56 protein-coding genes and 1 pseudogene (2 of these 57 cut by a window edge) are annotated in these 57329 nt (G+C 51.8%); 29 read left to right on the forward strand and 28 right to left on the reverse strand.

Annotated features, from left to right (window positions below):
- The 3 genes from HV352_RS11625 to sad all read right to left on the reverse strand — a co-directional run.
- Positions 1 to 269, reverse strand: the 5' portion of a protein-coding gene (locus HV352_RS11625) for a DUF4186 domain-containing protein (RefSeq protein WP_047359047.1). The gene continues 91 nt to the left of window position 1, outside the view; 269 of the gene's 360 nt are visible here — the first part of the coding sequence; the start codon lies at positions 267 to 269; the stop codon falls past the left edge of the window.
- Complete coding sequence (glsB, locus tag HV352_RS11630; protein ID WP_016153077.1) at positions 269 to 1195, reverse strand: glutaminase B; 927 nt, start codon at positions 1193 to 1195, stop codon at positions 269 to 271. The genes HV352_RS11625 and glsB overlap by 1 nt, the downstream gene beginning before the upstream one ends.
- Before the next feature lie 176 nt (positions 1196 to 1371).
- Positions 1372 to 2760, reverse strand: coding sequence for a succinate-semialdehyde dehydrogenase (gene sad / locus HV352_RS11635; protein WP_046276382.1), 1389 nt, complete (start codon positions 2758 to 2760; stop codon positions 1372 to 1374).
- 102 nt (positions 2761 to 2862) lie between these two features.
- Between sad and HV352_RS11640 the strand changes: the two genes are divergently transcribed.
- Both HV352_RS11640 and HV352_RS11645 read left to right on the forward strand, forming a co-directional pair.
- Positions 2863 to 3738 (forward strand): LysR family transcriptional regulator, encoded by an 876-nt coding sequence (locus HV352_RS11640; protein WP_103283825.1) that lies wholly within the window; start codon positions 2863 to 2865, stop codon positions 3736 to 3738.
- 221 nt (positions 3739 to 3959) lie between these two features.
- Positions 3960 to 5156: a sugar transporter gene (locus HV352_RS11645; RefSeq protein ID WP_016153074.1), complete on the forward strand. Its 1197-nt coding sequence runs from the start codon at positions 3960 to 3962 to the stop codon at positions 5154 to 5156.
- Between the two features lie 35 nt (positions 5157 to 5191).
- Here HV352_RS11645 and HV352_RS11650 read toward each other — a convergent pair whose 3' ends face one another.
- The gene (locus HV352_RS11650; protein ID WP_016153073.1) at positions 5192 to 5857 is read right to left on the reverse strand and encodes a MarC family NAAT transporter; all 666 of its coding nucleotides are present in this window, start codon (positions 5855 to 5857) and stop codon (positions 5192 to 5194) included.
- Between the two features lie 257 nt (positions 5858 to 6114).
- Here HV352_RS11650 and marR point away from each other — a divergent pair, with 257 nt between their 5' ends.
- The 3 genes from marR to marB are packed head-to-tail and all read left to right on the forward strand — an operon-like array spanning position 6115 to position 7200.
- Positions 6115 to 6549, forward strand: coding sequence for a multiple antibiotic resistance transcriptional regulator MarR (marR, locus tag HV352_RS11655; RefSeq protein WP_016156485.1), 435 nt, complete (start codon positions 6115 to 6117; stop codon positions 6547 to 6549).
- 18 nt (positions 6550 to 6567) lie between these two features.
- Positions 6568 to 6951, forward strand: a complete 384-nt coding sequence (gene marA / locus HV352_RS11660) for an MDR efflux pump AcrAB transcriptional activator MarA (RefSeq protein ID WP_003032424.1) — start codon at positions 6568 to 6570, stop codon at positions 6949 to 6951.
- A 30-nt stretch (positions 6952 to 6981) separates the two neighbouring features.
- Positions 6982 to 7200 (forward strand): multiple antibiotic resistance protein MarB, encoded by a 219-nt coding sequence (gene marB, locus HV352_RS11665; RefSeq protein WP_016153071.1) that lies wholly within the window; start codon positions 6982 to 6984, stop codon positions 7198 to 7200.
- Positions 7201 to 7231: 31 nt separating this feature from the next.
- Here the strand turns inward: marB and eamA are convergent, their stop codons facing one another.
- Complete coding sequence (gene eamA, locus HV352_RS11670; protein ID WP_019076776.1) at positions 7232 to 8131, reverse strand: O-acetylserine/cysteine exporter; 900 nt, start codon at positions 8129 to 8131, stop codon at positions 7232 to 7234.
- 198 nt (positions 8132 to 8329) lie between these two features.
- Here eamA and ydeE point away from each other — a divergent pair, with 198 nt between their 5' ends.
- Positions 8330 to 9517, forward strand: coding sequence for an efflux MFS transporter YdeE (gene ydeE / locus HV352_RS11675; RefSeq protein WP_047359042.1), 1188 nt, complete (start codon positions 8330 to 8332; stop codon positions 9515 to 9517).
- 40 nt (positions 9518 to 9557) lie between these two features.
- Here ydeE and urtE read toward each other — a convergent pair whose 3' ends face one another.
- The 5 genes and pseudogenes from urtE to urtA form a co-directional block, all read right to left on the reverse strand.
- Positions 9558 to 10256, reverse strand: a complete 699-nt coding sequence (urtE, locus tag HV352_RS11680) for an urea ABC transporter ATP-binding subunit UrtE (protein ID WP_047500443.1) — start codon at positions 10254 to 10256, stop codon at positions 9558 to 9560.
- Between the two features lie 9 nt (positions 10257 to 10265).
- Positions 10266 to 11063 (reverse strand): urea ABC transporter ATP-binding protein UrtD, encoded by a 798-nt coding sequence (gene urtD / locus HV352_RS11685; RefSeq protein WP_080858768.1) that lies wholly within the window; start codon positions 11061 to 11063, stop codon positions 10266 to 10268.
- Positions 11063 to 12136 carry an urea ABC transporter permease subunit UrtC gene (gene urtC, locus HV352_RS11690; protein ID WP_046276388.1) on the reverse strand — a complete coding sequence of 358 codons (1074 nt, stop codon included), beginning with the start codon at positions 12134 to 12136 and terminating at the stop codon, positions 11063 to 11065. The genes urtD and urtC overlap by 1 nt, the downstream gene beginning before the upstream one ends.
- Positions 12136 to 13710, reverse strand: a pseudogene (urtB, locus tag HV352_RS11695) (urea ABC transporter permease subunit UrtB). The gene urtC and the pseudogene urtB overlap by 1 nt, the downstream one beginning before the upstream one ends.
- Before the next feature lie 43 nt (positions 13711 to 13753).
- Entirely contained in the window at positions 13754 to 15025 is a 1272-nt protein-coding gene (gene urtA, locus HV352_RS11700; protein ID WP_016156478.1) for an urea ABC transporter substrate-binding protein, read from the reverse strand.
- A gap of 486 nt (positions 15026 to 15511) precedes the next feature.
- Here urtA and mgtS point away from each other — a divergent pair, with 486 nt between their 5' ends.
- Complete coding sequence (gene mgtS / locus HV352_RS11705; RefSeq protein WP_003032406.1) at positions 15512 to 15607, forward strand: protein MgtS; 96 nt, start codon at positions 15512 to 15514, stop codon at positions 15605 to 15607.
- Between the two features lie 738 nt (positions 15608 to 16345).
- Here the strand turns inward: mgtS and dcp are convergent.
- Positions 16346 to 18391 carry a peptidyl-dipeptidase Dcp gene (gene dcp / locus HV352_RS11710; protein WP_181635455.1) on the reverse strand — a complete coding sequence of 682 codons (2046 nt, stop codon included), beginning with the start codon at positions 18389 to 18391 and terminating at the stop codon, positions 16346 to 16348.
- A 137-nt stretch (positions 18392 to 18528) separates the two neighbouring features.
- Here dcp and ydfG point away from each other — a divergent pair, with 137 nt between their 5' ends.
- The 3 genes from ydfG (at position 18529) to ydfZ (ending at position 20440) form a co-directional block, all read left to right on the forward strand.
- Complete coding sequence (ydfG, locus tag HV352_RS11715) at positions 18529 to 19275, forward strand: bifunctional NADP-dependent 3-hydroxy acid dehydrogenase/3-hydroxypropionate dehydrogenase YdfG (RefSeq protein WP_016153061.1); 747 nt, start codon at positions 18529 to 18531, stop codon at positions 19273 to 19275.
- Between the two features lie 86 nt (positions 19276 to 19361).
- Positions 19362 to 20048: a GntR family transcriptional regulator gene (locus HV352_RS11720; protein WP_047417528.1), complete on the forward strand. Its 687-nt coding sequence runs from the start codon at positions 19362 to 19364 to the stop codon at positions 20046 to 20048.
- A 188-nt stretch (positions 20049 to 20236) separates the two neighbouring features.
- Entirely contained in the window at positions 20237 to 20440 is a 204-nt protein-coding gene (ydfZ, locus tag HV352_RS11725) for a putative selenium delivery protein YdfZ (protein ID WP_003032393.1), read from the forward strand.
- A gap of 74 nt (positions 20441 to 20514) precedes the next feature.
- Here ydfZ and HV352_RS11730 read toward each other — a convergent pair whose 3' ends face one another.
- The 4 genes from HV352_RS11730 to HV352_RS11745 all read right to left on the reverse strand — a co-directional run bounded on the left by HV352_RS11730 (position 20515) and on the right by HV352_RS11745 (position 25184).
- Positions 20515 to 21981, reverse strand: coding sequence for a mannitol dehydrogenase family protein (locus HV352_RS11730; protein ID WP_181635456.1), 1467 nt, complete (start codon positions 21979 to 21981; stop codon positions 20515 to 20517).
- Positions 21982 to 22140: 159 nt separating this feature from the next.
- Positions 22141 to 23475: an MFS transporter gene (locus tag HV352_RS11735; protein WP_049041486.1), complete on the reverse strand. Its 1335-nt coding sequence runs from the start codon at positions 23473 to 23475 to the stop codon at positions 22141 to 22143.
- A 60-nt stretch (positions 23476 to 23535) separates the two neighbouring features.
- Positions 23536 to 24750, reverse strand: coding sequence for a starvation-sensing protein RspA (rspA, locus tag HV352_RS11740; RefSeq protein WP_016153056.1), 1215 nt, complete (start codon positions 24748 to 24750; stop codon positions 23536 to 23538).
- A gap of 107 nt (positions 24751 to 24857) precedes the next feature.
- Entirely contained in the window at positions 24858 to 25184 is a 327-nt protein-coding gene (locus HV352_RS11745) for a YnfA family protein (RefSeq protein WP_181635457.1), read from the reverse strand.
- A gap of 153 nt (positions 25185 to 25337) precedes the next feature.
- Between HV352_RS11745 and HV352_RS11750 the strand changes: the two genes are divergently transcribed.
- Together HV352_RS11750 and speG are read left to right on the forward strand one after the other, a co-directional pair.
- A complete protein-coding gene (locus HV352_RS11750) occupies positions 25338 to 25679 on the forward strand; it encodes a DUF1283 family protein (RefSeq protein ID WP_181635458.1) in 342 nt (113 codons plus the stop codon).
- Between the two features lie 35 nt (positions 25680 to 25714).
- Positions 25715 to 26275 (forward strand): spermidine N1-acetyltransferase, encoded by a 561-nt coding sequence (gene speG / locus HV352_RS11755; RefSeq protein WP_006684613.1) that lies wholly within the window; start codon positions 25715 to 25717, stop codon positions 26273 to 26275.
- Positions 26276 to 26282: 7 nt separating this feature from the next.
- Here the strand turns inward: speG and HV352_RS11760 are convergent, their stop codons facing one another.
- Positions 26283 to 26993, reverse strand: a complete 711-nt coding sequence (locus HV352_RS11760; RefSeq protein ID WP_029139534.1) for a YnfC family lipoprotein — start codon at positions 26991 to 26993, stop codon at positions 26283 to 26285.
- Between the two features lie 102 nt (positions 26994 to 27095).
- On the opposite strand from HV352_RS11760, the gene HV352_RS11765 reads away from it, so the two are divergent.
- The 6 genes from HV352_RS11765 to clcB all read left to right on the forward strand — a co-directional run bounded on the left by HV352_RS11765 (position 27096) and on the right by clcB (position 33529).
- Positions 27096 to 27404: a DUF1161 domain-containing protein gene (locus HV352_RS11765; protein WP_085951053.1), complete on the forward strand. Its 309-nt coding sequence runs from the start codon at positions 27096 to 27098 to the stop codon at positions 27402 to 27404.
- A gap of 148 nt (positions 27405 to 27552) precedes the next feature.
- Positions 27553 to 29979, forward strand: coding sequence for a selenate/tellurate reductase subunit YnfF (ynfF, locus tag HV352_RS11770; RefSeq protein WP_181635459.1), 2427 nt, complete (start codon positions 27553 to 27555; stop codon positions 29977 to 29979).
- A gap of 10 nt (positions 29980 to 29989) precedes the next feature.
- A complete protein-coding gene (locus HV352_RS11775) occupies positions 29990 to 30607 on the forward strand; it encodes a DMSO/selenate family reductase complex B subunit (RefSeq protein WP_019076766.1) in 618 nt (205 codons plus the stop codon).
- Position 30608: 1 nt separating this feature from the next.
- Entirely contained in the window at positions 30609 to 31463 is an 855-nt protein-coding gene (locus tag HV352_RS11780) for a DmsC/YnfH family molybdoenzyme membrane anchor subunit (protein WP_016153049.1), read from the forward strand.
- Positions 31464 to 31505: 42 nt separating this feature from the next.
- The gene (gene dmsD, locus HV352_RS11785) at positions 31506 to 32120 is read left to right on the forward strand and encodes a Tat proofreading chaperone DmsD (protein ID WP_016156468.1); all 615 of its coding nucleotides are present in this window, start codon (positions 31506 to 31508) and stop codon (positions 32118 to 32120) included.
- A gap of 119 nt (positions 32121 to 32239) precedes the next feature.
- On the forward strand, positions 32240 to 33529 hold the full coding sequence (clcB, locus tag HV352_RS11790) for a voltage-gated ClC-type chloride channel ClcB (RefSeq protein ID WP_049281797.1): 1290 nt from the start codon (positions 32240 to 32242) through the stop codon (positions 33527 to 33529).
- Here clcB and bioD read toward each other — a convergent pair.
- The 3 genes from bioD to HV352_RS11805 all read right to left on the reverse strand — a co-directional run bounded on the left by bioD (position 33485) and on the right by HV352_RS11805 (position 36553).
- Positions 33485 to 34180, reverse strand: a complete 696-nt coding sequence (gene bioD, locus HV352_RS11795) for a dethiobiotin synthase (protein ID WP_016153046.1) — start codon at positions 34178 to 34180, stop codon at positions 33485 to 33487. The two genes, clcB and bioD, sit on opposite strands and share 45 nt — an antisense overlap.
- A gap of 125 nt (positions 34181 to 34305) precedes the next feature.
- Complete coding sequence (gene mlc, locus HV352_RS11800; RefSeq protein ID WP_016153045.1) at positions 34306 to 35526, reverse strand: sugar metabolism global transcriptional regulator Mlc; 1221 nt, start codon at positions 35524 to 35526, stop codon at positions 34306 to 34308.
- Positions 35527 to 35644: 118 nt separating this feature from the next.
- The gene (locus tag HV352_RS11805; protein WP_047358410.1) at positions 35645 to 36553 is read right to left on the reverse strand and encodes a LysR family transcriptional regulator; all 909 of its coding nucleotides are present in this window, start codon (positions 36551 to 36553) and stop codon (positions 35645 to 35647) included.
- A 107-nt stretch (positions 36554 to 36660) separates the two neighbouring features.
- Here HV352_RS11805 and HV352_RS11810 point away from each other — a divergent pair, with 107 nt between their 5' ends.
- Entirely contained in the window at positions 36661 to 37914 is a 1254-nt protein-coding gene (locus HV352_RS11810; RefSeq protein ID WP_181635460.1) for an MFS transporter, read from the forward strand.
- A 33-nt stretch (positions 37915 to 37947) separates the two neighbouring features.
- Here HV352_RS11810 and HV352_RS11815 read toward each other — a convergent pair whose 3' ends face one another.
- The 3 genes from HV352_RS11815 to HV352_RS11825 all read right to left on the reverse strand — a co-directional run bounded on the left by HV352_RS11815 (position 37948) and on the right by HV352_RS11825 (position 40996).
- Positions 37948 to 38634, reverse strand: a complete 687-nt coding sequence (locus HV352_RS11815; protein ID WP_181635461.1) for a CPBP family intramembrane glutamic endopeptidase — start codon at positions 38632 to 38634, stop codon at positions 37948 to 37950.
- Between the two features lie 152 nt (positions 38635 to 38786).
- On the reverse strand, positions 38787 to 40277 hold the full coding sequence (locus tag HV352_RS11820; RefSeq protein ID WP_016156464.1) for an ATP-binding protein: 1491 nt from the start codon (positions 40275 to 40277) through the stop codon (positions 38787 to 38789).
- Positions 40274 to 40996, reverse strand: a complete 723-nt coding sequence (locus HV352_RS11825) for a response regulator transcription factor (RefSeq protein WP_016153040.1) — start codon at positions 40994 to 40996, stop codon at positions 40274 to 40276. Before HV352_RS11825 ends, HV352_RS11820 begins: the two co-directional genes overlap by 4 nt.
- A 189-nt stretch (positions 40997 to 41185) precedes the next feature.
- Here HV352_RS11825 and msrP point away from each other — a divergent pair, with 189 nt between their 5' ends.
- From msrP to HV352_RS11850, 5 genes are all read left to right on the forward strand, one after another.
- Positions 41186 to 42190, forward strand: coding sequence for a protein-methionine-sulfoxide reductase catalytic subunit MsrP (gene msrP, locus HV352_RS11830; protein WP_181635462.1), 1005 nt, complete (start codon positions 41186 to 41188; stop codon positions 42188 to 42190).
- On the forward strand, positions 42191 to 42817 hold the full coding sequence (gene msrQ / locus HV352_RS11835; RefSeq protein WP_181635463.1) for a protein-methionine-sulfoxide reductase heme-binding subunit MsrQ: 627 nt from the start codon (positions 42191 to 42193) through the stop codon (positions 42815 to 42817).
- A 46-nt stretch (positions 42818 to 42863) separates the two neighbouring features.
- Positions 42864 to 44351 carry a carboxypeptidase M32 gene (locus HV352_RS11840; protein ID WP_095715962.1) on the forward strand — a complete coding sequence of 496 codons (1488 nt, stop codon included), beginning with the start codon at positions 42864 to 42866 and terminating at the stop codon, positions 44349 to 44351.
- 137 nt (positions 44352 to 44488) lie between these two features.
- Positions 44489 to 44884, forward strand: coding sequence for an acid resistance repetitive basic protein Asr (gene asr / locus HV352_RS11845; RefSeq protein ID WP_003028934.1), 396 nt, complete (start codon positions 44489 to 44491; stop codon positions 44882 to 44884).
- A 270-nt stretch (positions 44885 to 45154) separates the two neighbouring features.
- Entirely contained in the window at positions 45155 to 45976 is an 822-nt protein-coding gene (locus tag HV352_RS11850; protein WP_104651635.1) for a serine protease, read from the forward strand.
- A gap of 34 nt (positions 45977 to 46010) precedes the next feature.
- Here HV352_RS11850 and mdtI read toward each other — a convergent pair whose 3' ends face one another.
- On the reverse strand, positions 46011 to 46340 hold the full coding sequence (mdtI, locus tag HV352_RS11855) for a multidrug/spermidine efflux SMR transporter subunit MdtI (RefSeq protein WP_065554463.1): 330 nt from the start codon (positions 46338 to 46340) through the stop codon (positions 46011 to 46013).
- Positions 46327 to 46692, reverse strand: coding sequence for a multidrug/spermidine efflux SMR transporter subunit MdtJ (gene mdtJ, locus HV352_RS11860; RefSeq protein WP_161623250.1), 366 nt, complete (start codon positions 46690 to 46692; stop codon positions 46327 to 46329). The genes mdtI and mdtJ overlap by 14 nt, the downstream gene beginning before the upstream one ends.
- A gap of 416 nt (positions 46693 to 47108) precedes the next feature.
- Between mdtJ and HV352_RS11865 the strand changes: the two genes are divergently transcribed.
- Positions 47109 to 48143, forward strand: coding sequence for an AI-2E family transporter (locus tag HV352_RS11865; protein WP_065554464.1), 1035 nt, complete (start codon positions 47109 to 47111; stop codon positions 48141 to 48143).
- Positions 48144 to 48175: 32 nt separating this feature from the next.
- Here the strand turns inward: HV352_RS11865 and HV352_RS11870 are convergent, their stop codons facing one another.
- The 3 genes from HV352_RS11870 to pntA form a co-directional block, all read right to left on the reverse strand.
- Positions 48176 to 49372 carry a multidrug effflux MFS transporter gene (locus HV352_RS11870; RefSeq protein WP_172860438.1) on the reverse strand — a complete coding sequence of 399 codons (1197 nt, stop codon included), beginning with the start codon at positions 49370 to 49372 and terminating at the stop codon, positions 48176 to 48178.
- 159 nt (positions 49373 to 49531) lie between these two features.
- The gene (gene pntB, locus HV352_RS11875) at positions 49532 to 50920 is read right to left on the reverse strand and encodes a Re/Si-specific NAD(P)(+) transhydrogenase subunit beta (protein ID WP_016153031.1); all 1389 of its coding nucleotides are present in this window, start codon (positions 50918 to 50920) and stop codon (positions 49532 to 49534) included.
- A gap of 10 nt (positions 50921 to 50930) precedes the next feature.
- Positions 50931 to 52460, reverse strand: coding sequence for a Re/Si-specific NAD(P)(+) transhydrogenase subunit alpha (gene pntA, locus HV352_RS11880; protein WP_029139532.1), 1530 nt, complete (start codon positions 52458 to 52460; stop codon positions 50931 to 50933).
- A gap of 525 nt (positions 52461 to 52985) precedes the next feature.
- Here pntA and ydgH point away from each other — a divergent pair.
- From ydgH to folM, 3 genes are all read left to right on the forward strand, one after another.
- Positions 52986 to 53930: a DUF1471 family protein YdgH gene (gene ydgH, locus HV352_RS11885; RefSeq protein WP_016156455.1), complete on the forward strand. Its 945-nt coding sequence runs from the start codon at positions 52986 to 52988 to the stop codon at positions 53928 to 53930.
- Positions 53931 to 54174: 244 nt separating this feature from the next.
- Entirely contained in the window at positions 54175 to 55557 is a 1383-nt protein-coding gene (locus tag HV352_RS11890) for an amino acid permease (RefSeq protein ID WP_016153028.1), read from the forward strand.
- 36 nt (positions 55558 to 55593) lie between these two features.
- Positions 55594 to 56316, forward strand: coding sequence for a dihydromonapterin reductase (gene folM / locus HV352_RS11895; protein WP_049041460.1), 723 nt, complete (start codon positions 55594 to 55596; stop codon positions 56314 to 56316).
- Here folM and HV352_RS11900 read toward each other — a convergent pair.
- Positions 56313 to 56648 (reverse strand): GlpM family protein, encoded by a 336-nt coding sequence (locus tag HV352_RS11900; RefSeq protein WP_016153026.1) that lies wholly within the window; start codon positions 56646 to 56648, stop codon positions 56313 to 56315. The genes folM and HV352_RS11900 overlap by 4 nt on opposite strands.
- Before the next feature lie 117 nt (positions 56649 to 56765).
- Here HV352_RS11900 and rstA point away from each other — a divergent pair, with 117 nt between their 5' ends.
- On the forward strand, positions 56766 to 57329 hold the 5' portion of the coding sequence (gene rstA, locus HV352_RS11905) for a two-component system response regulator RstA (RefSeq protein ID WP_016153025.1). Its footprint extends 180 nt past the window's final position; 564 of the gene's 744 nt are visible here — the first part of the coding sequence; it begins with the start codon at positions 56766 to 56768; its stop codon lies off the right edge, out of view.

Raw genomic sequence — 57329 nt, forward strand, 5'->3', positions numbered from 1 at the left:
ATATCATGCCATTTCGCCAGACATCCCCGACAACATGTCGCCGTAGCATGTTGAGCGATAAATACCGGATGCCCGCGCATGGGTGTCTGCTTACCGTCATTGGCAGGAAACGCGGGCGCCAGCCGTTTGGCAATAAAATCCGTGGCGTGTTGTTCGATAACCGGCGCGCCTTTATCCAGACAATACTGCCTTTCTTTCTGGCCAAGGCGAAACCGCGAGCGAAACGTTGATTTCGCCAGCCGGGCAAAAAGAGGATCGAGCGAGTTCATCAGTAAACCGAGCGCCCCAGTTGTTGCGTTAATTGCTCCAGCACGGCGATACCCGCCAGCGAATTTCCCGCCGCATCCAGTTCCGGACTCCAGACGGCAATCGCCATCTCGTGAGGCACGATAGCCACGATACCGCCCCCCACACCAGATTTCGCCGGTAAGCCCACTCGCCAGGCAAATTCCCCTGCGTTCTGATACATGCCACTGGTCGCCATCAGCGCGTTGATCTGCCGGGCCTGCATAGGCGTCACCACGGGCTCTGCAAGATGAAAAGCATGTCCCTGATTCGCCAGAAAGACGAACGTGCGGGCCAGCTCCACACAGCTCATTTTCAGTGCGCAGTAGTGAAAGTAATTTTGCAAAACGGTGGTCACGTCATGGTGAAAATTGCCAAAGGACTTCATTAGCCAGGCAATAGCCGCGTTACGCGCCGAGTGCTCAAACTCAGAACGCGCCACCGTCGCATCATAGGCGATATCCGAAACGCCACTTAACGCCCGTACCACTTCCAGCATCCGTTGACGCGGTGCGCTCAGACGTCCTTGCAGCATATCGCAAACCACCAGCGCCCCGGCGTTGATAAAGGGATTGCGTGGGATCCCTTGCTCCATTTCCAGCTGCACCAGGGAATTAAAAGGATGCCCGGAAGGATCCTTGCCGACGCGTTGCCAGATCTCATCTTCCTGATAGTGACGCATCGCCACGACCAGACTGAGCACCTTTGAAATTGACTGAATAGAAAAGCGCTCTTGCGCATCCCCCGCCTGATAGTGCTGTCCATCGACGGTGCAAATAGCAATACCCAGTTTTGAACCGTCGACAGAAGCTAAGGCAGGAATGTAATCAGCGACTTTACCCTGACCAATCAGCGGACGAACCTGCTGCACAATGGTCTCTAAAATTGAATTGTCCATGGCCCTGGCCACAACATGCTCCTTGCTCGCAGGTATGAAAGGCCTGCGAGTATAACAGAGCTGAATACGCAGCGTCAGGCCGGAAGGCGGAATCTGCCCACGGTCTGCATGAGCGGGTTAGATTCATGCCGTAGACAGAAACATTGCAGAATTTAAGGCCGGTGCCCCCGTTGGAGGCACCCACACCATCAGAGGCGGTTTTTCCAGACGGTCTGTACATTACAAAACTCATGCAGACCAAAGTGTGAAAGCTCGCGGCCAAAACCACTTTTCTTCACGCCGCCAAAAGCAACGCGGGCATCGCTGGCGCTGTAACCATTGATAAATACGCCCCCACACTCCAGGCGTGACGCCATCTTCTGCGCCAGAGCTTCATCCGCGGTGAACACCGTGGCTGATAAGCCGAAATCACTGTCATTAGCCAGCGCTAAGGCATGTTCCGCATTCTTTGCAACGGTAATCGCTGCAACCGGGCCAAACAGCTCCTGACGAAAAGCCGTCATCTCCGGGGTGACATCCCCCAGAACCGTCACGGCATAGTAATTGCCCTGACCCGCGATTTTTTCCCCGCCGAGAAGTAACCGCGCGCCTTCGGCAAGGGAGGCTTCGACCTGCTGATGCAGCTCATCGCGCAGATCAAATCTTGCCATCGGACCCAGATCGTTTTCTTCGTTCAGCGGGTCGCCCATTTTGAGCGCGCTCGCGGCCGCCACAAAACGAGCCGTAAATTCTGCCGCAATTCCTTCTTCGATAATAAAGCGCTTTGCTGCCGCACAAACCTGCCCGGTATTCTGATAACGACCGGCGACCGCCGCCTTAACGGCCAGATCGAGGTCAGCATCATTAAGGACAATAAACGGATCGGAACCCCCCAGTTCAAGCACACATTTTTTCAGCGCCGCCCCCGCCTGAGCACCAATCGCCGCACCAGCTCGAACGCTGCCCGTCACCGTTACCGCCGCGATACGCGGGTCATTGATCATCTGACTTACCCCGGCGTTATCGGCATTCACCCAACCATAAACACCCGCGGGAACGCCCGCATCAGCAAAAACCTGCGCGATAATCGCAGCACAGCCGGTTACGTTTGGCGCATGCTTTAACAGATAGCCATTTCCGGCCAGCAGAATTGGAATGGCGCCGCGAAGTACCTGCCAGAGCGGGAAGTTCCACGGCATGATCGCCAGAATAGTTCCAACGGGGCGATACTCAATCACCGCCTGGTTGTTCTCCACCAGCGTAGGTTCCGGGTTGAGCATCGCCGGTCCATGTTCGGCGTACCAGTCACACAATGCGGCTGATTTGGCAACTTCACCACGCGCCTGCTTGATGGGTTTCCCCATTTCACGTGAGATACACTGCGCCATCTCTTCCGCGCGATGACGCAGAGCCTGCCCGATATGACGCAGCGTTTGCGCACGGTGCTCAACGGCAGTGTGTTTCCATTCACTGTAGCCATTCGCGGCAAGGCTCAGCGCATGTGCAATCTCTTCAGTACTGGCCCACGGCATTGCCGCCAACCTTTCACCGTTGGTAGGGTTAACGGAAATCGCATGTGTTGCTGCTGTGATAGTCATAAGTGCCTCTCTTTATCGCAGGGTATGGTCATATCATGCGCATGTTTACTCTTTCTGAAAAATGAATAATATTAACCACACCATTCACGAACAGAGAATATTATGGATCTGACGCAACTGGAAATGTTCAACGCCGTCGCGGAGACAGGCAGTATTACGCAGGCCGCCGCGAAGGTGCATCGCGTGCCATCCAATCTCACCACTCGTATTCGCCAGCTTGAAGCCGACCTTGGCGTCGATCTGTTTATTCGTGAAAATCAGCGTTTACGGCTTTCCCCGTCCGGGCACAATTTTTTACGCTACAGCCAGCGGATCCTCGCCCTGGTTGACGAGGCGAGAATGGTCGTCGCCGGCGATGAACCGCAGGGATTGTTCTCTCTTGGCTCGCTCGAGAGTACTGCCGCTGTGCGGATCCCCGCCACGCTGGCTGAATACAATCAGCGTTACCCCAAAATTCAGTTTGCGCTGGCGACAGGTCCTTCAGGCACGATGCTGGACGGCGTGCTCGACGGGACGCTGAACGCCGCCTTTGTCGACGGCCCAATTACTCATCCAGGTCTTGAAGGAATGCCGGTCTACCTTGAAGAGATGATGATAGTCACTCCGCACGGTCATCCCCCTATCCAGCGGGCCAGCGACGTTAACGGTTGCAGCATTTACGCCTTTCGCGCCAACTGTTCCTATCGTCGCCATTTTGAAAGCTGGTTTCATGCCGATCGCGCAATGCCAGGCACCATTCATGAAATGGAGTCGTATCACGGCATGCTGGCTTGCGTCATTGCCGGTGCGGGTATCGCGCTGATCCCGCGTTCGATGCTGGAGAGCATGCCAGGACACCATCAGGTCCACGCCTGGCCGCTAAGCGAAAACTGGCGCTGGCTGAATACGTGGCTGGTCTGGCGCAGAGGGGCAATGACGAGGCAACTGGAAGCGTTTATTGAGGTATTGAACCCTCAGTTGTCGAAAAGCACGGAATAATTCGCGATTCTCAAACAACGCCATAAATAGCGTTCCGGGTGAATTCGCACGCCCGGAATTTCATTAATAATGAAACAGTTAAAATTACGCGAAATGTTCGGCAGTCAATTTTGCCACCCAGTCAATGAAATGGGATCTGCATCACGAAATGATTGTATTTTAGCCAGCAAAAGTTTTAAGATCGTGGCCTTACCTTTTCGCAGCTAATCCACCTAATTGATATGACAACAGACACTGTTTCCCGCAAGGTCGCGTGGCTTCGGGTAGTTACGCTTGCCATTGCCGGTTTTATTTTCAATACCACTGAGTTTGTCCCTGTCGGTTTGTTATCCGACATCGCACAAAGTTTTAATATGCAGACCGCTCAGGTCGGGATCATGCTGACGATCTACGCCTGGGTTGTCGCCCTGATGTCGCTGCCTTTCATGCTGCTTACCAGCCAGGTAGAACGCCGCAAACTTCTGATCTGCCTGTTTGTCGTTTTTATCGCCAGCCACGTTCTCTCTTTCCTGGCATGGAATTTTACCGTGCTGGTGATCAGCCGTATTGGTATTGCTTTTGCCCACGCGATTTTCTGGTCGATCACCGCATCGCTGGCGATTCGCCTGGCTCCTGCCGGGAAACGCGCGCAGGCTCTCAGCCTGATTGCGACCGGTACCGCGCTGGCGATGGTGTTAGGCCTGCCTATCGGGCGCATCGTTGGCCAGTATTTTGGCTGGCGTACTACCTTCTTCGCCATCGGTATGGGGGCGTTAGTCACCCTACTTTGCTTGATTAAGCTCCTGCCAAAATTACCCAGTGAGCATTCCGGTTCATTAAAAAGCCTGCCGGTTTTATTCCGCCGTCCGGCATTGATGAGCCTGTATCTGCTGACGGTGATTGTGGTCACCGCGCATTACACGGCCTACAGCTATATCGAACCGTTTGTACAGACCGTCGCCGGGCTGAGCGCAAACTTTGCCACCGTGCTGCTGCTGGTTCTGGGTGGCGCGGGGATTGTCGGTAGCGTCATTTTTGGCAAGCTGGGTAACCAACATGCTTCCGTATTGATTAGTAGCGCCATTGCCCTGTTGACGGTGTGCCTGGTGCTGTTACTGCCCGCAGCGGACAGCGAAATGCATCTGGCCATCCTGAGTATATTCTGGGGCATCGCCATTATGTTGATAGGCCTGGGTATGCAGGTGAAAGTGCTGGCGCTGGCCCCGGATGCCACCGACGTCGCAATGGCCCTTTTCTCTGGTATCTTTAATATCGGGATAGGCGCTGGCGCGCTGGTGGGAAATCAGGTGAGTCTGCACTGGTCAATGTCTACGATTGGTTACGTAGGTGCAGTGCCTGCGGTTGTGGCGTTCATATGGTCGGTGATTATCTTCCGTAAATGGCCAGTATCACTGGAAGAGCAGCCTCAGCATTCATAAAAGCGTGCCCGGTAGACAATACCGGGCACGTTGTTTTAAGCGTAAGTTTTAATGATTTCCAGCACACCGTTAATAATAAACTGCACGCCCATACATACCAGCAGGAAGCCCATCAGACGGGAGATCGCCTCAATACCGCCTTTGCCGACCAGGCGCATAATTCCGCCAGAACTGCGCAAACAGCCCCACAAGATAACCCCGACCACGGCAAAAATAATCGGCGGTGCGACCATTATCACCCAGTCCGGAAACTCAGCCCCATGACGCACGGTGGACGCCGAGCTGATGATCATTGCAATCGTACCCGGACCCGCGGTGCTTGGCATGGCCAGCGGAACAAATGCAATATTGGCAGTCGGTTCATCTTCCAGTTCTTCTGATTTGCTTCTCGCTTCCGGAGAGTCATGTGCCTTCTGCTGTGGAAACAACATTCGAAAGCCGATAAACGCAACGATTAACCCACCCGCGATACGTAACCCGGGAATCGAAATCCCGAAGGTATTCATCACCAGTTGTCCGGCATAATACGCCACCATCATGATGGCAAACACGTAAACGGACGCCATGAGTGACTGACGGTTACGCTCTGCGCTGTTCATGTTGCCGGCAAGGCCGAGGAACAACGCCACGGTGGTTAACGGGTTTGCCAACGGTAACAGGACTACCAGCCCCAGTCCTATTGCTTTAAACAAGTCCATCATAATGTCATCTTTCCTGTGCGTTAATCGTCAACGGCAAGTATACGGTGAAATCCGGGAGATAAGCCATTTTCGCGGTGTAAGGATTCATTTTTCATCCGCACGTATAAACCATAATTTTCAAACCGTTAAAATTCCACTCGCCAGATATTGAGTCTGATGATTTAGCAAAACGTGGCATTTGCTGACCCATTCATTTGACTTATATTTGCCTAAGCAATAATATCAGCCGTGACTAACTACTTGCCAGGGCAACCATTGTGAAAAGCACCAGTGATCTGTTTAACGAAATCATCCCACTGGGTCGTTTGATCTACATGGTTAATCAGAAAAAAGATCGTTTGCTAAACGACTATCTGTCACCGCTGGATATCACGGCATCACAGTTCAAGGTGCTCTGCTCCATCCGTTGCGCGGTGTGTATTACCCCTGTCGAATTGAAAAAAGTGCTGTCTGTCGATCTCGGCGCCCTGACGCGGATGCTGGACAGGCTGGCCTGTAAGGGCTGGATAGAAAGGCTTCCGAATCCACATGACAAGCGAGGCGTGCTGGTGAAACTCACCGAGCATGGCGCGGCAATTTGCGAGCAGTGTCATCAATTAGTAGGGCAAGACCTGCACCAGGAACTAACAAAAAACTTAACGGCGGATGAAGTGACCACGCTTGAGCATTTGCTGAAGAAAATCCTGCCGTAAACAGAAAGAGGTATGACGATGTCCAGACGCAATACTGACACAATCACTATTCATAGCATTTTGGACTGGATCGAAAATAACCTTGAATCGCCGCTCTCGCTGGAAAAGGTGTCAGAGCGTTCAGGTTACTCCAAATGGCACCTGCAACGGATGTTTAAAAAAGAAACCGGTCATTCACTGGGTCAATACATCCGTAGCCGTAAAATGACTGAAATAGCGCAAAAATTAAAAGAGAGTAACGAGCCGATCCTTTATCTGGCGGAGCGTTACGGTTTTGAGTCCCAGCAAACGCTAACCCGGACATTCAAAAACTATTTTGATGTTCCACCGCATAAATACCGTATGACGAATATGCACGGCGAATCACGCTATTTGCTGCCACTCAATCAATGTAATTGCTAATCGCCAGTTAACGACGTAACCGAGGAAATCATGAAACTTCTGTCTTATGCGATGCTGGCCCTGCTGTATGTTGTTTCGGGCCAGAGCATGGCGGAACAGACCGCGCAGCCTGCCACACAAAACAGTCGTGACGCGATGATTATGCCGCCTGCACACGATCGGTCCCCGTTCGATTTTAATCATATGGGTGCAGGCAGCGACAAATCCGACGAATTAGGTGTGCCTTATTACAATATGCGCAACCTGTAATTTTTTTGCCCCGTCACTGCGGGGCTTTTTTTTACCCTCTCGCCTGCGCAGTCTTACGCAACCGAAAGCCAAACACATTAATGTACAATCCTGCCATGATCAGCAGCGCACCGAGCAGTTGTAATCCGGTAAGCGTTTCATCTAGCAGCACGGCCGCGCTAGCCAGCCCAACAACCGGCACCAACAGCGACAACGGCGCGACACGCCAGGTTTCATAACGCCCGAGTAAAGATCCCCAGATGCCATAACCCACAATGGTTGCCACAAACGCCAGATAAACCAGTGACAGAATGGTGGTCATATCTATCGTCACCAGACTTTGGATAATTTGCGTTGGGCCATCGAGAAGTATTGAGGCGAGGAAGAATGGGACAACAGGAATCAACGCACTCCATACCACCAACGACATCACCGCCGGGCGTGACGTATGCTGCATGATTTTTTTATTAAAGATATTACCGCTGGCCCAGCTTAGCGCCGCCGCCAGCGTCAGCATAAAACCGAGCATGCCAACATGCTGTCCGTTGAGACTGGCCTCAATCAGCACCAGCACGCCAAATATGGCCAGCGCGATTCCTACCCGTTGTTTACCTTGCAGACGTTCACCAAAGGCGAATGCCCCCAGAATGATGGTGAAAAACGCCTGAGCCTGTAATACCAGAGAAGCTAACCCGGCAGGCATACCGAATTTGATGGCGCTAAAGAGAAACGCGAACTGCCCAAAACTGATGGTCAGCCCATAGCCGAGCAGCAGTGAAAGCGGAATTTTCGGCCGGGCAACAAAGAAAATCGCCGGAAATGCCACCAGTAAAAAACGCAACCCTGCCAGCATTAACGGTGGCATATTGTGCAGCCCCACTTTGATGACGACAAAGTTCAGCCCCCAAACCACAACGACCAGTAACGCTAATAACCCGTCTTTACGCGACATACCACCGCCCCTGCGAATATTAAATTTTTGTAAACAAATTAAAGTAACGGAAATCGTTGTGCCGTAACAGATCATTAATTCAGGTAGGCCACACAGGGCATTTTCGGACAACTTATTGAGTGTACATCACACTTTTAGCATGCTATTTGTTTCTGATATCTAAAAAAAACATAACAACATGCATTGTCGGGCAGGAAAATGAATATCTCTCTGAGAAGGTCCACTCTCGCGTTACTCGCGTCATCATTGTTATTAACGATTGGGCGTGGCGCCACGCTGCCCTTTATGACGATCTACCTCAGCCGACAGTACAATCTGAGCGTCGACCTGATCGGTTATGCGATGACGGTCGCACTGACCATTGGCGTCGTGTTCAGCCTTGGCTTTGGTATTCTGGCCGACAAGTTTGATAAAAAACGCTATATGTTGCTGGCTATCTGCGGCTTTGCCTCTGGCTTTATTGCTATTCCACTGGTGCATAACGTAGTGGTAGTGGTTTTGCTCTTTGCCCTGATCAACTGCGCCTACTCCGTCTTCGCCACGGTGCTGAAAGCCTGGTTTGCCGATAATCTCTCGGCGACCAACAAGACTAAAATTTTCTCGCTTAACTATACCGTGCTGAACATCGGCTGGACCGTAGGCCCACCGCTGGGCACGCTACTAGTGATGCAAAGCATTAACCTGCCGTTCTGGCTCGCTGCTGCATGCTCAGCACTCCCTCTGGTGTTTATCCAGACCTGGGTAAAACGTTCACCGGCAGCATCAGAAGGTTTGAACGCGGCAGTTTGGTCCCCCTCGGTACTGCTGCGCGACAGAGCATTATTCTGGTTTACGCTGTCAGCATTTTTGGCGTCATTCGTTGGTGGTGCCTTTGCGTCCTGTATTTCGCAATACGTTATGGTGGTTGCAGACGGCGATTTTGCCGAGAAAGTGGTGGCAGTCGTCCTGCCTGTTAACGCCGCCATTGTGGTATCACTGCAATATGCCCTCGGGCGCAGGCTCACCGCCACCAATATCCGCCCGCTAATGACTGTAGGCACGCTGTTCTTTGTGGTCGGTCTGGTTGGCTTTACCTTCTCCGGCAACAACCTGGTGTTATGGGGCATTTCTGCGGCCTTTTTCACTATCGGCGAAGTCATTTACGCACCGGGTGAATACATGCTCATCGACAACATCGCGCCTGCAGGAATGAAAGCCAGCTATTTTTCCGCCCAGTCGTTAGGCTGGTTGGGCGCAGCGGTAAACCCATTAGTCAGCGGCGTCATTTTAACCACATTGCCGCCGTGGTCGCTGTTTGTGGCGCTGATGGTGGCGATCGTTCTTGCCTGGGCGCTAATGATAAAAGGCATGCGCGCCAAACCCTGGGGCCAGACGGCGGTCTGCTAATGATGATCGCGACAGAGCCAAAGCCGCTCTGTCGCGAATCTCAAATGGCGACCAGCCCTCGAACGCCTTCGGATTCCATATTTTTACCGTCACCGCTTTGAATAATGCTGCCTCGCGACATGAGTAAGTATTTGTCGGCCAGTTGCTGCGCAAAATCATAGAACTGCTCTACCAGCAAAATGGCCATGTCACCCCGGTGCGCCAGTTGAGAAATCACCTGCCCAATTTCTTTAATCACCGACGGCTGGATCCCCTCCGTGGGCTCATCGAGGATTAACAACTGCGGGCGACTGGCCAGCGCTCGCCCAATCGCCAGTTGCTGCTGTTGCCCGCCGGACAAATCTCCACCCCGCCGATGTTTCATCTCCTGTAGAACCGGAAAGAGCGCATAGATATCATCCGGCACACGTCTGGCCTCCTGTGCTGAAAAACGGGAAAGGCCGAGCAGCAGGTTCTCTTCTACCGTCAGACGCGGGAAAATATCGCGACCCTGTGGTACATACGCCACACCGGCCCTGACCCGCTGATGCGGCTTCCAGTGAGTGACATTTTTCTCCTGCCAGAGCACACTCCCGCTGCGGGCAGGAATAAGCCCCATCAGGCACTTCAGAAGCGTCGTTTTCCCCACGCCGTTACGCCCCAGCAGACATGTCACCTCGCCGATACGCGCCTCAAAGTTCACACCTCGCAGAATATGGCTGCCACCATAATATTGATTCAGTTCTTTCACCTGCAGCATCTGTGCTCCTTAACGCCCGAGATAAACTTCAATAACCTGCTCGTTGGCCTGCACTTCGCGCAGACTTCCCTGAGCCAGAACGCGTCCCTGGTGTAAGACCGTGACGCGATCGGCAATGGTTTCGACAAATCCCATATCGTGCTCAACAACCATCAGCGAGTGCTTCCCGGCAAGCTTACGAAACAGCTCCGCAGTGTATTCCGTCTCCGCATCCGTCATGCCCGCCGCGGGTTCATCCAGCAGCAGTAAATGCGGCTCCTGTACCAACAGCATGCCAATTTCGAGAAACTGTTTTTGCCCGTGAGAAAGCAGCCCGGCGCGGCGGACCCGCTCGTTGCCCAGCCGCAACAGCGCCAGTATTTCATCTATACGATCCCGTTGTTCGCCCGTGAGGCGCGCCCGTAAAGAACCCCAGACAGATTTATCGCTTTTCAGCGCCAGCTCCAGATTCTCCTCTACCGTTAACGCTTCAAATACCGTGGGTTTCTGAAATTTCCGCCCAATCCCCTGACGTGCAATGGCGATGGGGTCCAGCGTTGTTAAATCGGTCGACTGATCGTATATCGCCCGACCACTTTGCGGCCTGGTTTTACCGGTAATAACATCCATTAGCGTCGTTTTTCCGGCACCGTTGGGACCAATGATGCAACGCAGTTCCCCAACGCCAATATTGAGCGTGAGATCCGTTAACGCCTGGAAGCCATCGAAGTTAACGTTAATTTTTTCCAGCTGGAGCACCGGGTCCGTTTGGTTGCGAAACCGATCGCCTGGCATCTGGCGAGTAAAAAGCCCTTCATCTGGCTGCATTATTTGTCTCCCTTGCGAAACAGACCCATCACACCACGAGGTAAAAACAACGTAACGCCAATAAAGATCAGGCCAAGAAACAGTTGCCAGTATTCCGGCATAATGACGGTAAACAGGCTTTTAGCGCCGTTCACCAGTACGGCGCCAAATACCGGGCCAATCAGGGTTCCACGCCCGCCGAGGGCAACCCAAATCGCCGCTTCTATCGAGTTGGTCGGCGACATTTCGCTGGGGTTAATGATTCCCACCTGCGGAACATACAACGCCCCCGCCAGGCCGCACAGCACGGCAGAAAGCGTCCACACCAGCAGCTTGAAACCTTTCGGATCGTAACCACAGAACATCAGTCGGTTCTCGGCGTCGCGCACGGCAGTGAGAATTCGACCAAACTTACTGCGGGCCAGCGCCAGTCCCAGCCATATTGCCAGCACCAGCAGCATGACCGTCGCCAGAAACAGTGCGATACGGGTTGAGGTCGCGGTCACCGGAAATCCCAGAATGGTGGTAAAACCGGTAAAACCGTTATTTCCCCCAAAGCCGGTTTCGTTGCGGAAAAACAGCAACATCCCGGCGAAAGTCAGGGCCTGAGTCATGATGGAGAAATAGACCCCTTTGATTTTTGAACGGAAGGCAAACCAGCCAAATACCAGCGCCAGCAGGCCCGGCACCAGCACAACCAGCAACATCGCCCAGATAAAATGTTGCGTTCCCCACCAAAACCAGGGCAGCTCGGTCCACGACAGAAACGACATAAAGGCCGGTAATCCTTCGCCGGAAGCCTGGCGCATCAGATACATTCCCATCGCATATCCCCCCAGCGCAAAGAAAATACCGTGGCCCAGCGAGAGCATTCCCGCATAGCCCCACACCAGATCCAGTGCCACCGCCACAATGGCATAGCAGAGAATTTTCCCGGCCAGAGTCAATGTCCACACCGATATGGCCAGCGGATGATCCGCAGGTAACAGCGCCAGAAACGGCAGAATAATCAGCGCCAGCAGTAAACCCAGCCCCAGGATGCGTGTCGCGCGCGGCGCTTTACGCGCCAGCGTTAATGTCATTGGCATCGTCATCAGTCAATAACCCTCCCTTTCAACGCGAACAGCCCCTGAGGACGTTTCTGAATAAACAAAATAATCAGCACCAGAATCATAATCTTACCGAGAACCGCTCCCACCTGAGGCTCAAGAATTTTGTTGAAGATCCCAAGTCCAAAAGCAGCGGCTACACTCCCCGCGAGTTGTCCCACGCCGCCCAGCACCACCACCAGAAACGAATCGATAATGTAGCTTTGCCCCAGCTCCGGTCCTACGTTGCCTAACTGCGAGAGCGCTACGCCCCCCAGTCCGGCAATCCCTGAACCAAGACCAAAGGCCAGCATATCCACTCGTCCGGTAGGTACGCCGCAGCAAGCCGCCATATTGCGATTTTGCGTCACCGCACGTACGCGCAGTCCGAGACGGGTTTTATTCAACAACAGCCAGGTAAAGAACAGCACCAGAATGGCAAAGCCAAGCACCACAATTCGGTTCCACGGCAAAATCAGATTGGCATAAACCTGAATGCCCCCGGAAAGCTATTCCGGATTAGCGACTTCAAGGTTTTGCGCGCCGAAGGACATACGCACTAACTGGATAAGCATCAGACTGATCCCCCACGTTGCCAGCAGGGTTTCGAGCGGACGCCCGTATAAATGGCGGATCACTCCGCGCTCGAGTAGCATTCCAACCCCAGCGGTAAGCAAAAAGGCGACCGGAAGCGCAATAACCGGATACCAGGCCAACCATTGCGGGAAAAACTGGCCCATCAGCTGTTGCACCATCCAGGTACCGTAAGCGCCGAGCATTAACATCTCACCATGCGCCATATTAATGACGCCAAGTAAGCCGTAGGTTATCGCCAGACCCAATGCCGCCAGCAGCAAAATGGAACCCAGCGACAATCCCATAAATGCCTGTCCAAGAAGATCGCCAACTTTCATGCGATGCGCGATGGCATTCAGGCTTTCGTCAGCGGCAGCACGAACGCGGGCATCAGGTTCATGTTCAGCATGGGTGAATGGCTGCAGGCGCGCCTGGGTTTCAGGATCGTTCGACGCCCCTAGCAGTTCGATTGCCTGACGTCTGATCTCAGGCGAAGTGCTGGTCAGTTGCAGGTTTGCCAGTGCAATAGCCAGTAAAGATTTCACGTCATCATCGGGCTCCTGGGCCAGTCGTTGCTGCAAAAACGGCAGCATCCCCGGCTGGGCCTCACGCTGTAATGTACGCGCTGCCCCGCTCCTTTGCGTGACACTGTCACTTAAGAGCTGGTGGACGGCCAAGGTTCCGGCAACCAGATTACGCAGGCGGTTAGTCAGGCGGATTTTTTTTAGCTCGCCGTTCGGACCTGCCGCCATTCCTAGCGGTTGTACGTGCGAGCCGTTCATAATGAACGCGTTTTTCGCGTTATCTGTCAGCAGGTTCTCATCACTCAGCGCTTTGAGCACCGGCAAGCGTTGAACATCGGGTTTTACCGACCATTGTTCTAGCAAGGCGGCCTGCTGAGTCCGGTTGGCGGCGGTAAAGGTATCGGCATCTGCGGCCTGCGCTATCCACGGCAAAAGCCACGTCAGCAACAACACACCACGAATAAAGCGCATGGCTTTCATGAGCATTCTCCAAAGCGTTGCCCTCCCGCAGGAGGGCGTAAGATCAGTTGCTGGCGGTTTTAACGGGCTGTTCAGATTTTTTATCATTACCGGCGATATACGGACTCCAGGGCTGGGCGCGAACCGGCGCTTCGGTTTGCCACACCACGTTAAACTGGCCGTTGCCTTCAATCTCGCCAATCATGACGGGTTTATGCAGGTGATGGTTGGTCGCATCCATGGTCAGGGTAAATCCTGATGGTGCCGCGAATGATTGTCCTGCCATAGCCGCCCGGACTTTATCCACATCGGTAGTTCCGGCTTTTTCTACTGCCTGCGCCCACATATGCAGGCCAACATAAGTGGCTTCCATAGGGTCGTTGGTCACCACCGAATCAGCATTCGGTAACTTATGCGCTTTGGCATACGCCCGGTAATCCGCGACGAACTTCTTGTTGGCCGCATTATCTACGGACTCAAAGTAGTTCCACGCAGCCAGGTTGCCCACCAGCGGTTTAGTATCGATACCGCGCAACTCCTCCTCACCCACAGAGAATGCCACCACCGGTACATCCGTGGCTTTCAGGCCCTGGTTCGCTAACTCTTTATAGAATGGAACGTTAGAATCCCCGTTGATGGTCGATACCACCGCCGTTTTTCCCCCTGCGGCGAATTTTTTAATACTGGCAACAATGGTCTGGTAATCGCTGTGTCCGAATGGGGTATACACCTCTTCGATGTCTTTATCGGCCACGCCTTTCGAATGCAAAAAGGCGCGTAAAATTTTGTTAGTCGTACGAGGATAGACATAGTCCGTACCCAGCAGGTAGAAGCGCTTAGCGCTGCCGCCGTCCTCACTCATCAGATACTCAACCGCCGGGATCGCCTGCTGATTAGGCGCAGCGCCGGTATAGAAGACGTTAGGTGACATCTCCTCACCTTCATATTGCACCGGGTAAAACAGCAGACCGTTCAATTCTTCAAATACCGGTAAAACCGATTTACGCGAAACCGATGTCCAGCAGCCGAAAACCGCCGCTACCTTATCCTGGCTCAGTAACTGACGTGCTTTTTCAGCAAATAACGGCCAGTTCGAAGCCGGGTCAACCACCACCGGTTCCAGCTTTTTGCCCAATACACCGCCCTGCGCATTGATTTCATTAATAGTCATCAACGCCACATCTTTCAGCGGCGTTTCGGAAATAGCCATGGTGCCGGATAACGAATGCATGATGCCAACCTTAATAGTGTCGGCCGCCTGAACGCTAAAACTCATTCCCATTGCGACAACAGAGGCGGAAAGCGCAAAAGCTTTTAAAAATGTACGACGCTGCATAGTTTCACTCCTGAAATTAGTCTTGTTGAAAGCTCCGGTGCAGCCGGGCAGACAAAACGGTGCAAATTAAGGGTATTCAGAAGTGATAAGGCAAAAACGATGCCAGATATTAAAACATCATATAAAATCAATGAATTAGAATTTTAGGCACAAAAATCAGTATTAATTTTTGCCGCCAGAAGGATTAATCGCGTGAAACATTGAACCACAATGAGACAACTCTGCATTATAAACGTGCAACAATCTGTGTCTGTCACACATGGTCATAACGGCGCGCCCCGGTATAAAAATATGGTTATTTGTTCGCAGATAACCGTGCCTTGTCACTATTATTTATTTTTCCCGACGTAATCACGTCAAAATTTTACTTTTCCGCCGAAATAATCACACAGTTCAGCCTTTGTTTAAGATTGAATTGCTACTATAGTCATAAGCGAGGTGAACTTAAGGTAAGAGAGGAAACTCACAAATAAAGGAGCATTTACTATGCTGGGTAATATGAATATTTTTATGGCTGTTCTGGGAATTATTTTATTTTCCGGTTTCCTGGCCGCGTATTTTAGCCACAGATGGGATGATTGATGAACGGAGATAGTCCTGAACCGACCCGGCCCCTTGCTGCGTAGCTGCACAAGGGGCCATTTTTTTACCTGAATTCCCCCTCCCGGCACTTTTCCCTGATGTACAGATAAAAAAAACCGCCGGATAAACCAGCGGTAAATGCTTGCATGGATAGATTTGTGTTTTGCTTTTATACGCTACCTGGCAATTCCCTGCGAAGATAACGGATAGTTGGCTAATCTATCATCGACAACCCCAATGAACGTTAAACGAAACGTAACTACCTTCTATAAGACATGTTGGCCGCTAATGAGATTCTTGCAAACCGTACAGTAATCCATGTCATCGCAATGGTTATAAAATGAGCTATTTATTGCTTCATAGTGTATGGTAAGCACCCCATCACAAGGACAATCAATATGTCGATACTCAAAGATATTAAGATGCGTACTTTACGACCAGTGAAAAGTACCTGTCCTCACTGCTGCCGCCAGTCAATGCACAGCCTGTCGAGAATAAAAAACAACATAACGTTAGTCTGCCCCAACTGCGGCAATACCTACCTTCCTTCCCAAAGCAAACCAGTCAAGTAACGTAAGAACAGGAAAACAATGCCGACCTTTCACCAGCAGCACTCCCTACCCGAGCGTCTCTATGAGATGCAAGGCATCAATACCCAACAACGATTCATTTTGCTGAAGAAAAAATCCAGCTAACAACCGGGCACCACGCCCGGTTCAATTTTCTGGCTGACCTGTCTTAAGCGCTCAAGCCACGATGTTCCAGCATGGGTTCCATGCGCGGTTCACGCCCGCTCCACTGGCGATAAAGTTCAGTTAAATCAGTGCTGTTTCCGCGGGACAAAATTGCTTCGCGGAATTTCTGTCCGTTTTCACGGGTTAATCCGCCCTGCTCTACGAACCACTGATAGCCGTCATCGGCCAGCATTTGCGTCCACAGATAGGCATAATAACCTGCGGCATAACCGCCACCGAAGATATGGGCAAAATAACTGCTGCGATAACGCGGCGGCACGGCCTTGAGATCCAAACCTTCCGCCGCCAGCGCCTGCTGTTCAAATTGATCGACCGGATGAGATGACTCGCTCAACTCCAGAGAGTGCCAGCGCATATCCAGCAATGCAGCGCTGAGCAGTTCGGTCATGTCGTAACCTTTGTTAAACAGACTGGCTCGCTGCATTTTATCCCGCAATGCCTGCGGCATTTGCTCCCCGGTATCAACATGTCGGGCAAAACGGGCAAAGACCTGAGGATGGCTCGCCCAGTGTTCGTTGATCTGTGAAGGAAACTCGACAAAATCACGCGGAGTGTTGGTTCCAGAAAGCGTGGCATAACGCTGAGTGGCGAACAGACCGTGCAATGTATGTCCAAATTCATGAAATAGCGTAATAACATCATCCCACAGCAGCAATGCAGGCTGATCCTGCGCAGGTTTTTGATAATTACAGACGTTGTAAATAACCGGTCTGGTTTCGTTAAGCAGCGATTGCTCAACAAAATTGCCCATCCAGGCTCCGCCGCTTTTTGATTCCCGGGCAAAGAAATCACCGTAAAATAGCGCTAACCCTACGCCATCATGATCGAATATTTCCCATACCCGAACATCCGGGTGATAAACCGGAATATCGAATCGTTCAACGAATTTGATGCCAAAGAGTTGATTGGCCGTCCAGAAAACGCCCTCGTTCAGCACCGAATCCAGGGCAAAGTAAGGTTTGAGCTGTGCCTCATCAAGGTCATATTTCTCACGACGGACCTGCTCGGCATAAAACGACCAGTCCCAGGCCTCGGCGCTAAACGACTCGTGTTCTTGAAAGATAACGTTCTGGATTTCAGCCTGCTCATCCAACGCCCGCGCCCGCGCGGCTGGAACAATAGATCGCATAAATGTCAGTGCCGCTTCCGGCGTTTTTGCCATCTGGTCGGCAATTTTCCAGGCTGCGTAATTGGCAAAACCAAGCAGTTGCGCCTGCTGCATCCGGATTGCTACCAGTCGCTGAATAATAGCTCGCGTGTCGTTGCCATCATCATTTTCAGCCCGCGTCCATGCGCGGGTGAACAGTTTTTCGCGGGTCTGACGATCGCGTAAAACCGCAAGCGCCGGTTGCTGTGTTGTGTTTAATAGCGGGATAACCCAACGCGCTTCAAGCCCTTTCGTCCTTGCAGCTTCGGCAGCAACGGCAATTTCTTCTGTGCTCAGCCCCTCCAGCTGCCGGATATCATCCACCACCATAGCACCTGACGTGTTTGCTGCCAGCAACCGTTGATTGAACTGGCTGGTCAGCGTGGCTGACTCCGTATTGAGCGCTTTAAGTTTGGCTTTATCGGTCTCGTTCAGACGGGCGCCGGCCAGTACAAAACGCTGATACACAACCTCCAGCAGACGTATTGATTCGCTATCCAGACTTAACGTACCACGCCTCTGCCAGACGGCTTCGACACGGGCGAAAAGCGCGCCATTGAGATAAATATCATTGGCAAGGCTCGCCAGCTCTGCGGAAAACTCTTCGTCAAGGCGCTGTAGTTCATCGTTGGTGTGCGCCGCCGTCATCGCGAAGAAAACGCTGGTCACACGCGTGAGCAGCACTCCGCTTTGTTCAAGCGCCAGCAACGTATTAGCAAAATCAGGAACCTGTGAGTTTTGCACAATAGCGTCGATCTCGGCGCGTTTTTGCCGCACGCCTTCATCAAACGCTGGACGATAATGCTGCACGTCGATCTGATCAAACTGCGGCGCCTGATACGGCAATGTGCTGTGGTGTAAAAATGGATTCGTTAACGACATCTTTCACTCCTGAAAACGATTTGTTTACCAGAGTAGACTTCCCGGGAATCGACCGCAATCGCGTTAAGCAGGAATAGCTCTGAACGGAAATGACGTGCTATGGTAGTACTACATAAAAAGCGTTGAGGAACAGTGAGATGATCGTTTTAGTAACCGGAGCAACCGCAGGTTTTGGTGAGTGCATTACGCGTCGTTTTATTGAGAATGGGCATAAAGTTATTGCCACCGGACGCCGCCAGGAGCGCCTGCAGGAACTCAAAGATGAGCTGGGTGACCGCCTCTATACCGCGCAACTGGACGTGCGTAATCGTGCATCAATTGAAGAGATGCTGAACGCCTTACCTGCTGAATGGCGCGATATTGATGTTCTGGTCAACAACGCGGGTCTGGCGCTGGGCCTTGAGCCAGCCCACAAGGCCAGCGTTGAAGACTGGGAAAATATGATCGACACCAACAACAAAGGCCTGGTTTATATGACCCGTGCCGTTCTGCCAGGCATGGTTGAGCGCAACCGCGGTCATATTATCAATATCGGTTCCACCGCGGGAAGTTGGCCATACGCTGGCGGGAACGTCTACGGTGCGACCAAAGCGTTTGTTCGCCAGTTTAGCCTGAATTTACGTACTGACTTACACGGCACTGCGATTCGCGTTACCGACATTGAACCGGGTCTGGTTGGCGGTACGGAATTCTCTAACGTACGTTTCAAAGGCGATGATGCTAAAGCTGAAAAAGCCTACGAAAATACCACTGCGCTGACCCCGCAAGATGTTACAGAAGCGGTATGGTGGGTGGCGTCTTTACCCGCTCATGTCAACATTAACACCCTTGAAATGATGCCTGTCACACAGTCTTTTGCCGGACTGAGTATTCATCGGAGCTAATTTCTCTGCCCGGCCTTGCGCCGGGTATAGATAGCCTGAAATAAGTGATAAGATCTCCGGGTTAACTCTCTAAAAAGTAAGAATGAATGACCGTAGAAACGCAGCTCAACCCTACACAACCGGTAAATCAACAGATTTACCGTATTCTTCGTCGAGATATCGTGCACTGTCTGATTGCACCCGGTACGCCGCTGTCGGAGAAAGAGGTTTCCGTACGCTTTAATGTGTCACGCCAGCCGGTACGAGAAGCATTCATCAAACTGGCAGAGAACGGTCTGATTCAGATCCGCCCGCAGCGTGGCAGCTACGTAAACAAAATTTCGCTGTCGCAGGTGCAGAACGGCTGTTTTGTTCGCCAGGCAATTGAATGTGCCGTGGTCCGCCGCGCCGCATCACTGATCACCGATAAACAGTGCTATCAGCTCGAACAAAATCTGCATCAGCAGCGCATTGCGATTGATCGAAAACAAATCAATGATTTCTTCCTGCTTGATGACGAATTTCATCAGAAACTGGCTTTAATCGCCGAGTGCCAGCTCGCCTGGGACACCGTTGAGAATATTAAGGCCACGATTGACCGCGTTCGTTATATGAGCCTGGATCATATCTCTCCGCCTGAAATGCTGCTGCGTCAGCATCACGATATTTTTACCGCACTTGAGAAACATGATGGCGATGCCGTTGAGCGCGCAATGATGCTGCATCTCCAGGAAATTGGTGAGTCCGTTCAGCTAATCCGTCAGGAAAATAGCGACTGGTTCAGCGAAGATTAATATTACGCTCACCTCACACCGAGGTGAGTTTCTCCTGCCTTCCCCTCTCCCGCACATCTGCATAAAAAAAGCTGTGATTTTGATCGAAAACAAAAAAAATCATTAACGAGAAGCGTATTTATATTGCGCCCGTTACGTGGGACTAGAGCCCACGGGCTTTGACGGTAAGTTGGAAAGGAGAAAACACCATGAAAACATACGATCGTAACCGTAACGCAATCACCACTGGCAGCCGCGTCATGATTAGCGACACCGGACTTACAGGCCGCATTACAGCGATAGATACCGATGGCCTGACCGCTGAGCAAATTCGCCGCGGGAAAACAGTGGAAATCGAAGGGTGTGAAGGTAAATATGCCCCCCTCGAACTGATTCGTTTGGGCATGAACTAATTGGTGTGAATGCCAGAAAACAATGCGCCATCTGGCCCGTTTATAGCCAGATGGCGACTTAAATGATGTTCTCGTTACTTCAGTTTTGCAGCATACTTCGCAACGGTTGCTTTCGCCCCTTCAGCCAGTAAAGCAAGATAGGCTTGTGTGACCTGGTTCTTGAACAATTCTACCTGCGGCAGTTCACGACCAAAAATAGCATCGATCGCCAGCAGCGCCTGGACACGATCTTCGCCCTCGTTACTGCTATGCACCGCTTTCTGGATCACCGGTAACAGCGGATCGCTGATTTCAATCGACTGGCCCTGATCATCCACACCGCCGACGTAACGCATCCAGCCAGCCACGCCCAGCGCCAGCAGTTCAAAGTGGCTACCGTGCATAATGTGCCAGCGAATGGAGTCCAGCATACGCTGCGGCAGTTTTTGACTGCCGTCCATCGCGATCTGCCAGGTGCGATGACGCAGTGCCGGGTTGCTGTAGCGCTCAATTAACAGATCGGCATAGTGCGGAAGATCCACACCTTTCACTTTTAACGTGGGCGCTTGTTCCTGCAACATCAGCGCGCGCGCGGCGAGGCGATAATTTTCATCGCCCATGCAATCGTTAATGTGCTGATATCCCGCCAGATACCCCAGATAAGCAAGGAAAGAGTGGCTGCCGTTGAGCATACGCAGTTTCATCTCTTCAAACGGAATGACATCAGCAACCAGCTCCGCTCCCGCTTTCTCCCATTCAGGGCGGCCAGCGACAAAGTTATCTTCTATAACCCACTGACGGAACGGTTCACATGCCACGCCTGCCGGGTCGCGTACGCCGGTGATGTGTTCAATTTTGTCCAGCGTATCCTGGGTAACTGCAGGGACAATGCGGTCAACCATTGTCGACGGGAATGTGACATGTTGTTCGATCCACGCAGCCAGTTCCGCATCCACCGCCCGGGCATACGCGGTGACAACATTGCGCATCACATGACCGTTTTCCGGCATGTTGTCGCAGGACATCACGGTAAAAGCGGGTAACCCCGCAGCTTTGCGGCGTGCAAGCGCCTCAACCACAACGCCTGGCGCAGTTTTTGGCTGTTTTGGATTTTGTAGATCGGCGGCAATCATCGGGTTGTCTAACATCAATTGACCGGTCGCCGGAGAATGGCAATACCCTTTCTCGGTAATGGTCAGGGAAACAATCGCAACCTGCGGTTCACTCATCGCAGCCAGTACGCTTTCCAGCCCATCAACCTGCGCATGCAGCGCATTTTTCACCACGCCCACGACTCTTGCAGTCCAAGCATCCGCAGACATTTCTGCAACGGTATACAGGTTATCTTGCTGTTTCAGATCGGCAATCTGCTGCTCGCCGCCAATCAGGTTCACTTCGCAATAGCCCCAGTCACTGCCGTGATCTGCAGCGAGAATGTCAGCGTAAACCCCCTGATGTGCGCGGTGAAATGCGCCAAACCCCAGATGAACAATACGTGGAACCAGTTTTGTACGATCGTAGTCGGGAACTGCAGCCTTTGCCGTTAAGAGCTTGTTTTGCATGGTATGACCTACTTATCAATGAAATCAGGATTGATTCAGAGTAACGCCTGTATGGTTGTATGTTTTGATTTGCATTAAGCTTTTAATGATTGGTATGACATCACTTAAAGCTGTGTACCATAAAAGGTAAATTTGGCGGCATATTGCCGCCAAAGGATATTAATGTTTCTGCCACTGCTGGTATTCACGTTTAAGCCTTTGCGGTGCAGTTTCCGGCATCATCAGCAAACCAATAACTGAGATGACGCCAAGTACAATCACATAGGTTGCGAGTCCATAATAATGTCCACCAGTTACTTGCAGAATTTTTACTGCTACTAAACCAAGAATCCCACTACCAATTAGCGATCCCAACTGCCAAATTAATGCTATTCCGCTACAACGAATATGAGTCGGGAAAAGCTCTGGGAAATAAGATGCCTGAGGTGCATAACACATACTATGCCCAACGCTCAGTACCAGGATCATTACTATTTGCGTAAGCCAAAAGCTATCCTGATTGATTGCAAGGAAGAAAGGAATAATCATAACAACCTGGAGCAATGCGCCGATAATATAAACTGGTTTACGCCCAATTTTGTCGCATAGCGAGCCCATCATCGGTATTGCAATTATTTCTATAATCACCGCAACAATCATTGTCTCCATCAAGATATTTGCATCGAGATTGTTTGCCTTACCGTATGCAAGGACAATCACTGTAAACATTGCAAATGTGCAGGCCTCAATCAGCTTCGCACATACTCCCTTAACGACAATTCCCGGAAAATCACGGATAACTTCAACTAATGGACGTGATTCTTCTGCTTTTGTCTCCCTAATCTGAGCAAAGACTGGTGATTCATCAATTTTTAAGCGGATAAATAACCCAACAATAACCAGCAACAGACTTAACAGGAACGGTATACGCCACCCGTAATCCATCATTGCCTCTGGAGAAAGTGTGGCATTTAACAACGCAAAGAGTGCTAACGGCAGAAGAAAACCAACTGGGGCACCGATTTGAACCCAACTCGAAAAAAATCCACGATGTTTGGGCTCAGAATATTCAGCAGTCATCAATACTGCACCGGCTTGTTCTCCTCCAACACCAAAGCCCTGTAATACACGAATAAATATAAGTAAAGCTGGAGCCCATACACCTATTTTTTCATATGTAGGTAACAACCCAATACAGAATGTCCCTAAGCCAACGATTAATATAGTAATAACCAGTGCTTTTTTGCGCCCGACCTTATCGCCAATATGCCCAAAGACAATTCCTCCTAATGGTCTAGCCAGGAAACCAACGGCATAGGTTGCAAAAGCAGCCAGCGTACTAATTAATGGATCGTCACTTGGGAAAAATAAATGACCAAAAAAGAGTACGGCTGCTGTCCCATATGCAAAGAAGTCATAGTATTCGGCAGCAGTACCAATTGCGGAGGCTGAAGCCACTCTGCGAATAATGGGTTTATTATCTACGTTATTTTTAATATCGACTGAACTAACCATAAGTTTTACCTTCTGTAGGGTATTGAGTTAATCAACATCTTTCGTACGTAAAATTTATATTTACCAGTTCCACAACGTGCCATCTTCCAGACGAGCAACAGGCAGATATGCAGGGTCATACGGATATTTCGCCGCCAGCTTTTCATCAAACTCGATCCCAAGACCTGGTTTGTCTCCAGGATGCATATAGCCGTTATCAAAGGTCCAGTTGTGCGGGAACACTTCCAACATTTGCTCGGAATACCCCATATATTCCTGTACGCCGAAGTTCGGCACCCACAGATCAAAGTGCAACGCAGCGGCCATGCATACTGGAGACAGATCGGAAGGTCCATGCGAACCGGTACGTACCTGATACAGCGACGCGAAATCGGCAATTCGACGCATGCCAGTGATACCGCCCGCATGGGTGATGGTGGTGCGGATATAGTCGATCAATTGCTCTTCGATAAGCTGTTTGCAGTCCCAGATGCTGTTGAAAACTTCCCCTACCGCAATCGGCGTGACCGTATGCTGGCGGATCAGGCGGAAGCATTCCTGGTTTTCAGCCGGGGTTGGGTCTTCCATCCAGAACAGACGGTATTGCTCGATGCTTTTGCCGAAACGGGCCGCTTCAATTGGCGTCAGACGGTGGTGCATATCGTGCAGAAGATGTTCGTTGAAACCAAACTTGTCGCGCACGGCTTCAAACAGTGTTGGTGTGAAATCGAGGTACTTCTCCGTTGACCATAACTGCTCTTCTGGCCACTGCCCTTTGGTGGCGGGTTCGTAGGCCAGTCCTTTGCCTTTAGACATACCGTAAGTGGTTTTCATACCCGGCACGCCGCACTGCACGCGAATTGCTTTAAAGCCCATCTCTTTATGGCGCGCATAATCTTCGAGTACGTCATCAACGGTATGGCCTGTGGTGTGACAGTAAACCATAACGCCTTCACGAGATGCACCGCCGAGCAGCTGGTACAACGGCATATTCGCCGCTTTCGCTTTGATGTCCCACAATGCCATATCCACCGCGGAAATCGCCGACATGGTGACCGGACCACGACGCCAGTACGCGCCTTTGTAGAAAAACTGCCAGATATCCTCAATTCGGTGCGCATCGCGACCAATCAGCTGCGGACAAACATGATCTTTCAGATAGGACGCTACGGATAACTCGCGTCCGTTTAACGTGGCATCTCCCAGCCCAGTGATCCCATCGTCTGTCGTAATTTTCAACGTGACAAAATTACGCCCCGGACAGGTGACAAACACTTCAGCCCCAACAATCTTCATCTCTTATTCCTTGCATTTGTTCTTGTGATGCAGGAAATTTACCCAACTGAGCTACTACCATACAAGTATGAAGATCAAAAAAACGCTGATTGATCACAAAAAAGGCGCTATGCGCGCCCCCACCCAGCCACAATAATCAGCATGCCGCACAATGCCACCAGCGCGCCTGACCAGTCGTACAGGCTAAGTTTTATGCCGTCAACAATACGTAGCCAAAGCAGCGCTGTCACCACGTAAACTCCACCATAGGCCGCGTACACACGCCCGCTTGCTGCCGGATGCAGCGTCAGTAACCAGACGAATAAGGCCAGTGACATCCCGGCGAGTATCAGCAGCCAGGCCGTAGCCCCTCGCTTAAGCCAGAGCCAGGGTAAAAAGCAGCCAATGATTTCGCATAACGCGGTGATGAAAAAAAGGAATGTGGTCTTAAGCATTGATGTTATTCAGTTACCTTCGGTTTAACCATGATACGACAGAATGTCGTTAGCGTATCCATCTCCGCTGAGTGGGTATGCCCGCAAGCCGGAATAGTGTAGAATTTAACCCTGTTTTATTGTTTTTCCCCTTTCCCATAAAAGGAATTCACCATGAATATGACACTGACCAAACGCCTGTGCCTGACGGCTATGCTGACGCTGGCTGCGGCTGTGTACACCTCTTCCGCATTTGCTGAAACCAGTAAACTGATCATTGAATCCGGGGACAGTGCGCAAAGTCGTCAACAGGCAGCAATGGAAAAGGAACAATGGAACGATACGCGTCAGTTACGCCAGAAGGTCAACAAGCGTGTAGAGAAAGAGTGGGACAAAACCGACGCTGCTTTCGATAGCCGTGATAAGTGCGAACAGAGCGCAAATATTAATGCGTACTGGGAGCCCAACACCCTGCGCTGCCTCGACCGCCGCACTGGCCGCACCGTTGCCCCATAATGATTGCACTTTGAAAGATATTGAAAGGATACGATATGACTAGCGCCCTCAGTGTTAAGCTGCGCCCGCTGGAGCGTGAAGATTTACGATTTGTCCATCAGCTTGATAACAACGCCAGCGTAATGCGTTACTGGTTTGAAGAGCCTTACGAAGCATTTGTTGAGCTGTCAGATCTGTATGACAAGCATATCCACGACCAAAGCGAACGTCGCTTTGTTGTGGAATGCGACGGTGAAAAAGCCGGACTGGTGGAGCTGGTTGAAATTAACCATGTGCACCGCCGGGCAGAATTCCAGATCATTATTTCGCCGGAATATCAGGGCAAAGGTTTGGCTTCCCGGGCTGCTAAGCTGGCGATGGATTACGGCTTTACCGTACTTAACTTATATAAGCTGTATCTGATCGTTGATAAAGAGAACGAAAAAGCCATCCACATCTACCGTAAACTCGGCTTTATGGTCGAAGGCGAGCTGATTCATGAATTCTTTATCAACGGTCAATACCGCAACACTATCCGCATGTGTATCTTCCAGCAGCAGTATCTGGCAGAACATAAAACGTCAGGTCCTAACCTGCTGCAACCTACCGCTCAGTAAAGACTGACTAATAGTAATCGATGGTGTTTTCAATCGAGTAATGGTGTTCAACTGCCGGCTTCACGCTCTCGTCAACGATAACAAGCTGGCAGTTGACCGGATTAGCATAGTCATCATACTTGCACGTTTGTTTTACATTACCTAACGGATGGTTATTGAGCAGGCTTACCGCGGTGTAATCCAGCTTCTTCAACGGGTCAACCGACGGTTTGGCATCAACCTGCAAGGTATTGTCCTTATTGACGGTGGTTTTACCCAGCGGGTAACCTTCCGCATCATAGCGATATTGCACCTTCATCTCTTTTCCCGTGGCGGAAACGACAAAACCGTTATCGTCGGTATCCCATACCACGCCCGCCGCAGGCAGTTCTGCTAACTGACATTTACCCTGTAAGCGGATCCGTTTTTCCAGCGTTTTGGCGTCCCGGTAATAGTTAGCATCCAGGACCAGCGCCATGCCGGTATTGCTTTCAATATCATGCAATTCAAGCGTATCGAAGCACCCTTCCTGTGAGAGCGTACCGACAACGCGCTTGGTGACTTCACCTTTGTCATTAAGCAGCGTCTGGCTGAAATCTTTTACCGGCCCGCGCAGCGGATCGAAATCAAATTCATTGGAAAAACTGGCCATTTCCGGCGTAAAGGAATCCAGGCCTTTGGCGTTATCACACCCGGCCAACACGACGCACAGGAAACCTAACAAGATCTTTTTCTTCACATTTTTCACCGGGATAAGAAGATAATTCTCAATCATATTAGCAAATACAGTTATTTACACCAGAAATGCTAATCTTAGTCCAGGTCGATCATAAAGGAGCTGATGATGAAATACATAACAGGAATTGCCGCGCTCTTACTGGCCGTCGCGTCCCCGCAGGTTTTGGCGGCACCGGCGTCATGTGAACGCGTGAAAAGCGATATCGAACAGCGGATCATTAATAATGGCGTTGCTGAATCCAGCTTTACGCTGAACATTGTTCCCAACGATCAGGCCGATCAGCCTGATTCACTGGTCGTGGGACATTGTGCAAACGATACGCACAAAATTCTCTATACCCGAACCAACAGTGGCAACGCCCCTGCCAATAGCACCCCTGCCCAGGACGGGCACGTCGCCGAACCGCAATAAATCACGCCCTCCGTGCGCGGAGGGTCACTCCAGTTTGATATGCATTAAGATGACATACCCATAAGTGGGTAAACTCAAACCATTATTAGCATGCTATTAATTTCGTTATAGAAATTAATATATAGCGATAACTATAATGGGGTGAGTAATGTCAAAAACTGAGCAATATGGAGGCATTAGCCGCAGGACGTTAGTGAAATCCTCGGCAATCGGTTCGCTGGCGCTTGCCGCGGGTGGGCTGTCGTTACCTTTCGGAATGCGCACTGCCGCCGCAGCGGTACAGCAGGCGATACAACCCGTTGAAGAGAAGGTTGTCTGGAGTTCTTGTACCGTTAACTGTGGTAGTCGTTGTCTTTTACGTCTGCACGTTAAGGATGACTCCGTCTATTGGGTAGAGTCGGACACAACGGGCGATGATACCTACGGTAATCATCAGGTACGTGCCTGCTTGCGTGGCCGATCGATCCGTCGCCGTATGAATCACCCTGACCGCCTAAAATATCCAATGAAACGTGTAGGCAAGCGTGGAGAAGGAAAATTTGAAAGGATCACCTGGGATGAAGCACTGGACACTATTAGTGGTAATTTGAAGCGGATCCTGCAGGATTACGGTAACGAAGCGGTTCACGTGCTGTACGGTACAGGTGTAGATGGTGGGAATATTACTAACTCCAACGTCCCCTACCGCCTGATGAATTCTTGCGGCGGCTATTTGAGCCGCTACGGTAGTTATAGTACCGCGCAAATCAGCGCCGCAATGGGTTATATGTTTGGTGCTAACGACGGCAACAGTCCTGACGACATCGCCAATACAAAACTGGTCGTCATGTTTGGCAATAACCCTGCCGAAACCCGTATGAGCGGCGGCGGTGTAACCTGGTATGTTGAGCAAGCCCGCGAACGTTCTAACGCACGAATGATCGTTATCGATCCTCGATATAACGATACTGCCGCTGGTCGTGAAGATGAATGGCTGCCTATCCGCCCAGGAACTGACGCTGCATTGGCTGCGGCGATCGCCTGGGTGCTGATCACCGAAGATCTGATTGATAAACCTTTTCTTGATAAATACTGTGTCGGCTTCGATGAAACCACTCTTCCCGCCAGTGCACCGCGGAATGCACACTATAAAGCCTATATTTTAGGCGATGGACCAGACGGGATAGCCAAAACACCGGACTGGGCTTCCCACATTACCAGCATTCCGGCTGAGAAAATTATCCAGTTAGCGCGTGAAATCGGCGCAGCGAAACCCGCTTATATCTGCCAGGGTTGGGGACCGCAGCGTCACTCCAACGGTGAACAAACCGCTCGCGCGATTGCGATGCTCTCCGTTTTAACCGGTAATGTGGGGATAAACGGTGGTAACTCAGGGATGCGCGAAGGGACCTGGGATCTGGGCGTGGAATGGTTCTCCATGCTAGAAAACCCGGTTAAAACGCAGATATCAGTCTTTACCTGGACGGATGCTATTGATCATGGTGCAGAGATGACCGCGACCAAGGACGGTGTTCGCGGTAAAGATAAGCTGGACGTGCCTATCAAGTTTATCTGGTGTTATGCCAGCAATACGCTCATCAACCAGCATGGCAATATCGCGCATACCCATGATGTCTTACAGGATGACAGCAAGTGCGAAATGATCGTCGGTATTGAGCATTTTATGACTGCCTCCGCAAAATACTGCGACATTCTGCTACCTGACCTGATGCCAACTGAACAAGAAGATCTCATCTCACACGAGTCTGCCGGGAACATGGGCTATGTCATCCTTGGTCAACCGGCGACATCGCCAAAATTTGAACGTAAACCCATTTACTGGATGTTAAGTGAAGTCGCCAAACGTCTAGGTCCGGATGTATATCAAAAATTCACCGAGGGTCGTACGCAGCATGAATGGGTGAAATACCTACATGCCAAGACCAAAGAGCATAACCCGGAAATGCCGGATTACGACGAAATGAAAACGACAGGTATTTTCAAGAAAAAATGCCCCGAAGAACACTATGTTGCTTTCCGTTCTTTCAGAGAAGATCCTGGGGCTAACCCATTGAAAACGCCATCAGGGAAAATTGAGATTTACTCTGAACGGCTAGCAACCATTGCAGAAACATGGGAACTCAAAGACGATGAGATTGTTCATCCTCTTCCAGCTTATGCACCAGGCTTTGACGGTTGGGACGATCCTAAGCGCAAAACGTATCCACTGCAGCTCACGGGTTTCCACTATAAGGCGAGAACCCACTCCAGCTACGGCAATATCGATGTTTTACAGCAGGCTTGCCCGCAGGAGATCTGGATAAACCCCGTCGATGCCAGGACGCGCGGCATCCGTAATGGCGACACAGTTAGGGTGTTTAATAATATCGGCCAGATGCTGATCAGCGCGAAAGTCACACCGCGTATTTTGCCCGGCGTCACTGCCATCGGACAAGGAGCCTGGCTCAATGCCGATATGTTCGGCGACCAGATCGATCATGGTGGTTCCATAAATATTCTCACGTCGCATCGACCTTCTCCATTAGCGAAGGGGAATCCATCCCACAGTAATCTCGTTCAGGTTGAAAAGGCATAAGGACTAACCCATGACAACTCAGTATGGATTTTTTATTGATTCCAGCCGTTGCACGGGGTGTAAAACCTGCGAGCTGGCCTGCAAAGATTACAAGGATCTCACTCCCGACGTCAGTTTCCGGCGTATTTACGAATACGCTGGAGGCGACTGGCTGGAAGATAACGGCGTCTGGCAACAGAATGTCTTCGCCTATTACCTCTCCATTGCCTGTAACCACTGCGAAGATCCGGCCTGCACCAAGGTTTGCCCCAGCGGCGCTATGCATAAGCGTGAAGATGGTTTTGTGGTGGTGGATGAAGACGTATGCATAGGCTGTCGCTACTGCCACATGGCCTGCCCGTACGGCGCACCGCAGTACAATGCCGCCAAAGGTCATATGACCAAGTGCGATGGCTGTCATGACCGCGTGGCCGACGGCAAAAAGCCCATCTGCGTCGAGTCCTGTCCGCTGCGCGCGCTGGACTTTGGTCCAATTGATGAGCTGCGCAAAAAGCACGGTGAACTGGCGGCGGTCGCTCCGCTGCCAGGTGCGCACTTCACCAAACCGAACATTGTGATCAAACCCAACGCCAATAGCCGCCCGACCGGGGATACCACGGGTTATCTGGCGAATCCGCGGGAGGTGTAACATGGGCAATGGATGGCATGAATGGCCGTTGGTCCTGTTTACGGTGCTGGGCCAGTGCGTGGCCGGGGCGCTGATAGTGAGTGGCTATGGCTGGCTGACCGCTAAAGACGAGGTGGCAAAACAACGTATCGTGCGCAGCATGTTTTTTCTGTGGCTGGTGATGGGCATCGCCTTTCTCGCCTCGGTAATGCACCTGGGTTCGCCACTGCGCGCCTTTAACTCGCTGAACAGAGTTGGCGCATCTGCGCTGAGTAACGAAATCGCCAGTGGTTCACTGTTTTTCGCCGTCGGTGGCCTGTGGTGGCTGGTGGCGTTTCTCGGTAAAATGCCCGCAGCGTTAGGTAAAATCTGGCTGCTGGTGGGCATGCTGCTGGGTCTGGTATTTGTGCTGGCGATGACCAGCGTCTACCAGATAGACACTGTCCCGACCTGGTATAACGGCTACACTACGGTGGCATTTTTTATGACGATGTTGCTAAGCGGACCGCTGTTTGCCGCCCTGCTACTGCGTGCTGCGGGTGTTTCCTCTGGCACCGCCAGATTCGCCTACGTGAGCGTTTTGGCCCTACTGGTGATCGTGGTGGTTATTGTTCTGCAGGGGCTATCTCTCGGCGGGATCCACAGTTCGGTGCAATCCGCCAGCGCGCTGGTTCCCGACTACGGAAGCTTGCAGGTCTGGCGCATCATTCTGCTGGCCGCCGGTCTGGGCTGCTGGATATGCCCACTTATCCGTCGTAAAGCACCGTCCGTCGGCGGCCTGGCGCTGGGCTTAGTGTTAGTCCTCGCCGGTGAAATCATTGGCCGCGGATTGTTTTACGGTTTACATATGACAGTCGGAATGGCTGTTGCAGGTTAACTTTCGGGTGCGGGGCAACCCGCACTGTTCAGGATTGTTTGCATGACCCATTTTTCGCAAGGTGACAACTTTTCTACCGCGGCGCGCGTACTCGGCGCACTGTTTTACTATGCGCCAGATAGCGCGGAAGCCTCTGCATTAGTCAGCGCGTTAAGAGCCGATGGCTGGCAGGCGCAGTGGCCGCTCGATCAGGCAATGCTTTTCCCGCTGGCAGCACGCCTACAAGCCGAGGTCGATGAGCCTCTCCCGCAGGCCTGGCAACGCCTGTTTGTCGGTCCATATGCGCTACCCTCTCCGCCCTGGGGATCCGTCTGGCTGGATCGTGAAAACGTGTTGTTTGGCGACTCTACGCTGGCACTTCGTCAGTGGATGCGGGACAACGGCATCCAGTTTGCCATGCAGCAAAATGAGCCAGAAGATCACTTTGGTTCACTGCTGTTGCTGACGGCCTGGCTTGCTGAAAATGAACGCCACATCGAGTGCGAACAGCTGCTGGCCTGGCATCTGTTCCCGTGGTCATCCCGCTTCCTTGATGTGTTTATCGAAAAAGCTGATCACCCGTTTTACCAGGCGCTGGGGGAGCTGGCCCGTCTGACGCTGGCGCAATGGCAGTCGCAGTTACTGATCCCGATAGCCGATAAGCCACTTTTTCGTTAGTTTCACCACAGGCAGGATGTGTCCTGCCTGTGTAGCATCCTGTTGCGCACGCTGAGCTTTTGCTTCTGTTGCCAAATAGCCGCAAAATAAAGCGTCTGAAATTTCCTGTCTGGCCACTCATGCATCATTTACATGCTTATCCTGACCTGCGCGCCATGTTCCGCCGCCTGCTGATTGCTGCGCTGATTGGTATCCTTGCTGCGTTGGCCGTCGCAGGATTTCGCCACGCCATGCTCCTTCTTGAATGGTTGTTCCTGAGCAATGACACAGGGAGTCTGGTCAACGCGGCAACAAACCTTTCCCCTGTAAGACGCATGCTGACACCTGCGTTAGGAGGGCTGGCGGCGGGTTTGCTGCTTTGGGGATGGCAAACGTTCAACCGGTTACGCCCGCAGGCCCCCACTGATTACATGGAAGCCTTGCAAACTAACGGACAATTTGACGTCAGTGCAAGCCTGGTGAAATCGCTGGCCTCGTTACTGGTCGTCTCCAGCGGGAGTGCCATCGGGCGCGAAGGTGCCATGATTTTACTGGCAGCGCTGGCAGCCTCCAGCTTTGCTCAACGCTTCACCCCGCGCACAGAATGGAAGTTATGGATTGCCTGCGGAGCCGCTGCGGGTATGGCCGGAGCGTATCATGCCCCACTGGCGGGCAGTCTATTTATTGCTGAAGTGTTGTTTGGCACCTTGATCCTCGCTTCACTGGGACCGGTGGTGGTATCCGCCGTCGTCGCCTTGCTCACCACCAATATGCTGAGCGCCAGCAATGCGCTGCTGTATGCCGTGCACTTCACACGGGAACTGCATGCGCTGGAATACGTCATGATCATCAGCACCGGTCTGGCTGCCGGCGTTTGCGGACCGCTATTCATGTGGTTGATGACCGCCAGCCATAATGGGTTTTTGCGCTTAAAACTCTCGCCCCCGTGGCAACTGGCGCTCGGCGGGCTGATCGTTGGCCTGCTGTCATTGCTCACGCCTGCGGTCTGGGGTAACGGCTACAGCGTGGTGCAATCATATTTACTCTCCCCACCGCTGCTGGCCGTGGTGAGCGGGATCTTCATCTGCAAATTACTGGCGGTGCTTGCCAGCAGTGGTTCCGGTGCGCCTGGCGGTGTGTTTACGCCAACGCTGTTTGTCGGTCTTTCGGTGGGTATGCTGCTGGGACGAGTGTGGGGATTATGGCTTCCGGGTCCGGATGAGATTGCCATTCTGCTGGGATTAACGGGGATGGCCACGCTGCTGGCAGCGACCACGCATGCGCCAATAATGTCGACACTGATGGTTTGTGAAATGACCGGGGAGTATCGTCTGCTCCCCGGATTGCTGATTGCCTGTGTGGTGGCGTCTGTGCTGTCGCGAACGTTACGCCAGGACTCTATCTACCGACAACACGCTGCCGAGCATTGACAGACGGATGTACTGAGACAGCTCGCGCTGCTCTGCGCGAGGCAGATAAGGCAGTTCACCGATCAGCGGTGCGGGTAATTTTTTGCCCAGCACATCAATGATTTCCGCATAATGCGCCAGCCCCGGGTTGATTCGGTTCGCGACCCAGCCAATCAAAGGCAGTCCGTCGCTGGCAATCGCCTGTGCGGTGAGGATGGCATGATTAATACAGCCTTCCTGGATACCCACCACCATCAGCACCGGCAGTTGTTCCTGCACCACCCATTCAGATAACGGACGCAGATCGTTCATCAGGCTCCGCCAGCCTCCGGTGCCTTCAACGACAACGTGATCCACTTTTTCGCTGAGGCTTGCGAGGCCGTTGGATAACAGGGTGTAATTGACCGGACCACTATGCGCTACGCTGCTTTCATCCTCACTCAACGCTATCGGGTTGACCGCCTCGTAGGGCAATTCGATAGTGGACACGCTTTGCAGCACCAGCGCATCTTTGTTGCGCAGACCTTCAGGTGTCTCTTTGCTTCCTTTGGCCACGGGTTTGTAGCCCGCAACGCTTTTACCCCCTGACGCTAACGCTTGTAGTAATGCGCGGGAAACCACGGTCTTCCCAACAGAAGTGTCTGTACCTGTAATAAAGAAACGCTTCAGCATCACTAACTCCACCGTTATGCTTTGAAAATATAAGTCAGGAAAATAATACAGTGGAGAAAGTCTAAGGTATGACGACGAGAATCGGCTTGAGATAGCGCAATTTTTCGTACAACAGTTAAAAAATGTTAACCCTGTAATAGACGAATCAACAAAGAACCGTTATACATCGCGTCCTTCACGAGCGCCGCCCCTGCCATCGTCCCTTGATTGGTGAACTGCGTACTTTCGACGACAATATGCTGACTGTAGGCCGGGAGCGCTTGCTGACGAATGCTGTCAGCAATAGTGGGAAACAAAATATCCGCCGCTTTACTGAGCGGAGAACCAATCAATATCTTTTGCGGGTTGAACAAATTCACCATGATGGCCAGAATCCGTCCGACATGGGTCCCGACACCGCTAATGATATCTTTCGCCAATAAATCCCCCTGCATCGCCGCCAGACACAGCGCGTCTACCGTTAACGGTTGTCCGTGTAGAGAAGAACTCATTGACTGCTTCAAGCGTACCTGTGCCAGTTCGAGCACGCTGTCGACGCTGGCGATCGTTTCCAGGCAACCATGGTTGCCGCAATAGCAGCGTTTGCCGTAGGGGTCCACCTGGGTATGACCAATTTCCACCAGGCTACTGCTGCCGGCATGCAGTAGATGACCGTCGGTGATTACTCCGGCCCCCACGTTATGATCGATAACCACCTGAATGACGTCGCGTGCGCCGCGCGATGCGCCAAAAAGCGCCTCGGCCATAGTCCAGGCGCTGATATCATGCTGAATATAGACCGGCACGCCGGTATGATTTTCAAGCGCTTCACCCAGCGGCATCTCTTTGACATCGTCGTAGAATGGCATGCGATGAACGATACCGTTTTCAGTATCAATAATGCCGGGTAAGGTAATGGCGATGGAGGTTAAGCGCTCCAGCTTTTGCTGGTGGCGGATGAAAAACTGATCGACCTGGGTAATAACGCGTTCCAGCAATGGTGTTTCACTGACCAGCGCCATTTCAAGACAATCTTCAACCACCAGTTTGCTGCTCAGATCGCGCAGCGCCAGAAAGATCTCGCCGCGACTGATACGAATGGATAAATAGTGCCAGGCTTCCGTTTCCACAACCAGCCCAACGGCCGGACGTCCACGGCTGCCCGCTTCCTTGATTTCCAACTCTTGCACCAGGTGCGCTTCGAGCATTTCGCGGACAATTTTAGTAATACTGGCAGGCGCCAATTGTGCCAGGCGAGAGAGATCAATACGCGATACCGGACCCAGCTGATCAATCAGGCGATAAACCGCGCCCGCATTGGTCTGCTTAATTTGATCGATATGCCCAGGCTGACTATCAGCAACCACCACTTACTCCCTTTATTTTCGCGCTCCGAAATAATCTGCGGGCTATGGTGAAGCACTTCAATGGCTTCCGTCAACTTTTTACTTAGCCTTGTGATTTACTGCACATTTTCGCCCATTTTTAAACTAAATTAATCGCCTGAACGGCCGCCAGCAGTTGCTCGCGAAAGCGTTGCGCGGCGTGACTTTGCTCATGATGTTTTGGCCACACTAGCCACATTTCCGAAACGGCATCGTCTTCCGCTATCGGGATCCAACACATTTCATACAATTGCACCCGTTTAAAGGAAGCGGGAAGAATGGAAACGCCTAATCCTGCGGCCACCAGCCCGATGATAGTCATCGCCTCGCCAACCTCCTGAGTGATAGTCGGCTTCAGTCCATAGCGACGCATGAGGCCAAGAATATCGTCATACAACCCCGTCCCCACATGCGGATCAAAAAAGACAAATGGCTCATTGGCCAACTCCGCCAATGTGACCACCGGCTTTTGCGCCAGCGGATGCGCGCGCGGGATCATCGCCATCAGCGGCTCATGCAGAATGATTTCACGCTCCAGCGTTTCCGGAAGCTGCGTGTTGCGCAGCAGTCCCAAATCCAGCGTTCCTTCATTGAGCGGAGCAATTTGCTCGCGCGTGTTCATTTCACGGGTTTGCATATGTACAGCGGGGTAGCTCTGGCGAAAGAGGGATAACGTATCTGAAACCGCTTTGATAAACGGTGCCGATGACGTAAAGCCGATACGCAATTCCCCCGCTTCTCCCAGATGCAGACGCTCAGCCCTGGCAGCGGCTTCATTAACCAGCCCCAGGATCTGCCGACTGTCTGCCAGAAACTGCTTTCCGGCAGAGGTCAGCGCCACGCTGCGGTTAGTGCGCGCCAGAAGTCGGGCGCCGACCTGCTGCTCGAGGATCTGGATTTGCTGGCTCAGCGGCGGTTGCGAAATATTCAACCGTGCAGCCGCCCGGCCAAAATGCAATTCTTCGGCAACCGCTACAAAGTAACGTAAATGACGCAGCTCGATATTCATATTTTTAAGATATCATTTGAGATTATTAATATATTAGACAGAATAATGCGATTTTCATACTCTTAAAGCTAGTCATGTAGAGGTAATTGATTGAGCAAGGATTTCAAGTGAGCCGTACAACCACTGTCGATACCGCGCCGACAAGCGATGTTGATGAACAGAGAGTTACCCCGCCGGATAGTTTTATCAAACGCGGAACATCCCCATTTATGCGCGTCACGCTGGCGCTGTTTTCTGCCGGACTGGCGACATTTGCTCTCCTCTATTGCGTGCAACCCATACTGCCAGTGCTCTCGCACGAGTTTGGGGTCTCTCCCGCCAGCAGCAGTATTTCGCTTTCCATCTCAACGGCGATGCTCGCGATCGGTTTACTGTTTACCGGTCCACTTTCCGATGCGATAGGCCGCAAGCCGGTGATGGTGACCGCCCTGCTGCTCGCGTCCTGCTGTACGTTGCTTTCGACGATGATGACCAGCTGGCACGGTATTTTAATCATGCGTGCGCTGATAGGTCTTTCGCTCAGCGGCGTGGCGGCAGTGGGAATGACCTATCTGAGCGAGGAAATACATCCCAGCTTCGTCGCCTTCTCAATGGGCTTATATATCAGCGGTAACTCGATTGGTGGTATGAGTGGCCGTTTGATAAGCGGCGTGTTTACCGACTTTTTTAACTGGCGTATCGCGCTGGCGGCGATCGGTTGTTTTGCCCTCGCCTCCGCGCTGATGTTCTGGAAAATCTTGCCGGAATCTCGTCATTTCAGACCAACGTCGCTGCGACCGAAAACGCTGTTTATCAACTTTCGTTTGCACTGGCGCGACAGAGGGTTGCCGCTGCTGTTTGCGGAAGGTTTTTTACTGATGGGGTCGTTTGTCACGCTGTTTAATTACATCGGCTACCGTCTGATGCTCTCGCCGTGGGAACTCAGCCAGGCGGTTGTCGGTCTGTTGTCCGTGGCCTATCTGACCGGGACCTGGAGCTCACCGAAAGCGGGGTCGATGACCACCCGCTATGGACGTGGTCCGGTAATGCTCTTTTCAACCGGCGTGATGCTGGTTGGACTGTTGATGACCCTGTTCACATCACTGTGGCTGATCTTCGCCGGGATGCTGCTCTTTTCAGCCGGGTTCTTCGCCGCGCACTCCGTGGCAAGCAGTTGGATTGGACCACGGGCAAAACGCGCTAAAGGCCAGGCATCTTCCCTGTATCTGTTCAGCTATTATCTGGGTTCCAGTATTGCCGGTACGCTGGGTGGCGTATTCTGGCACAGCTACGGCTGGAACGGCGTGGGCGGATTTATCACCCTGATGCTGGTGCTGGCGTTGCTGGTCGGTGCACGTCTGCACCATCGTCTGCACGTATAATCCACGATGCCCGGGTTCCGGGCATCGCCTTCATCAGCCATGCTGTAACGTCTGAACCCCCATTTGCAGGGCAATAACCGTCCCGTTCATCGCTATATGCAGCATAACCGGCATCAGCAGGCCGTTGCTTTTCAGTCTGGCGATGATCAAAACCTGCGAAACAAGAAACAGCATCAGCAACGTGCGCAGATCCACATACTGCGTATGCATGATGGCAAAAATGACCGATACCACCACCGACGACAGCCAGGTTTTATTATTGAACCAATACTGGAATGCGTTGAATAAACAGCCCCTGAAAACAATCTCTTCATACACTGGCGCAATAAATATCAGGGTCAGAGTGGATAACCACAGCGCGTAGCTGTTTAGGGATATCTGGCTGGTTACCCACGCTTCGGTTTGTCTGAGGCCCAGAAACCATGGCAGGATAAGCTGAATAAACAGCAGCACCACGAACAAAATGGCAAACCACCTGGCGTTGAAAATTCCCTTTCCCAGCCCCTCTCTTTTTCTGAAGAAGAAGTAATACAGCGGGACCAGCACAACAAATTCCAGCGCAAACAGCAGCGGAAAAAGTAGCCCTTTGGCAAGCAGAACCTGGCTGGCGGGGAAAAACAACGGAAGAAACGTGAGGCCAAACATCAGCAAAAACATGGTAAAACAGCCAGCAACCGCTTTGGTCCTGACGATATACAGGTTGTCGGCATCCTGTGACATACGATCTCCTTGCGCTTATCAAAGATAACTTGATGAATTATCAATATATGATAAAAATTCTCATTATCACTGACAACCTACCAACTTTTACGCAATGCCCACGGTTTACAACGCGTAGAGCGTTACAGACTCTTTTCAGCGGAACATTCTCATCAGCTACTCAGTGGAGAATCCGCCAGCGGCAACGAAAAACGGAAACAGGCCCCTGCCGTTGAATTAATCAGGCGGATATCTCCCCCATGCAGTTCGAGCATTCTGCGCACGATCAGTAAGCCCAGACCACCACGCTCAGCCCGCTGCTCACGGGGTAGTAACGCCGTCGGGCGCTGAAATAATACTTCGCGAACAGCCTCTTCGACGCCAGGCCCGCTGTCCTGCACTTCTGCTAACAAGCGGTCTTCATCACGCCAGACTTTTAGCCACACTTCGCCCCCGTCAGGCGTATGGCGGATAGCGTTATCCAGCAAATTAGTGACGATTCTTTCCATCATCGATAAATCGGCATTCACCAGCGGCAACGGACCAATTACGTCAAGGTGCAACTGCAAATGACGCGTGGCAACGGGTAGATCAAATTTCTGTGCCACATCCTGGATCAGCTCGCCAATAGCAAAACGTTCACGCTGTGGTTTTATGCCGCCATGCTCAAGTCTCGCCAGCTCAAAAAGCTGTTGTGACAGATGGCGAACCTTATGCCCCTGGCGCAGTGCAATGCTTAGATAATGCCGGTTTTCCTCCGGCGTCATCGTATCGGCTTTCAGCGACAGCATTTCCAGATACCCCAGCAGTGAAGTGAGCGGCGTACGTAAATCGTGCGAAATATTAGCGATAAACTCTCTGCGCTGACGATCGCTGTCAGCTAATAAATCCCATTGGTGGGCAATTTTCTGTGCTAACTCAATAAATGCATTGTTCAGCAACGCAATTTCATTCGCCGGAGCTAAATCGGGCTTTTTCTGCGCCAGCTGTTTGATGACGCTAATGCTGTCCTGCTCCAGATTAACCACCTGTCCGGTCAGCCTTTTCACCGGATTCGTCACCCATCTCCACACCAGGTACCCCGCGATTGCACCGGCTAATAAAACCAGTATTAACGTCCCGGTCACGGTGTTCCAAAGCGTTTTTTGCCAGGCGGTATTCGCCAGCATATTGAGATCTTCGCCCTGGAGAATAATGTACAAATAGCCATGCAGCTTGCCGTTAAATAAAACTGGCGCAGCGCTGAATACCTTTTGCTGGCTGCTGCGCGGATCATTGCCATAGACGGGCAGCTCGTCCGAATTAAGGAAAACCTGGATCGGCTGTACGCTAATGTTCTGGCGCTGAATATGCCCAGGCGGAGCGGCATCAGCAAGTATCTCGCCTGACGGTGAAACCAGATACAGCTCCACGCTAGGGTTGAGCGTCATCAGGTGATTGAACAGTCCTTTTAAGGTCTGCCGATTAACCTGCCCGCTGGCATCAATAAGCGACTCACTTTTGACAATTTTGCTTGCCAATTCCAGCGAGAGCCTTTGCACCATGGCGTCGCCATACTGTTTACTGCTGCGGATCTGGACAACGCTGACCGCAACCGCGCAAATCAACATAATAGCGGTAAAGACCAGGGTCAGACGCTGGCTCAGCGACAATCGATAAATCATGGTTGATGCTCCGCGTTAACCGCAGCAAGCTTATAGCCCCGTCCCCACACGGTAAGAATAATTTCCGGCTCCGCAGCATCTTTTTCAATTTTGGTGCGCAGGCGATTAATATGACTGTTCACCGTATGCTCATATCCTTCGTGCTGGTAGCCCCACACCTGGTCTAACAACGCCTGACGCGAAAAGACCTCCCCGGGATGGCGGGCGAAAAAATAGAGCAGATCGAATTCACGCGGCGTTAAATCGAGGGATTTACCCTGCAGGCGGACTTCCCGGGCTAATGGATCAATCTCCACACCATGGACGGTGATAATCCCCGCCTCCATACGCAGGTTCTGACTCATCGCCTCCTGACGGCGAAACAACGCCTTCACCCGGGCCATCAATTCCAGCACCGAGAAAGGTTTGGCTAAATAATCATCGGCGCCCATTTCCAGCCCCAGTACGCGGTGAGTTTCACTGGTGCGAGCGCTGATAATAATGACAGGTAGATAGAAGCTCATTTGCCGAATGCGACGACATATCTCCAGACCGTCCACGCCCGGCAGCATCAAATCGAGGATAACGGCATCCCAGACGTGCTTCTCCAGTAGCTCGACCGCTCGTGCCCCATCAGCCTCATGAATAATTTCGTACCCCTCATCCTTCAGGCTAAGTTGCAAAAGTGAGGCAATATCGCTGTCATCTTCCACCAAAAATATCTTTTTTGCGCCTGCCATCAGTGTCATCCCCCTCTCGTCATGCTGAAAGCTTACCTCAGGCAAGGGGCGGAAGTTATCACAAAATTTTTAACTTTTCGTGAGGAATCAGGGATACGCATGCGTCCAGTATGACGTTATAGATAGGTCAGGCATCAACAGGGAAACGTCGATTTGTTTTCCTTAACATGAAAATAAAAAGGAAAAGTTATGCAGAAAAAACATCCACTTCGGGAAGCTGATGTTACCGCCGAGTCCGTTTTTTTTATGCAACGACGACAGATCCTCAAAGCTCTTGGGATAGGTGCGGCGGCGGCTTCGTTCTCTTCCCCGACACAGGCCGGTCTGCTGAATTGGTTTAAAGGCAACGATCGCCCGTCTGCACCAGCGGGCAAACCGCTCGAGTTCACAAAACCAGAGGTCTGGCAAAACAATCTGCCTTTGACGCCGGAAGACAAGGTAACGGGCTACAACAATTTCTACGAATTTGGTCTGGATAAAGCCGATCCTGCCGCGAATGCCGGTAGCCTGAAAACCGATCCCTGGACGTTAACCATCAGCGGTGAAGTGAACAAACCTTTAACGTTGGATCATTATGCGCTGACGACTCGTTTTCCATTAGAAGAGCGTATTTACCGGATGCGCTGCGTTGAGGCGTGGTCGATGGTTGTACCGTGGGTCGGCTTTCCTTTGCATAAATTATTGGCGCTGGTTGAACCCACCAGCCATGCCAAATACGTCGCCTTTGAAACACGCTACGCGCCTGATGAAATGCCCGGCCAGAAAGATCGCTTCATTGGTGGCGGGTTGAAGTATCCCTATGTTGAAGGTTTACGTCTGGACGAGGCCATGCACCCGCTTACCCTTCTGACCGTGGGCGTGTATGGCAAAGCGTTGCCGCCGCAAAACGGAGCGCCAATACGCCTGACCGTACCCTGGAAGTACGGCTTCAAGGGCATTAAATCGATAGTCAGTATTAAGCTGACGCGTGAACAGCCGCCGACGACCTGGAATATGTCGGCACCTAACGAATACGGTTTTTACGCCAATGTCAATCCGCAAGTCGATCACCCCCGCTGGTCTCAGGCCACAGAGCGTTTTATCGGTTCGGGTGGCATTCTCGATGTGCAGCGACAGCCCACGTTGCCTTTTAATGGTTATGCCGATGAGGTGGCTTCTTTATATCAGGGCATGGATCTACGGGAGTATTTTTAAGTGAGGTTAACCGCAAAACAGATAACCGGCCTGAAAGTACTGCTGCATCTCGCCGGTTTATTACCCCTGCTATGGCTCTTCTGGGCCGCACAGCGTGGTGAGTTGGGGGCCGACCCGGGTAAAGATATCCAACACTTTACGGGCATCACCGCGCTGAAGTTTCTGCTTGCTACCCTGCTGGTGTCACCGCTTGCCCGCTACGCAAAGCAGCCGTTGTTGTATCGCACCCGTCGATTATTAGGTTTATGGTGTTTTGCATGGGCCACGCTGCATATGACCAGCTATGCGCTGCTGGAGTTGGGTATACAAAATCTGGGATTATTGGGACGTGAACTGGTTTCACGCCCATGGTTAACGTTGGGCATGACTGGTTGGATAATCTTATTCCTGCTGACGCTGACCTCCACGCAAGCCGCGCAACGTAAAATGGGCAAACGCTGGCAAACGTTGCACAACTACGTCTACCTGGCGGCCGTTTTGCTTCCGCTGCATTATCTGTGGTCGGTAAAAGTGTTATCACCGCTCCCCATTATTTATGCCCTCTGTTTTATCGTGCTACTGGCTTTTCGCTATAAAAAGCTGTTACGCAGAGTCGCGTACAAAGGTGTGTTTATGAAAAGTGAATGAATCACGGTAAACTTCTCATCACACCTAAACAGAACGAGAACAAAAAATGAGTAACAATGATAATTACCATCAGCTCACCCGCACGTTCCAGCGGCTCTCTCGCTTCTCCCACCTCTCGGCAATCGCCAGTTGGGACATGTTTACCATGATGCCATCTGGCGGCAGCAAAGCTCGCGGCGAAGCACTGGCCGAGCTGAGCGTGCTTGAGCACCAGTTGTTAACCGACCCGAAGGTGGCAACGTGGATCGCCGCAGCCCAACAGGAAGACCTTAACGATGTTGAGCAAGCCAACCTGCGCGAAATGTCGCGACTGCATCATCAGGCATCCTTACTACCTGAATCGTTGGTAGAAGCGAAATCACTCGCGGGTAGCCGCTGTGAGCATGCCTGGCGCAGCCAGCGACCAGCCAATGACTGGGAGGGATTTTCCGAAAACCTGAAAGAGGTCGTGAAGCACAGTCGTGAAGAAGCCCGGCTGCGTGCCGAAGCCACAGGCTGTTCGCCGTATGACGCGCTACTGGACATATTCGAACCAGGGATGACCAGTGCCCAATTGGATGTCTTGTTTGCAGACGTTAAGAGCTGGTTACCGGATCTGCTCAACAAGGTGGTGGCAAAGCAGTCTCAGCAGTCGCTCATCGCCCCGGTTGGGCCTTTCCCAACCGCAATCCAGCGAGAGTTGGGCCTTGAAACGATGGCGCAGTTGGGATTCGATTTTACGGCTGGTCGACTGGATATCAGTGCGCACCCCTTCTGTGGTGGCGTACCTGAAGATGTGCGTATCACCACCCGCTATGATGAAAACGAATTACTTAGCGCGCTGTTTGGCGTGATCCATGAAACCGGTCACGCCCGCTACGAGCAAAATCTGCCGCACAGTTGGTCAGGGCAACCTATCGCACTGGCACGCTCAACCGCTATTCATGAGTCCCAGAGTCTGTTCTTTGAGATGCAACTGGGGCGCAGTAAAGCATTTCTGACGCGGTTAATTCCTGCTGTGACGCGCCACTTTGGCGATCAGGCTGCGTTTGAAGAAAGCAATTTCATCGCCTGGAACCAGCAGGTTAAACCCGGTTTTATCCGTGTTGATGCCGACGAGGTGAGCTATCCTGCTCACGTTATCCTGCGTTATGAAATCGAACGCGCGCTCATTAATGGCGATATTGAAGTAGATGATATCCCGGCATTGTGGAATGAGAAAATGCAGTCCTGGCTGGGGCTGTCAACCATCGGTAACTATCGTAACGGTTGTATGCAGGATATTCACTGGACCGATGGCGGCTTTGGCTACTTCCCTTCCTATACTTTAGGCGCCATGTATGCGGCGCAGTTATTCAGTGCCGCTAACCGCGCATTGCCTGATTTAGAGCAGTCTATTGCGCAAGGTGAGTTTGGTGCCCTGTTTGACTGGTTACGTCAGAATATCTGGCAGCATGGCAGCCGTTTTACCACTGAACAGCTTATTACCCAGGCCACCGGAGAGCCGCTCAGCAGCCGTTATTTCCGCGCTCACCTGGAAGCCCGCTATTTGTAATCTCATACCGTGAGTCATTGTACATATCGTTACACGCCGAAACCAATGACTCACGGAAGCCCTGTGATTACAGCGATATAGTTATTTCAACGGCCCCGCAGTGGGGTTGAATGAAAAACCAAATCGAGGGTATGAGAATGAAAAAAGTATTAGCTCTGGTTGTTGCCGCTGCTATGGGTCTGTCTTCTGCTGCATTTGCTGCTGAAACAACTGCTACCACCGCTCCGGCTGCTGCTGCAACCACCAAAGCAGCTCCGGCAAAAACCACTCATCATAAAAAACAGCACAAAGCAGCGCCGCAGAAAGCGCAGGCTGCCAAGAAACACGCTAAAAAATCCACCACAAAACCGGCTGTAGAACAGAAAGCGCCAGAGCAGAAAGCTCAGGCTGCTAAAAAACACACCAAAAAAGCAGCGACCAAACCCGCTGCAGAACAAAAAGCACCAGAGCAGAAAGCTCAGGCAGCTAAAAAACACACCAAAAAAGCCGTAAAACACGACACCGCTAAACCCGCTGCTCAGCCAGCTGCATAACACATTTGTAGTTACTATGGCGTCCCCCACGCCATAGCATACGGCGCTAAATCGACCTGATTTAGCGCCGCCTTTTGGAGGGTAAAATGGTGTCACATTATCGCTTTGAGTTCATTCTTATTACCCTGATAATTTGCGCCCTCATTGCCATGCATTTTTATCTTTCCTGAGTGTAGTTATCTGATTTTACTCCCACTTTCCCGCCGTCCCGTCTATAGTATTAACTGAGGGTTTGCTGTTAAAAATCATAATTCCCCACCAGAGTGTGATATGCATAAAACCATTGCTGTGTTACTGGGTTCAATTTGTTTACTTCCTGTCGTTGCGCATGCGGACCAGCCTGCAACGGCCAGCGCTGAAGCTGAAAACGTAAAAACGCTGTTTTTTGGTCATGACGATCGCATAAAAGTGACTGACCCAACGCAATCTCCTTGGGACGCTATCGGGCAACTGGAAACCGCCAGCGGTAACCTGTGTACCGCCACGCTCATATCACCACGTCTGGCACTGACTGCCGGACACTGCTTACTCACCCCCCCGAAAGGCAAGCCGGATAAAGCCGTGGCATTACGCTTCGTGTCGAAAAAGGGTGTCTGGCGCTACGAGATCCACGGCATTGAAGGACGGGTAGATCCCTCGCTCGGAAAACGTTTAAAAGCCGATGGCGATGGCTGGATTGTGCCGTCTTCCGCTGCCCCGTGGGATTTTGGTCTGGTGGTGCTGCGTTACCCACCTTCTGGCATCACACCGCTGCCATTATTTGAAGGTGATAAAGCGGCATTAACCGCGGCGCTGAAAACCGCAGATCGTAAAGTTACGCAGTCGGGCTACCCGGAAGATCATCTCGATGATTTGTACACGCATCAGGATTGCGTGGTGACCGGTTGGGCACAGAATACCGTCTTGTCGCATCAGTGCGACACACTCCCGGGCGACAGCGGTTCACCATTAATGTTGAAGACAGATACTGGCTGGCAGTTGATTGGCGTACAAAGCTCCGCTCCGGCGGCGAAAGATCGCTGGCGGGCCGATAATCGCGCCATATCCGTGACCGGTTTTCGCGATAAGCTGGATGAGTTGGCGAAGGAATAACCTATGCTGCCCGTAGTAACGGGCAGCACTGAGATCAGGCAAGTTTAATCATTACCATTCCGGCAAGCAGCAGCGCCACACCGATCCAACCTTTATGATTCAGGCGCTGACCAAACAATACCCAACCTGCCGCTAACGTCGCGGCAATCCCGAAGCCGCCCCACAAGGCGTAGGCAACAGAAAGGTCGATACCTTTTACCGCCTGGGACAGCGCGCTAAAGGCCGCTAACACGGCTACCAGCGACAGCACGCCATAAGTCTTGCGGCGAAACCCATCTGAAAATTTCAAAAAGACGTTAGCGACGATTTCGAGCACAATGGCTATGCCAAGCCATGCGCCGTGAACCCACTCAAACTGCTGCATGGCTCACCTCTCTGCCCGCCTTTGTCGGTTTTCGTGTACCGGATTTAATCAGCACAATACCTAACACCAGCGAGACCAGTCCAGCCACCTTCATCGTGGACAAGGTTTCGTCAAATAACAGCACGCTGAACAGCGTAATAAATAAAATACCGATACCTTCCCATAAGGCATAGGCCACACCAAGGGCAATTTTTTTAACGGCAAAACTGAGAAAAATATACGATAAGGCAATCATTACCAGCATTAAAATAAAGCCCGAATTACCATGACCGACACTTGCCCATTTCATTGACAGCGTACCAGTAATTTCAGCCGCGATGGCCAGACCTAATAATATCCAGTAAAACATAATGCTTCTCCTGCTTGAGAATATAGTCCTTTGGGCCTACTGCATGCAGTAAACCAAAAAATAAAATTAGTTAGCTCAGCGCACAGCGCCAGCTCAGGCAGAAGAAGGGACTAAAGCGCGTTGCGCCAGTGTTGCTCACCCGCAAGCAAGAAAGTGGAGGAGGTACGAAGAAGTGAAGGTAAACGCAAAAACATCCTGAACATATTGTCCATAATATTACAATTATCCGCAGTGTTGCTTCTCATCATCGCGGATGATAATTGTCCTCGGTAGTTAAACACAGATGATTTGTACCATAGCTTCAATGCGAACTCAAAGTCTTTTCACTTCTTTACCTGCCCCATTTGATTTTTGTTATAACGGCTCGACGCAAATCACATTATTATTCAGATTCAAAAATGAAAAATGCAGGAATACACATGGCGAAACCGATCATCACGCTTAACGGCCTAAAAATAGTCATTATGCTGGGCATGCTGGTTATCATCCTGAGCGGCATCCGCGTTGCCGCAGATATCATCGTCCCATTTATTCTGGCGTTATTTATTGCCGTCGTGCTTAACCCCGTGGTGCAGCGGATGGTCAAACTTCGCATACCGCGCGTAATAGCGGTATCATTGCTCATTGTTATTATTGTGATGCTAATGGTGTTGCTATTAGCGTATTTAGGTACATCCTTAAATGAGCTTGCGCGAACGCTGCCGCAGTATCGCTCTTCACTGGTTATCCCACTCAAAAACCTTGAGCCGTGGTTACAGCGCGTAGGGATCGGCGTTTCCGTGGATGAACTCGTCAAATATATCGACCCGAACGCGGCAATGACGCTGGTGACCAATTTACTGGCGCAGTTGTCTAATGCCATGTCTTCGATATTTTTACTGCTGTTGACGGTGGTTTTTATGCTGCTGGAAGTACCGCAGTTACCCAACAAACTCAAACAAATGATGAGCCGTCCCATTGAGGGAATGGCGGCGATTCAACGCGCCATCGACAGCGTTTCCCACTATCTGGTGCTCAAAACGGCGATCAGCATTGTGACCGGGCTGGTGGCCTGGGGCATGCTCGCCGCACTCGACGTGCGTTTCGCTTTTGTCTGGGGACTGCTGGCGTTTGCGCTCAACTATATTCCTAATATCGGTTCGGTGCTGGCCGCCATTCCCCCTATTGCTCAGGTGCTGGTATTTAGCGGCCTTTATGACGCCCTGGTGGTTTTCGCAGGTTATCTGGTCATTAACCTGGTGTTCGGGAATATCCTCGAACCGCGGATCATGGGACGTGGACTTGGGTTGTCTACGCTGGTGGTGTTTCTGTCGTTAATCTTCTGGGGCTGGTTACTGGGGCCTGTCGGGATGCTGCTTTCTGTACCGCTGACCATCATCGTGAAAATCGCGCTTGAGCAAACCAACGGCGGTCAAAGCATTGCCGTGTTGCTGAGCGATCTCAATAAAGAGTGAATTCGCCCCGCCATTGCGGGCATTTTTATCGTTTAGCGCGTAGCACGTAGCGCCAGAACGGCGCTACACAACGTAAATAACGCAATTATCCAGGCCATAGTCCATGGCGTTCCGTCGCTGAAGGCGGCCAGCAGCAATGACGAGATAATGCCGCTACCGTATTGTAACGCGCCAATCAGCGCGGAGGCTGAACCGGCGATGCTCGGTACCGCGTCCAGCGCGGCAGCGGTTGAAGTAGCAGCAATAATGCCATTCATTGAGAAAAACAGAAAAACGGTGATGATAATGGCTTCAACGCCACCAGACTCCAGCTTAACCAGCACTGCAAGCGCCACTGCAGCCAGCGCTGCCAGCATCGTCGCATACTTTAGCAGTTGCTCCAGAGAATGCCGTTGCACCAGACGACGGTTTACTACGCTCATGACCATGACTCCGACAATATTGAGCGCAAACAGCCAGCCGTAATGCTGTGGTTCAACATGATAATAGCTAATATAAACAAACGGCGAACCGGTAATAAACGCATACGCGGCAACGTAATAACACGTCAGGCTCAGGGTGTAGCGCATAAAACGTCCATTGGCGAATAACGAACGATAATTACGAAATGCGCCAGCTAAAGAAGCTTTCACCCGTTTCTCTTCCGGCAATGTTTCCGGCAGCCAGTTTAAGGAGATAAACATCAGCGCCCCTATCACCGCCAGCAGCCAAAAAACAGAATGCCAGGTGCTCAGGCGAATAATTTGTCCGCCAATCAACGGTCCTGCTATTGGCGCAATCGCCATGACCAGCACCAGAGTTGAAAGCATTTGCGCCGCGCGAGTACGTGCAAAGAGATCGCGGATCATCGCTCGCGCCAGCATAGGTCCGGTACAGGCCCCAAGCGCCTGAAAAACTCGCCAGAAAACAATTTGCGTAATACTCGTGGACATCGCACATCCTGCGGAGCCGATGATAAAAAGCACCATGCCAATTAACAGCGGTTTACGCCGTCCCAGATGATCGCTTATCGGCCCCCAAATCAATTGCGCAATGGCGAAACCTACCAAAAAACCGGTGATCGTCAGTTCTACATTGCCATATAAATCCTCTGCCATTGTCGGCATTGCCGGAAGATAAATGTCGGTGGAAAGCGAGGCAAAGGCCATCAGGCCACTGAGGATCAGAATAAAAGTAAGACCAGTCTGGCTTGCTATAGCCGCCGGTGAGGCATGTTTACGTGTACGCATAGCGCCCTGTTATGTTCTAAAAAGTCAGGAAGCAGTATATACACGGCGTTTTACGGTGATTAGACGGTTAAAACCGTATGGGTTTATGAGTGGTAATCATGAATAGCGGAGTATTAAAAAAACGGCCTCCGCAGAGGCCGTCTTGGTTTGCGCTGACGATTACAGCGCTTTCAGGATCGCATCCACGCTGGCTTTGGCATCGCCAAACAGCATATGGGTGTTTTCTTTAAAGAACAGCGGGTTCTGCACGCCAGCATAGCCGGTGTTCATAGAGCGTTTGAACACGATAACGTTCTGCGCTTTCCATACTTCCAGCACTGGCATACCGGCGATTGGGCTACGCGGATCGTCCTGCGCCGCCGGGTTTACCGTATCGTTGGCGCCAATCACCAGCACGGTATCGGTATCGGCGAAATCATCATTGATTTCATCCATTTCCAGCACGATGTCATAGGGTACTTTGGCTTCCGCCAGCAGCACGTTCATATGACCTGGCAAGCGCCCTGCTACCGGGTGAATACCGAAACGTACCTTGATGCCGCGCGCGCGCAGTTTCTCGGTGATTTCAGCAACCGGATATTGCGCCTGTGCCACGGCCATGCCATAGCCCGGGGTAATTATCACGGAGTGCGAATTCTTCAGCATTTCTGCCGTGTCTTCCGCATTAATCTCACGATGCTCACCGACTTCTTCATCAGACCCCGTAGAAGAACCGTCAGAACCAAAGCCACCGGCAATCACGCTGATAAACGAACGGTTCATCGCCTTACACATGATGTAAGACAGGATCGCACCGGAAGAACCGACCAGCGCACCGGTGACGATCAGCAGATCGTTGCTGAGCATAAAGCCCGCCGCCGCCGCCGCCCATCCTGAATAGGAGTTAAGCATTGAAACGACGACCGGCATATCCGCACCGCCGATGGACGCCACCAGATGCCAGCCAAAGGCTAACGCAATAATGGTCATCACCAGCAGCGCCAGAACCTGCAGACCCACGCTTTCGGTACGAACAAACACCACCAGCAACAGGAAAGAAACAACCAGCGCCGCCAGGTTCATTTTGTGACGATTCGGCAGCATCAGCGGTTTAGAGGAGATCTTACCGCGCAGTTTGCCAAACGCCACCACGGAACCGGTAAAGGTCACCGCACCGATGAAGATACCAAGGAACACTTCCGTCAGGTGAATGTTCACCAGAATCGGTTCCAGGCCCGTGTCGTGATACAGGTAGCTGTTGAAACCCACCAGTACCGCCGCCAGACCGACGAAGCTGTGCAGAATCGCCACCAGCTCCGGCATCTCGGTCATCTCGACTTTCTTCGCCAGACGAATACCAATCGCGCCGCCGATGATCATCGCCACCAGGATCCACGCAACGTTGCCGGTCTCCGGGCCAAAAATCGTGGCAATCAGCGCAATCGCCATCCCGGCGATACCGTAGTTGTTACCCTGTTGAGAGGTTTCGTGTTTCGAAAGCCCCGCCAGGCTGAAAATAAACAGGATCGCGGCAACAATGTATGCAGCTGTAACTAATCCTCCAGACATATGTTACCCCTTAGTTTTTCCGGAACATTTTCAGCATGCGCTGAGTCACGGTGAAGCCACCGAAAATATTAATGCTGGCAATAAGCACCGCGATAAAGCTCAGGAAACTCACCCAGCCACCCTGGCCAATTTGCAATAACGCCCCGACAACGATGATCCCGGAGATAGCGTTCGTCACGGACATCAGCGGAGTGTGTAGTGCGTGCGACACATTCCAGACCACGTAGTAACCCACTACACAGGAAAGCGCAAACACCGTAAAGTGCCCCAGGAACTCTTTCGGCGCGACATCAGCAAGCCAGCCAAACAGTATGACGACCAGTGCCATCAACGCATATTTGCGCCACGGTGAGGCCGGTTTTTTCTCTTCTTTCGGCGCGGGCGCGGCTTTTGGCGCAGCCTGCGGCTGAGCAGAAACCTGGATAGGCGGCGCAGGCCAGGTGATTTCACCCTCGCGAACCACCGTAACGCCACGTACGACTACGTCGTCAAAATCGACGGTGATATTGCCGTCTTTCTCTTTGCACAACAGCTTGAGCAGGTTAACGAGGTTCGTGCCATAAAGCTGGGAAGACTGCGTCGGCAGTCGGCCTGGCAGATCGGTATAACCAATAACCTTCACCCCGTTCTCGGTGGTGGTCACCTGGTTAGGCACGGTGTATTCGCAGTTACCGCCGTTTTGCGCGGCGAGATCGACAATCACGCTGCCCGCCTTCATCGAATCGACCATTTCGCGGGTGATCAGTTTCGGTGCCGGTTTGCCCGGAATCAACGCGGTGGTAACGATAATATCAACGTCTTTCGCCTGCGCGGCGAAGAGCGCCATTTCGGCTTTGATGAACGCTTCGGACATCACCTTGGCGTAACCGTCGCCGCTGCCGGCCTCTTCTTTAAAGTCCAGTTCGAGGAACTCAGCGCCCATACTCTGAACTTGTTCTTTCACTTCCGGACGGGTGTCAAAAGCACGAACGATAGCGCCCAGGCTGTTTGCCGCACCGATAGCAGCCAGACCTGCCACACCCGCACCAATCACCATGACCTTAGCAGGTGGAACCTTGCCCGCGGCGGTGATCTGGCCGGTGAAGAAGCGGCCAAATTCATGAGCGGCTTCAACAATGGCACGATACCCGGCGATATTCGCCATCGAGCTTAAGGCATCAAGCGACTGCGCGCGCGAAATACGCGGCACGGAGTCCATCGCCATAACCGTCACGTTGCGCTCTGCCAGCTTCTGCAACAGCTCAGGGTTTTGCGCGGGCCAAAGAAAACTCACCAGCGTCGTGCCCGGGTTGAGCAACGGGATTTCCGCCTCTTCCGGCGCGTTGACCTTCAGGATGATCTCTGACTGCCAGACGGCATTTCCGTCAACAATTTCTGCGCCTGCTTGTACAAACGCCTTATCGTCAAAACTTGCCAGTTGACCTGCACCGCTTTCAACCGCGACGCTGAAACCCAACTTAAGCAGCTGCTCAACCGTCTTCGGCGTAGCTGCGACGCGGGTTTCATTGGTTAACCGTTCTCTTGGTATGCCAATTCGCATAATGTTCCCTTCCATCTGTATTTGTGATGATGGTTTATCAATGTTCGCACGAGGCATGCGCGCACTCTCGAAAGAGGTCAGTGTTACCCCAATAAAATAAAACAGTAACAAACTCTGTATAACCTACTGAAAATGACGCCTGTGATCTAGCGCCAAAAAACAGTATTTATTATGAAATTTGCGAAATAGAGATGAATCGAACCGCTGGCAGATAAAATACCCTAAAAATAGCCCACAAAGGCCGATAATTCGCTCAAGCGAAGCGGCAAAACATGATTACGTGCCTGCCAAAAACAATTGATTAACATTAAATTAACTTATGAAATTCAACTGCTTTATCAGTTTTGGTCGCCAAACGCCGAAATTTTCGACATATCACAAAATGTTATCTGTGTTGTTACGTCACGTGGCACGATGAGTGAAAAATGACGCAGACACTGACACAATTTAAATGCAATAATCAGCGACGTTTCTAGTCAATAACAATACCAGTACCTGGTTTGCGCAAGGCGAAGGATTATTTTTATGAAGCTTAAGAACACTCTCCTGGCGTCCGCACTTATTTCTGCGACTGCTTTTTCTGTAAATGCAGCGACAGAATTGACGCCGGAGCAAGCGGCTGCCCTGAAACCCTATGACCGCATTGTGGTTACCGGTCGTTTTAATGCTATCGGTGACGCGGTGACCGCCGTATCACGCCGTGCAGATAAAGACGGTGCAGCCTCCTTTTATGTTGTTGATACCTCAGATTTTGGCAGCGGCGGTAACTGGCGCGTTGTAGCCGACATCTATAAAGCCGATGCTGAAAAAGCGGAAGCGTCCAAAAACCGTGTCATTAACGGCGTGATGGAATTACCGAAAGATCAGGCCGTTCTGATAGAACCATTCGATACCGTTACGGTGCAGGGTTTCTACCGCAGCCAGCCTGAAGTGAACGATGCCATCACCAAAGCAGCGAAAGAGAAAGGCGCTTACTCCTTCTACATCGTGCGCCAGGTCGATGCCAACCAGGGTGGCAACCAGCGTATTACCGCATTCATCTATAAAGCTGATGCGAAAAAACGCGTAGTACAAAGCCCTGATGCGATCCCAGCAGATTCAGATGCCGGACGTGCCGCATTAGCCGCCGGTGGCGAAGCCGCGAAGAAAGTTGAGATCCCAGGCGTTGCGACTACCGCGTCTCCGAGCGCTGAAGTCGGTCGTTTCTTCGAAACGCAATCCACCAAAGGTGGGCGTTACACTGTCACGCTGCCGGATGGAACCAAAGTTGAAGAACTGAACAAAGCAACCGCCGCTATGATGGTGCCGTTCGACAGCATCAAGTTCACCGGTAACTATGGCAACATGACTGAAATCTCTTACCAGGTTGCCAAACGCGCAGCGAAGAAAGGCGCTAAGTATTATCACATCACCCGCCAGTGGTCTGAACGTGGTAATAACATGACCATCAGCGCTGACCTGTATAAGTAATACTCAGTACCTTATCAGGTCTACAGCCTTGTAGACCTGATAATTTCCCGCCATCCTCCCCTCGGGCGAAACAAAAACAGCAGTATTAAGACTACTTTTCACACTATTAGTCACAAATCTCTCTATCCCCATTGCATGCGTTCTCTTCTCTCCGTAAAATCCCGCGCCTTAGTGGCTTTCACCATTTTTATGCGGTTTGCCAAAATAATTATTCTCTCACTCTCGTTTTTGTCACTGGATACAAATGGAAAAGAAATTGGGTCTGAGCGCACTCACCGCGCTGGTTTTAAGCTCAATGCTCGGCGCTGGTGTTTTCAGCCTGCCACAAAATATGGCGGCGGTAGCAAGCCCGGCTGCATTACTGATTGGTTGGGCGATTACCGGTGCGGGTATCCTTTTGCTCGCCTTTGCCATGCTGATTCTGACGCGTATCCGTCCTGAACTGGATGGCGGCATATTTACCTATGCACGTGAAGGTTTCGGTGAGCTGATTGGCTTCTGCTCCGCGTGGGGATACTGGCTGTGTGCTGTTATCGCTAACGTTTCGTATCTGGTGATCGTTTTCTCTGCGCTCAGCTTCTTTACCGACACGCCGGAGTTACGTCTGTTTGGCGATGGTAATACCTGGCAGTCGATTGTTGGCGCATCGGTGCTGTTGTGGGTGGTCCATTTTCTGGTGCTGCGTGGTGTGCAAACGGCAGCCAGTATTAACCTGGTGGCGACGCTGGCGAAATTACTGCCGCTTGGTCTATTTATCGTGCTGGCGTTTATGCTGTTTAAGCTCGACACCTTTACCCTCGATTTTACCGGCGTAGCGTTGGGCGTTCCCGTCTGGGAGCAGGTAAAAAACACCATGCTCATCACCCTGTGGGTTTTCATCGGTGTGGAAGGCGCGGTGGTGGTTTCAGCTCGTGCCAGAAACAAACGCGATGTCGGACGCGCTACGCTGCTGGCGGTACTCGCCGCGCTGGGCGTTTATCTGCTTGTCACCCTGCTGTCTCTGGGCGTTGTCGCACGTCCCGAACTGGCGGAGATCCGCAACCCGTCAATGGCCGGTCTGATGGTGAAAATGATGGGGCCATGGGGTGAGATTATTATTGCCGCAGGTCTGATTGTCTCCGTGTGCGGTGCTTATTTAAGCTGGACGATTATGGCGGCGGAAGTGCCGTTCCTCGCCTCCACGCACAAAGCGTTTCCACGCATTTTTGCGCGGCAGAACGCGCAAGGCGCGCCATCGGCGTCGCTGTGGCTGACCAATATCTGCGTACAGATTTGCCTGGTGCTGATCTGGCTCACAGGTTCCGACTACAATACGTTATTAACCATCGCCTCAGAAATGATTCTGGTGCCCTATTTACTGGTCGGCGCATTTCTGCTGAAAATTGCCACTCGTCCAATTCATAAGGCTGTCGGTATCGGAGCGAGTATTTATGGCATATGGTTATTGTATGCGTCAGGTCCGATGCACCTGCTGCTGTCTGTGGTGCTGTATGCGCCAGGGCTGCTGGTCTTCCTTTATGCCCGTAAAACACACGCGCATGAAAACGTATTAAAACGCCAGGAAATGGCGCTGATCGGCCTGCTGCTAGTTGCTGCTGTTCCGGCGACCTGGATGTTGATGGGGTAACATTGTCCCCATCGTTCGCGACACATGGAGATTACGATGGGTAAAAAACCCCCTTTGCCAATTCTTATCACCGGAGGAGGTCGACGTATCGGCCTCGCCGTCGCATGGCACTTTATTAATCAAAAACAGCCAGTTATCGTTAGCTACCGCACGCATTATCCGGCTATTGATGGCCTGCGAGATGCGGGCGTGCTGTGTATCCAGGCTGATTTTTCCACCGATGAAGGCGTACTGGCCTTTGCGGATGAGGTCAAAGCACAGACGGATGGCCTGCGAGGTATTGTGCATAATGCCAGTGCCTGGCTTGCAGAAAAGCCCGGTGCGCCGTTAACCGAAGTACTGTCGGCCATGATGCAGATTCACGTCAATACCCCCTACCTGCTCAACCACGCGCTGGAAGGATTGCTGCGCGGGCATGGACACGCGGCCAGCGATATTATCCATTTTACGGATTATGTTGTAGAGCGTGGCAGCGATAAGCACATCGCTTATGCAGCCAGCAAAGCGGCGCTGGACAACATGACCCGCTCGTTCGCGCGCAAACTGGCACCGGAAGTAAAAGTGAACGCGATTGCCCCCTCGCTAATCCTGTTTAACGAGGGTGACGATGCAGAGTATCGTCAGCAGGCATTGAACAAATCACTGATGAAAACAGCGCCGGGTGAAAAAGAGGTCATTGATTTAATTGACTATCTGTTGACCAGCTGTTTTGTCACCGGGCGTAGTTTTGCCCTTGATGGCGGGCGTCATCTGCGTTAGTGCAGTTTAATCCAACAAAAAATAAGCAACCACGCGCTCAGGCCCCAGCACACCACTGAACCGCCGAGCGCAACGGGTAAGCGCATAAATCCAGTGAAATACCACAGCGAAACGAGGTAAACAAAATAGGGAATAATCGACCACATGCTGAAGACAATGGTTGTACGTAACGCTTCGATCCCACGTTCACTGGCCACGATATAGTGGGCAATCAACGCAAAGGTCGGGAACAACGGAATTAATCCGGCAATATAGTAGTTCTTTGTTTTCGCCAGCACACCAATTAACACCACCACCAGCGCACCGAGCGCCGCTTTTATAACGAGTCCCATCACTCTGCCTTAACACATCAATAACATCAGCCCCTAGCATAACGGAAGCGTTCTTGTTTAGAAAAGATTAATGGAAGGAAAAACCGGGGCGGTGTATGTTGGCGTTTTATATTCAAAATGAATGATATGAACACCATCGTATTTGTTGAAGATGATCCCGAAGTTGGCTCGCTGATTGCAGCCTATCTGGCCCGGCATGATATTGAGGTTATCGTTGAGCCTCGAGGTGATTTGGCCGAGGAGAAAATCCTGCAAGTTCAACCCGATTTGGTGTTATTAGATATCATGCTGCCGGGCAAAGATGGGATGACTATCTGCCGCGATTTGCGCGGACGCTGGCAGGGTCCAATTGTCCTGCTCACCTCGCTGGACAGCGATATGAACCATATCCTGGCGCTGGAAATGGGTGCCTGTGACTATATTCTGAAGACAACGCCGCCAGCAGTGCTGCTTGCTCGCCTGCGTCTGCATCTGCGCCAGAATGAACATTCAGTCCAGTCTAAAGGCATTCAGGCGGCAACCATCACGCCGCACACGACGCTGCGCTTTGGCACACTCACTATCGACCCAACCAATCGTTCCGTGCTGCTCGGCGGCGAGCAAGTCTCTCTTTCCACCGCAGATTTTGAATTACTGTGGGAGCTGGCAACCCATGCCGGGCAAATTATGGACCGCGATGCG

Source organism: Citrobacter sp. RHBSTW-01044, assembly GCF_013781945.1.
Lineage (GTDB): Bacteria > Pseudomonadota > Gammaproteobacteria > Enterobacterales > Enterobacteriaceae > Citrobacter > Citrobacter braakii.

Excerpts from the sequence above, each read along its gene's own strand:
- urtC (WP_046276388.1), bottom strand. The coding sequence starts at position 12,136 with ATGACGATGCCAATGACATTAACGCTGGCGCGTAAAGCGCCGCGCGCG.
- HV352_RS11850 (WP_104651635.1), top strand. The coding sequence starts at position 45,155 with ATGCATAAAACCATTGCTGTGTTACTGGGTTCAATTTGTTTACTTCCT.
- pntB (WP_016153031.1), bottom strand. The coding sequence starts at position 50,920 with ATGTCTGGAGGATTAGTTACAGCTGCATACATTGTTGCCGCGATCCTG.
- bioD (WP_016153046.1), bottom strand. The coding sequence starts at position 34,180 with ATGCTGAAGCGTTTCTTTATTACAGGTACAGACACTTCTGTTGGGAAG.
- ydfG (WP_016153061.1), top strand. The coding sequence starts at position 18,529 with ATGATCGTTTTAGTAACCGGAGCAACCGCAGGTTTTGGTGAGTGCATT.
- rspA (WP_016153056.1), bottom strand. The coding sequence starts at position 24,750 with ATGAAGATTGTTGGGGCTGAAGTGTTTGTCACCTGTCCGGGGCGTAAT.
- HV352_RS11865 (WP_065554464.1), top strand. The coding sequence starts at position 47,109 with ATGGCGAAACCGATCATCACGCTTAACGGCCTAAAAATAGTCATTATG.
- HV352_RS11650 (WP_016153073.1), bottom strand. The coding sequence starts at position 5,857 with ATGATGGACTTGTTTAAAGCAATAGGACTGGGGCTGGTAGTCCTGTTA.
- urtE (WP_047500443.1), bottom strand. The coding sequence starts at position 10,256 with ATGCTGCAGGTGAAAGAACTGAATCAATATTATGGTGGCAGCCATATT.
- urtD (WP_080858768.1), bottom strand. The coding sequence starts at position 11,063 with ATGCAGCCAGATGAAGGGCTTTTTACTCGCCAGATGCCAGGCGATCGG.
- HV352_RS11900 (WP_016153026.1), bottom strand. The coding sequence starts at position 56,648 with ATGGGACTCGTTATAAAAGCGGCGCTCGGTGCGCTGGTGGTGGTGTTA.
- dcp (WP_181635455.1), bottom strand. The coding sequence starts at position 18,391 with ATGTCGTTAACGAATCCATTTTTACACCACAGCACATTGCCGTATCAG.
- urtA (WP_016156478.1), bottom strand. The coding sequence starts at position 15,025 with ATGCAGCGTCGTACATTTTTAAAAGCTTTTGCGCTTTCCGCCTCTGTT.
- HV352_RS11765 (WP_085951053.1), top strand. The coding sequence starts at position 27,096 with ATGATGAAATACATAACAGGAATTGCCGCGCTCTTACTGGCCGTCGCG.
- HV352_RS11750 (WP_181635458.1), top strand. The coding sequence starts at position 25,338 with ATGAATATGACACTGACCAAACGCCTGTGCCTGACGGCTATGCTGACG.
- HV352_RS11825 (WP_016153040.1), bottom strand. The coding sequence starts at position 40,996 with ATGGCAGGCGCAAAAAAGATATTTTTGGTGGAAGATGACAGCGATATT.
- HV352_RS11870 (WP_172860438.1), bottom strand. The coding sequence starts at position 49,372 with ATGCGTACACGTAAACATGCCTCACCGGCGGCTATAGCAAGCCAGACT.
- msrP (WP_181635462.1), top strand. The coding sequence starts at position 41,186 with ATGCAGAAAAAACATCCACTTCGGGAAGCTGATGTTACCGCCGAGTCC.
- HV352_RS11730 (WP_181635456.1), bottom strand. The coding sequence starts at position 21,981 with ATGCAAAACAAGCTCTTAACGGCAAAGGCTGCAGTTCCCGACTACGAT.
- HV352_RS11890 (WP_016153028.1), top strand. The coding sequence starts at position 54,175 with ATGGAAAAGAAATTGGGTCTGAGCGCACTCACCGCGCTGGTTTTAAGC.
- HV352_RS11720 (WP_047417528.1), top strand. The coding sequence starts at position 19,362 with ATGACCGTAGAAACGCAGCTCAACCCTACACAACCGGTAAATCAACAG.
- HV352_RS11815 (WP_181635461.1), bottom strand. The coding sequence starts at position 38,634 with ATGTCACAGGATGCCGACAACCTGTATATCGTCAGGACCAAAGCGGTT.
- speG (WP_006684613.1), top strand. The coding sequence starts at position 25,715 with ATGACTAGCGCCCTCAGTGTTAAGCTGCGCCCGCTGGAGCGTGAAGAT.
- marA (WP_003032424.1), top strand. The coding sequence starts at position 6,568 with ATGTCCAGACGCAATACTGACACAATCACTATTCATAGCATTTTGGAC.
- ydfZ (WP_003032393.1), top strand. The coding sequence starts at position 20,237 with ATGAAAACATACGATCGTAACCGTAACGCAATCACCACTGGCAGCCGC.
- folM (WP_049041460.1), top strand. The coding sequence starts at position 55,594 with ATGGGTAAAAAACCCCCTTTGCCAATTCTTATCACCGGAGGAGGTCGA.
- HV352_RS11640 (WP_103283825.1), top strand. The coding sequence starts at position 2,863 with ATGGATCTGACGCAACTGGAAATGTTCAACGCCGTCGCGGAGACAGGC.
- mdtI (WP_065554463.1), bottom strand. The coding sequence starts at position 46,340 with ATGCAGCAGTTTGAGTGGGTTCACGGCGCATGGCTTGGCATAGCCATT.
- HV352_RS11645 (WP_016153074.1), top strand. The coding sequence starts at position 3,960 with ATGACAACAGACACTGTTTCCCGCAAGGTCGCGTGGCTTCGGGTAGTT.
- HV352_RS11775 (WP_019076766.1), top strand. The coding sequence starts at position 29,990 with ATGACAACTCAGTATGGATTTTTTATTGATTCCAGCCGTTGCACGGGG.
- dmsD (WP_016156468.1), top strand. The coding sequence starts at position 31,506 with ATGACCCATTTTTCGCAAGGTGACAACTTTTCTACCGCGGCGCGCGTA.
- ydeE (WP_047359042.1), top strand. The coding sequence starts at position 8,330 with ATGAATATCTCTCTGAGAAGGTCCACTCTCGCGTTACTCGCGTCATCA.
- sad (WP_046276382.1), bottom strand. The coding sequence starts at position 2,760 with ATGACTATCACAGCAGCAACACATGCGATTTCCGTTAACCCTACCAAC.
- ynfF (WP_181635459.1), top strand. The coding sequence starts at position 27,553 with ATGTCAAAAACTGAGCAATATGGAGGCATTAGCCGCAGGACGTTAGTG.
- eamA (WP_019076776.1), bottom strand. The coding sequence starts at position 8,131 with ATGTCGCGTAAAGACGGGTTATTAGCGTTACTGGTCGTTGTGGTTTGG.
- ydgH (WP_016156455.1), top strand. The coding sequence starts at position 52,986 with ATGAAGCTTAAGAACACTCTCCTGGCGTCCGCACTTATTTCTGCGACT.
- HV352_RS11820 (WP_016156464.1), bottom strand. The coding sequence starts at position 40,277 with ATGATTTATCGATTGTCGCTGAGCCAGCGTCTGACCCTGGTCTTTACC.
- pntA (WP_029139532.1), bottom strand. The coding sequence starts at position 52,460 with ATGCGAATTGGCATACCAAGAGAACGGTTAACCAATGAAACCCGCGTC.
- asr (WP_003028934.1), top strand. The coding sequence starts at position 44,489 with ATGAAAAAAGTATTAGCTCTGGTTGTTGCCGCTGCTATGGGTCTGTCT.
- HV352_RS11780 (WP_016153049.1), top strand. The coding sequence starts at position 30,609 with ATGGGCAATGGATGGCATGAATGGCCGTTGGTCCTGTTTACGGTGCTG.
- HV352_RS11745 (WP_181635457.1), bottom strand. The coding sequence starts at position 25,184 with ATGCTTAAGACCACATTCCTTTTTTTCATCACCGCGTTATGCGAAATC.
- clcB (WP_049281797.1), top strand. The coding sequence starts at position 32,240 with ATGCATCATTTACATGCTTATCCTGACCTGCGCGCCATGTTCCGCCGC.
- HV352_RS11805 (WP_047358410.1), bottom strand. The coding sequence starts at position 36,553 with ATGAATATCGAGCTGCGTCATTTACGTTACTTTGTAGCGGTTGCCGAA.
- HV352_RS11735 (WP_049041486.1), bottom strand. The coding sequence starts at position 23,475 with ATGGTTAGTTCAGTCGATATTAAAAATAACGTAGATAATAAACCCATT.
- HV352_RS11840 (WP_095715962.1), top strand. The coding sequence starts at position 42,864 with ATGAGTAACAATGATAATTACCATCAGCTCACCCGCACGTTCCAGCGG.
- marB (WP_016153071.1), top strand. The coding sequence starts at position 6,982 with ATGAAACTTCTGTCTTATGCGATGCTGGCCCTGCTGTATGTTGTTTCG.
- mgtS (WP_003032406.1), top strand. The coding sequence starts at position 15,512 with ATGCTGGGTAATATGAATATTTTTATGGCTGTTCTGGGAATTATTTTA.